The following is a 57,500-nucleotide window of genomic DNA, read 5'->3' as shown; positions in this document are numbered from 1 at the left end:
ATGTGCAGAGGCAGACGAGGGGAACTGAAACATCTAAGTACCCTCAGGAAGAGAAAACAAGAGTGATTCCGTCAGTAGCGGCGAGCGAACGCGGAACAGCCTAAACCAAGAAGCTTGCTTCTTGGGGTTGTGGGACGTCTCTTTGGAGTTACAAAGGAACTGGGTAAGTGAAGAGGTCTGGAAAGGCCCGCCATAGTAGGTGAAAGCCCTGTAGCTGAAAGTCAGTTCTCTCCGAGACGGATCCCGAGTAGTGCGGGGCACGTGAAACCCCGTATGAATCTGCCAGGACCATCTGGTAAGGCTAAATACTCCCTAGCGACCGATAGTGAAGCAGTACCGTGAGGGAAAGGTGAAAAGGACCCCGGAAGGGGAGTGAAATAGAACCTGAAACCGTGTGCTTACAAAAAGTCAGAGCCCGATATAGGGGTGATGGCGTGCCTTTTGTAGAATGAACCGGCGAGTTACGTTCCCGTGCAAGGTTAAGGTGAAAAGCCGGAGCCGCAGCGAAAGCGAGTCTGAATAGGGCGACTTAGTACGTGGACGTAGACCCGAAACCGGGTGATCTACCCCTGTCCAGGATGAAGGTACGGTAACACGTACTGGAGGTCCGAACCCACGCACGTTGAAAAGTGCGGGGATGAGGTGGGGGTAGCGGAGAAATTCCAATCGAACCCGGAGATAGCTGGTTCTCCCCGAAATAGCTTTAGGGCTAGCCTCGGAAGGTGAGTCGCGGAGGTAGAGCACTGATTGGATGCGGGGCCCGCAAGGGTTACCAAGTTCAGTCAAACTCCGAATGCCGCAGACTTTATTCCGGGAGTCAGACAGTGGGTGCTAAGGTCCATTGTCAAAAGGGAAACAGCCCAGACCATCAGCTAAGGTCCCCAAGTGTGTGTTAAGTGGGAAAGGATGTGGAGTTGCTTAGACAACCAGGATGTTGGCTTAGAAGCAGCCACCATTGAAAGAGTGCGTAATAGCTCACTGGTCGAGTGACTCTGCGCCGAAAATGTAACGGGGCTAAACACACCACCGAAGCTATGGCTTGATGCATCGCATCAGGGGTAGGGGAGCGTTGAATTTAGGTTGAAGGTGTACCGTAAGGAGCGCTGGACAGAATTCAAGTGAGAATGCCGGTATGAGTAACGAAAAGATCAGTGAGAATCTGATCCGCCGAAAGCCCAAGGGTTCCTGAGGAAGGCTCGTCCTCTCAGGGTAAGTCGGGACCTAAGGCGAGGCCGAAAGGCGTAGTCGACGGACAACAGGTTGAAATTCCTGTACCACCGAAAGCCGTTATGAGCAATGGGGTGACGCAGGAGGGTAGTGACGCGGACTGATGGATGTCCGTCCAAGCAGTGAGGCTTGTGTGTAGGTAAATCCGCACACTCTAAGGCCAGGCTGTGATGGGGAGCGAAAATTACAGTAGCGAAGGTCATGATCTCACACTGCCAAGAAAAGCCTCTAGCCAGGAAGCAGGTGCCCGTACCGCAAACCGACACAGGTGGGCGAGAAGAGAATTCTAAGGCGCGCGGAAGAACTCTCGTTAAGGAACTCGGCAAAATGACCCCGTAACTTCGGGAGAAGGGGTGCCCCGGTAGTGTGAATAGCACGAGGGGGCCGCAGTGAAAAGGCCCAAGCGACTGTTTAGCAAAAACACAGGTCTGTGCGAAGCCGCAAGGCGAAGTATACGGGCTGACGCCTGCCCGGTGCTGGAAGGTTAAGGGGAGTGGTTAGCGCAAGCGAAGCTATGAACCGAAGCCCCAGTAAACGGCGGCCGTAACTATAACGGTCCTAAGGTAGCGAAATTCCTTGTCAGGTAAATTCTGACCCGCACGAATGGCGTAACGATTTGGGCGCTGTCTCAACGAGAGATCCGGTGAAATTTTAATACCTGTGAAGATGCAGGTTACCCGCGACAAGACGGAAAGACCCCATGGAGCTTTACTGCAGCTTGATATTGAACTGGGGTGCGATTTGTACAGGATAGGTGGGAGCCTACGAAGAGGGAGCGCAAGCTTCCTTGGAGGCGCCGTTGGGATACCACCCTGATCGCATCTGAGTTCTAACCTGGTACCGTAATCCGGTACAGGGACCGTGTCAGGTGGGCAGTTTGACTGGGGCGGTCGCCTCCTAAAATGTAACGGAGGCGCCCTAAGGTTCCCTCAGAATGGTTGGAAATCATTCGAAGAGTGTAAAGGCATAAGGGAGCTTGACTGCGAGACCTACAAGTCGAGCAGGGACGAAAGTCGGGCTTAGTGATCCGGTGGTACCGCATGGAAGGGCCATCGCTCAACGGATAAAAGCTACCCTGGGGATAACAGGCTTATCTCCCCCAAGAGTCCACATCGACGGGGAGGTTTGGCACCTCGATGTCGGCTCATCGCATCCTGGGGCTGAAGTAGGTCCCAAGGGTTGGGCTGTTCGCCCATTAAAGCGGTACGCGAGCTGGGTTCAGAACGTCGTGAGACAGTTCGGTCCCTATCTGTCGTGGGCGTAGGAAATTTGAGAGGAGCTGTCCTTAGTACGAGAGGACCGGGATGGACGCACCGCTGGTGTACCAGTTGTTCCGCCAGGAGCATCGCTGGGTAGCTACGTGCGGAAGGGATAAGCGCTGAAAGCATCTAAGCGTGAAGCCCCCCTCAAGATGAGATTTCCCAATTAGTAAGACCCCTTGAAGACGACGAGGTAGATAGGTTGGGGGTGGAAGTGCAGCAATGCATGGAGCTGACCAATACTAATCGGTCGAGGGCTTATCCAAAAAGCTTCTAAAACAGCGAAGTTTCGTTTCGGATTCAGTTTTCAGGTGATCAACACCTGCAAGGCAAGACGTTTGGTGATGATGGCGGAGGGGTTCCACACGTACCCATCCCGAACACGACCGTTAAGCCCTCCAGCGCCGATGGTACTTGGACCGCAGGGTCCTGGGAGAGTAGGACGTTGCCAAGCGACGAAAAAGAAAGACGTTATCCAACTGGATAGCGTCTTTTTTATATGGCTCCTGTTTTAATTATTAGTTTAATAAATAGTCTGATATACAAAAAGCCACCCGCTTCTTTTCTGTGAACTTAAAGAGAAGTAGCAGGTGGGTTTTATGCATTTTTACTTGATACGTTGTAATAGAGATCTTTATCGGTAATAGTCATTGGGGATCATCATCTATTCTTTTTTTCCCTTACATATAGGATAATCAGCTATTTGTTATTAGTCAGCTGATATAATAAGAAACATCTTCTTTACTCAGTTTAAGCATACCATCTTTGCGTTGTCTTGTTAGCCGCAATAAAATCATGAGGCGTGGAATGCATAGCCAGAGATGCCATACAACCAGGGAGGCAGAGAAGGAAATGGGAAGCCACATAAACAAGACGGCAGTAACGCAAAGACCGATCCATGTTGTATGTAGTAATACACGTCGGAATATCGAATAGCCCATGTATTGATCAGGCAAATAGCCAATCCAGGGATATTGGAATTGGAAATGCCATCTTTTGCGCATATGATTCACTGTCATAATGAGTACAGATCGGGATATTACAAATTGGATCCATAGCACCAGGGGAAAAGATAGCAACCAGAAGCCGATGCTCTCCCAAGAAAAATAGTACAGCTCTATAATCAATGCGATAATAGGCAGAGATAGATAGCTCCAGAACCATAGCTTAGAGATTGTCCATTTTTTGATAAGTTTGTATTGATAAAATGTTGCATTTTGCTGAGGCTCTGCTGCCATATGGGCGCAATCCACCTTTCTGCATGTTTTAAATAGTACTCCATATGTATATCGGTTTCCTACAATTATTTCAATACAGCCCTTTAGACTCAATTCTTATAGGGAATCCATTGAGCTTTATGGAAATATGAGTGTGGTAACTTACATTCGGAATCACCGGTAGAGTAGTTAGTATCATAGAACAATGCCTATTGTTATGATTATAATAAGAATACGCTATAGCGTACAATAAATTTATGGGAATGACATTATGAATTATAAAAAAAATGAACAATCTGCTATAGGGGATAAACTTTTTGAGATGGGTAATGCTGGTAATGCACGGAACGGTAGGGCACCATTGTATGAAAAGCTCGTGCGGTATGCTTCTTCCGGTCAGCGGAGCTTTCATGTACCGGGGCATAAAAATGGAACGGTATATCAATCGGCTGATTTACTGGAAGCTTTCGGGCAGGATCTGCTGGGACCTATGTTAAGAATAGATGTTACGGAAATTGAGGGGACGGATGATCTGCACCATCCAGAGGAAGTGATCTTGGAGGGACAGCAGCTGGCGGCAGAGTGTTTTGGTGCAGAAGAAACATACTGGTTGGTCGGTGGCAGTACATCAGGCAATCTGGCTTTGCTGCTAACTGCATGTACTCATCCAGGAGATATCGTTATTGTTCAACGTAATGTACACAAGTCGATTATTCACGGATTAATGATGGCTGGGGCCAAAGCTGTCTTTCTAGCACCTGATATGGAGCCTGGCAGTGAGCTGGCAGTAGTTCCTAGTTTACAGAATGTACGGGAAGCGCTGCACAATTATCCTGGAGCTAAAGCTGTTATGCTAACGGCGCCCAATTATTATGGGATAGGTACCGATCTGGCGGCAATTGCAGCAGAGTGTCATACTCATCATGTCCCCCTGCTGGTCGATGAAGCCCATGGAGCGCATTATAATCATCATCCACGCTTTCCAACCAGCGCGCTGAGAGCAGGGGCTGACGGCGTCGTACAGTCTACTCACAAGATGCTCGCAGCAATGACGATGGGAGCCATGCTGCATGTTCAAGGCCCCTTAATTAACCGTTCACTGCTGAAACAGCGTCTGACGATGCTTCAAAGTTCCAGTCCTTCTTATCCCATCATGGCTTCCCTTGATTTGAGCCGCTATTTGCTTGATATGTACGGAGCAGAATTATTTACAAAGGGACTACAGGCAAGAGATCATTTTGTGGAGGGAGTAGCTGGAAACAGCCGGTTTGGTGTATTAGAGGTAGACTCAGCTATTTATAACAAAAAATCTATGAATGGGGAAGCAGCGAAAAATACGGATGCAGATCGAGATGGGAGAAATCTATCCTGCTGGACACAGGATCCGTTTAAAGTGGTTATCTATGATCGTCTGCATCATCTGTCCGGCACACAGCTGCAAAAACTGTTGGAGCAGTACGGATGTTTTGCCGAAATGAGTGATGAACGTTATGTAGTGCTGGTGTTCAGTCTGGGGTCGCGTATGGAAGATGCTCAGCAGGCTCTGCATGCGCTGCAGCAGATTGAAGTAAAGCATAGTATAAGTATAGAAGAAAAAGGTATTAAAGAAGAAAGTGATATAAAAGAACTAAAAACATTAAAAGCATTATTCATTGATGGGAGTGCAGGAAAAGTAATAAAAGAACTGGAGAGCTTAAAGCATTTAAAAAGAGGAACGGGCTCACATTTTCTAAATGAAATCCTTGCTAATGATATGATTGCAGAGCAGGCAACTTTGAATTCAGACATATCTGTGAAGCAGTGTAATACAGACCAACCTGATTCGGATGTACAGAGTCAGGGCATCCCTCTGATATCTGAACCAATTGAATTTACAATGATACCTGTATCGGAAGAGCAGATTGAGACAGTTATACTGGAGCAGGCCAGGGGAAGAGAAAGTGCTGAAATGATCATTCCTTATCCGCCAGGAATACCGATATTGTATCCAGGTGAACGGATTGGCAGACAGGTGCATGAGCAGCTTCTGCTTGTCCGTGATAACCATATGAAAGTTCAAGGGGCAGCAGATTCCTCTCTACAAAGTATTCGTGTCTTCCAGCGATCTATACAGGATAGAATTAAAACACAATAGATATCATAAATGGTAATGTTGATGCACTGACCGACTCTTTTAAGTGATTACCACCAGACAGTTGAGTTGTTCGTCGCCTTTTCGAAACTTAAATAAAGTCATACCGATAAATTGACTCATATATAGATCGATTTATATAACATATGACCATAATAGATGAATGCTAGCCTTTTAGAGTACGCTAAGAATTGGAGCCGTCGAAATATAATCCGAGCGGATTAAAGCAGTTTTTAATACTATAAAATGATAGAAAGTTCCTTATGATATAATAAGAGCATAAGGAATCCTGAAGGCAGCAGAAACACACAGGCTGCTGCAAGTATTATCAAAAAGCTGCAGTACTACCAAAAGAGCTGCAGTAACATCAAAAGATGAGGCCAGCCCGTCGTCTGGACCATTGGATATGGAAAGCAGGAATAGAATGAAGCCAAATGGGTTGTTTATTGCAATTGAAGGTATGGATGGAAGCGGCAAAACCAGTCAACTGGAGCGGATCAAGCAGTATCTTGCCGTGAAAGAGATATCCTTTTTATCGACACGTGAACCGGGTGGCATCTCGGTATCGGAGCAGATTCGGAATGTGATTCTGAATGTGGACAATCATATGAGCGGTCTGACAGAGTGTCTGCTCTATGCCAGTGCCCGCAGGGAGCATCTGATCCAGAAAGTAATCCCAGCGCTACAGTCAGGCCAGTTGGTCATCTGTGACCGGTACGTTATGTCGTCGCTTGCCTATCAGGGTTATGGACGGGAGCTGGGACAGGCGGTACTGGATATCAACCGTCTGGCTATTCAGGTTGATGATCGGGAATACTGGGCCGATGTGAACATCTATATTAATGTTCGTCCGGAAGTGGGTCTGGAGCGAATTATGGCCAAAACCAGCGATCGTGAGATTAACCGGCTCGATCTGGAAGCCATTGATTTCCATCATCGCGTGTATCAGGGTTATATAAAGTTGTCCCAAGAGTATACGGATCAGTTCATTATTATAAATGGTGAGCAGAGCGAGGAAAAAGTGTTTGAAGAGATTCGACAGGTGATCGACCGGCTGCTTGCCTCCAAATCCGAGCAAGCAAGTGAGTTAGAATAGAACAAAGTGGTTACAATATTGGAACCAGGGTTGGAAAAGGATTTTGAGTTGGTTGTGTCAAATGAGTAATAAAAGAAAGTGATGATAGATTCTGATCGAGGAGGCCATGATAATGAAACTGATTATAGCGATCGTACAAGATAAAGACAGTAACCGTTTATCCGGAGAGCTGGTAAAGGCGAACTTCCGTGCAACCAAGCTGGCCAGTACCGGGGGATTCCTGCGTGCGGGAAATACAACATTTCTGATCGGGGTAGATGACAGTCAGATCGAAGCGGTAATGGACGTTATCCGCAACAGCTGTAAAATTCGTGAGCAACTGGTTACTCCTGTTACGCCAATGAGCGGTACGACCGATTCGTATCTGCCATTGCCGGTAGAAGTTCAAGTGGGCGGAGCAACCGTATTTGTACTGCCGGTCGAGCGGTTTGAGCACTTCTAATCCATTTTTCTTTCATTGAATTCAGGAAAAGTGTAAATTTACGTAATTCCTATGCAACATAGCATACAATAAATAGTATAATAAATAGAAGGTAAGGATCGGGGACAGTTACTGGAACCGGTCCATCTTCTTTATACAGACTTAAATGTGCAGACTGTACGCCATTTCATGCTGCGGTATGATGGTTTGTTATAAATGAAACATAAATTTCTTTTTTTTACGATTTGCTATTCTTTAATGACCGCTTTTTAACGATACTGATATATATATCAGTATTTGGCAGGTCGATCAGACAGGAAATGATTTAGCGTATGCTAATTACAATAAAAGGATGGTTAAGAACCAGTGTGTTCCTATTACAGGTGCAATGGAAAGGAAGATATTTATGAAAATTAATCCCGGTTACCCGATGATGAAGAGTAACCCTGTTATATCGGATACACCCAATAAAGTAGTACAGCAAAAGAACTTCTCGGATGTACTGCAAAATCATGGTACACAGGCTACACATGACGAAGTACAACGTCAATTCAGGGAAATTCAAATGCAGGGTGAACGTCTGGCTAAATCCATGACACTGCGCGAACTGAAATCTTATCAGATGCTGGTCAAACGCTTTCTGGAAGATACGGTTCGTCGCGGTATCAAGTTAAAAGAAACGCACAGCTTTGATCGTCGTGGACGCAGCAAGAAGTATAAACTGCTTGATGAAGTCGATGCGGCGCTGATCAGCATGGCGGAAGATCTGCTGAACAGTGAGCAGGGAAGAATTGAACTGCTGCAGCGGATGGGTGAAATTCGCGGCTTGCTGGTCAATTTCCTGTACTGATCCCGCACAACATTTCACGACTGACTATCCAGGCAGGAGAGTAAGCCTGCAGGAATGTGGCAGCTGCGGTATGAACAGGCAGTGTGCACGGCTGCAGGGTACGCTAAGGAGGAAGTATGTCTTTTCAGGAAATTATTGGACAGGAAATGGCAAAACGTGTTCTACAGAACGGACTGCGCAACCACAAAATCTCACATGCCTATCTGTTTAACGGGCCAGGTGGCAGCGGCCAACTGAAAATGGCCCGCAGCTTTGCACAGGCGCTGGTATGCACCCATCAGAGTGAAGAAGCATGCGGAGAATGCATTGAATGCCGTAAGATGGAGCATGGCAATCATCCTGATTTTCACCTGGTAGTGCCGGATGGCAGTTCGATCAAAATTGAACAAATTCGCGAATTGCAGCGGATTTTTTCCTATCGTTCCGAAGCGGGCAACCGTAAAATATATATTATCAAAGATGCCGATAAAATGTCGGTACAGGCTTCCAATAGTCTGCTCAAATTTCTGGAGGAACCGCCTGCGCCGGCTGTCGCCATTTTGTTGACTGAAAATGTGCAGTCCATTTTGCCGACGATTCGTTCACGTACACAGCCAGTCATGTTTACCGCGTTGGATCCGCAGCAAATGACGCAAATTCTGGCGGATGAGAATTTTCCAATGCCTCTGGTGAGGTGTGCAGTACAGATCGCTTCCGACCCGGATGAATGTCGTGAACTTCTGAGTGAGAATTGGTTTGCAGAAATTAGAAACGTAGTGTTACAATTAGGGAAGGAATCCGCCGGTAGAGGAAGCATCAGCCTCATAACCGCGCAGCAAAAGCTGTTCAAGGGCGGACTGGGAGATCATCTGGAGCAAGTATTTGATCTTTTCCACTTATGGTTCAAAGATATGATCCATATCCAGATCGGCAGAAATGAAAGTATCGTTTTTATAGATCAGTTAGAGTCTCTCTCCAAGGTGGCTCACACCCGCAGCATGCAGCATTGGATATCCTGTATGGCGCTTGCTGCCGAATCTAAGAAAATGCTCCGATCCCATGTGAATGGGCAGCTGTGTATGGAGCAATTTCTCATAGGGGTAAGTGGCTAAGGTATAGAGGAAACTTCTGTAACTGGACGGGCAGTGTATACATCGTGCGGAACACATTACTGGAAGAGCAGCGACTTTTTCAAAACACGCCATGTCCGTGAGAACTAGAAGGGATCTTCTTATCGTTTTTGCAGCAATTAGTAGGAACGGTATTGGCAAATGAGGAGGCTTATCTTTTGTATAACGTAGTAGGCGTCCGCTTCAAAAAAGCGGGTAAAATATATTACTTTGATCCGCTTGAATTTGCAGTGGACAGCGAGCAGCATGTTATTGTTGAGACAGCAAGAGGCATCGAGTATGGTAAGGTTGTCATCGGGCGCAAGCAGGTGAACGAGGATGATGTGGTTCTTCCTTTGAAGAAGGTCATCCGGATTGCCGGTAATGAAGATGCACAGATCGTTGAAGAAAACCGGGTTGCGGCGAAGAATGCATTTGCAACTTGTCTGAAGAAAATCAAAGAACACCAGCTCAAAATGAAGCTGGTCGACGTTGAATATACATTCGACCGCAATAAGATCATTTTTTACTTTACTGCGGAAGGCAGAGTGGATTTCCGGGAACTGGTCAAGGATCTGGCCAGCATTTTCCGTACACGGATCGAGCTTCGACAAATCGGAGTTCGAGATGAAGCGAAGATGCTGGGTGGGATTGGTCCATGTGGACGAATCCTGTGTTGTTCTTCCTGGCTGGGTGATTTTGAACCTGTATCGATTAAAATGGCCAAGGATCAGAGCCTGTCTCTGAACCCGACCAAAATCTCAGGATTGTGCGGCCGTCTGATGTGTTGTCTGAAGTTTGAACATGACAATTATGAAAGTATCAAAGAAGAACTTCCTGCTGTGGGGAAATTTGTCGTCACCTCGTTGGGGGATGGCAAAGTTGTGGGCATCAATGCGAATTCCAGAACTGTGCATGTCCAAATCTTCGATATCAGCAAGGTCAAGGAACTGCCGTTTGATGAGGTGGTTGTGAAGTAAACCGGTCAAAGGCTGCTTTTGAGGTGGAAACTTGGAAAAGAAAAATCTTTTTGAGCATATTCATGAACTGGAGACACAAATGAACCATATGCACGGAGATATGGGAAGATTAAAGCTTGCCGTTAAAGAGTTACTGGAGGAAAATCAGCGTCTCACAATTGAAAATGAGCAGCTGCGCCGTGTACTCAAAAAAGAAGTACCTGTTGAAGTAAAAGTGGCAGAACCACAAATTGTCGAGATTCTCAAAGACACGCACAGTCATCCCTATCCGGAAGTGGTTGGAGAAGGGTACGATAATCTGGCACGTCTGTACCATGAAGGATTTCATATCTGTAATGTCTATTATGGACACTTGCGTACAGAAGGTGACTGTCTGTTCTGCCTATCGTTTTTGAATAAATCCGAATAATGTATACTATAAGCCGCGGAGTGCATCCGCGGCTTTTATGTAGCCGGAATATGGAAAGGAATAATTATGAACCAGGAATTTACCGAACCGGGGGAACGGATCGATGATCTGTTAACCAATAATCTCAAAATTATCCAGAGCCGCGAAGTGTTCAGTTTTTCCATGGATGCTGTACTGCTCGCCCGCTTTGCCAGTGTACCGCCGCAGGGACGGATCATGGATCTGTGTACCGGCAATGGGGTCGTACCGCTGCTACTGAGCACACGGACCCGCGCAGCAATCGAAGGCGTCGAGATTCAGGAACGTCTGGCAAGTATGGCACGGCGCAGCATAGCCCTGAACGGGCTGGAAGAGCGGATTACAATCCGGGAACAGGATCTGAAGGAAATGCCGCTGACCGGAGAGCATGGCAGCTATGACGCTGTGACAGTGAATCCTCCCTATGCCCAGCTTACAGGCAGTGATATCAAGCTGAACATTCATCAAGCGATGGCGCGTCACGAGATTGGCTGTACACTGGAAGACGTAATTCGTACCGCGTCTCAGCTGCTACGTACAGGCGGGAAAATGGCAATGGTTCATCGTCCACACCGACTCGTCGATATTCTGTCCCTGATGCGTACGTATGGAGTTGAGCCCAAACGGGTTCGATATGTACACCCTCGTGTCAATATGGAAGCCAATATGGTGTTGGTGGAAGGACTGCGTGCCGGCAAGCCGGAACTGCGTATTCTGCCGCCGCTAATCGTATATAATGAGAATAACGAATATGTACCCGAAATTATGGATATTTATTATGGGCAAAAGGAGTCATTATGAGCATACAGATTCAGAAAAGCTTTGCTGCTCAGCATATGGAGAACCATCCTGCCGGGGAAGCCGGTATTCTATATCTGGTGGCGACACCGATTGGTAATCTGGAAGATATGACGTATCGCGCGGTACGGACCCTGCAGGAATGCGATATTCTGGCTGCAGAGGATACCCGTCAAACCCGCAAACTGCTGAGCCATTTTGAGATTACGCCGCGCAAGCTGGTCAGCTATCATGAACATAACAAAAAGGCGAGCGGACCCGAACTGATTCGTCTGATCTGTGAAGGACAGAATCTGGCACTTGTCAGCGATGCCGGCCTGCCCGCCATCTCTGACCCCGGTCAGGAGCTCGTACAGCTGGCTCTGGAGCAGGGAGTGCGTGTCGTTCCTATTCCAGGAGCGAATGCAGCCCTGTCTGCGCTGATCGCTTCCGGGCTGTCTACGGATCGGTTTACCTTTATCGGATTCTTGCCGCGTGATGCGCGGGGACAGGAAGAGATTCTGCAGGGAGCGCGTGCTGCGGAAGGAACACTTTTATTTTATGAGTCACCACACCGGGTGATCAAGACGCTGAGAGCTATGCTGGAGCATCTGGGCAACCGTCCGGTTGTACTGGCCCGGGAGCTGACCAAGCGGCACGAAGAATGGGTTCGTGGGACGATCCAGGAAGCGCTGGCCTGGTTGGAGGAACATCCGCCGCTGGGAGAATATTGTATTGTAGTGGAAGGCCAGTCGGCCAGCGAAGCGCAGGCAGAGGCCAATGAGTGGTGGCAGCAGCTGTCGATTGAGGAGCATGTCGAACATTATGAACGACAGGAGCAGCTTCCTCGTAAAGACGCGATGAAAAAGACAGCCAAGGACCGAGGTATCTCCAAAAGAGATGTCTATCAAGCTTTGCTTTAGACTGCGATTGATATAACAGAATGGGTAAATTATTATAATAGAAGAAAAGCGGTAAGAAGGGATATTGGCGCGACGTCAAGGTCCCTTTTTCCTATGTAAGTTGGAAGTAGGCATAAAAAGAAAGTATAATGTAGTTCAGGATATTTATAGGAGCGTATGAACAAAAAAATGCCTCTACCCAGACAATGAATGCCGGGTAAAGGTCCAAGGAGATATGAAAAGGTTAGAATTAATAAGTTTATGGGTCTATTATAACCTATTTTATTTATTTTGTCACAGGAACAGGGATCTCTGAAATACATTCGTTACAAACGATTTTACCTTTGAAGTAAGTTACATTTTCAGCATTGCCACAGAAGATACAAGCTGGCTCGTATTTTTTGAGCATAATGCGCTCGCCATCCACATAGATTTCCAGAGCATCTTTCTCGCCAATACCCAGTGTACGGCGCAATTCGATAGGGATAACAACGCGTCCCAGTTCGTCTACTTTTCTTACAATACCAGTTGATTTCATCATACTGATCAATCCTCTCAATTTTGGTTTTATTGGTTTAATTTTGTTTTATTAAGTGTCAGTGTTCGACAAATTTCTATCTTTTATGATATTCATAATACCAACGTTTCCCAAATCAGTCAACCTATAAATTATATAAAAAAGCCTTTTTTAGAGTAAAAGTGCAAATTTTTTTTATATAACGTAGGTTTTGTACGATATTATTAGTATTAAAAGTGTTTGTCGATTTGGAAAATCATTTATTGTATATAACGACACTGTTCGACAATAAAGACATGATTCCATTTTAACGCATAGAAAATACTGGAATCAAGTTTCGGTAAAGGAGGGCTATACATTGAAACCTATACAACCTTTGGAAGAAGAAAAAGTCTTTAAAGATCCGGTTCATAATTATATCCACGTACAGGACCGTCTAATCTGGTCCTTGATCAACACGCCCGAATTTCAGCGATTGCGGCGGATCCGTCAGCTGGGGACTTCCTATCTGACCTTTCATGGTGCCGAACACAGCCGGTTCTCTCACTCTCTCGGGGTATATGAGATTACACGGCGGATTATTTCACAGTTCGAACGCGGAGGATATGAAGATTGGCCGAGTGAAGAACGTATGGTGGCACTCTGCGCCGCACTGCTGCATGATCTGGGACATGGGCCATTCTCCCATTCCATTGAAGAAGCGTTCGAGATGAATCATGAAGAATGGACCTGCCGGATTTTGCTTGGCGATACGGAGATCAACCGTATTCTGGAAGAGGTAGAGCCCGGATTCGCAGACAAGGTCGCTGCCGTGATCCGCAAAGATTATGAAAAAGCGATTGTCGTTAATCTGGTCTCCAGCCCACTGGATGCGGACCGGATGGATTATCTGCTGCGGGATGCTTATTTTACCGGCGTCAATTACGGCACTATTGATATGGACCGTATTATTCGTGTGCTGCGTCCGCATGATGGACGGATAGTGGTCAAGGAATCCGGAATGCATGCGATCGAGGATTATCTTATGTCCAGATACCAGATGTACTGGCAGGTTTACTTCCATCCGGTTACCCGGAGCTCGGATATTGTGCTGCGCCATATTTTCCAGCGGGCCAAAGAGCTGCATGATCAGGGATATTCGTTCCGGTTCCTGCCGCATCCGCTGCCTTCCTTATTTGAAGGAACACTGACTGTAAATGAATATCTTCTACTAGACGAAGCACTTGTACAGACAGCCTTTATGCAGTGGACGCTGGAGCAGGACGAGATGCTGGCCGATGTATGTTCACGCTTTATGGAGCGGAGACTTTATAAATATGTAGAAACGGAATTAATCGACCTGGATATGATCGATGAGATTCGTTCCGAATTTGAGCGGGCGGGCCTTCATCCGCACTATGATCTGGAAATCGATTTTCCGACAGATCTGCCTTATGACGTATTCCGCCCGGGAGATCCGAAAAAAGAAAAACAAATCCTGCTGCTCAACCGTCAAAACAAAGTGCAGGAAATCTCGGAAGTGTCGGACGTGGTACGTTCGATCAGCGGTATCCACCGCGGCAGATACCATCTGTACTTTCCACAGGAAAAGCTGGAAAGGGTAAAAGATCAGTTGTCCAAACAGGTGGCGGATATCTTCGAAGACAAGTTGGGTCCGGCACAGATGGAATTCGAAATTTAAGTCTCACGGATCAAAAATAGAGCAAGGCGAAGTAAAGGAGAGTTAAATATATGTTATTTGATACACATACCCATCTGGATTCCAAAGATTTTGATGGTGATCGCAAAGAAGTCATCGAACGCGCTTATGCCAACGGTGTAACGCGGATGGTAAATGTAGGTTTTGATCGCGAGACGATTCCTACAACAATGGAGCTTGTTGAAGCGTATGATTTCATCTATGCGGCAGTTGGCTGGCATCCGGTTGAAGCGATCACGATGCAGCCGGGGGATCTTGAATGGATTGAATCTTTATGCAAACACGAGAAAGTAGTGGCTATCGGCGAAATCGGTCTGGATTATCACTGGGACAAATCACCAAAAGAAGTGCAGCATCGTGTACTGCGTGAGCAAATCGGCTTGGCACGATCGATCAACATGCCAATCGTGATCCATAACCGGGAAGCGCATGAAGATATTGTACGTATTTTGCGAGAGGAAAAAGCGTCCGAAGTCGGCGGCATTATGCACTCGTTCTCGGGCAGCTGGGAGACGGCAAAAATGTGTCTGGATATGGGCTTCCATTTGTCGTTCGGCGGACCGATTACATTCAAGAATGCCAAGCAGCCAAAAGAGGTACTTCAGCAGGTGCCGATGGACCGTTTATTGCTTGAAACCGACTCCCCATATTTGACACCACATCCTTATCGTGGGAAAAGAAATGAGTCGGCTCATGTGCGTCTGGTAGCCGAGACAGCTGCCGAGCTAAAAGGGGTCTCGCTGGAAGAAATTAGTGAAATTACGACCAAAAACGCCCTTACATTATTTGGCATACGGTGAAATAGCGAGAAAAACCCCCGAAAAACCGAGCTATACGGATATATGAATGAATTTTAATGAATAAATGCTAAAATGTTACAAGATTTTAACTACTTTTTAAGAAAAACGGAGTTGCCTATCGCTTTACAGTGAGGTTGTGTTCGGGATATCATTTCATCAGTGATTTAATCTTGTTATTGATAAACGAGATTCCATGATTCGGTCTCGCTGAGTTTCCTACATAGGAGAACGGGGGAACCAACAGTTGTCTTCAGCATTCAAACCAGCAGTAACGGAAGACAACTTGTCTGATTCCTGATACAGGGTCTTTGGGGTGAATTGGGGATACTTGCGCCATGAGCGGAGGACTCTTCAAAGGGCATGCAGTACAAGCAATAAAAAGTGTCCGAACCCGACAGCTAACCTCGTAAGCGATGCAGAGGCAACCTCGCATTTTCTAGTGTTTCCCGAATGTTGTAATCGTCGGAAGCCAGGAAGAGTTGCTCTTGCGCTTTTCCATAGGCTTCTTTTGTTTTGGCTAAAAGGGAAAGCAAGAGTGTATTATTCTGAATATCACTGTTCAGAATCAGGAAGCCGCTAGGACTGACCATGGCGCAGGTACCTATTACATCATGAAAGATTGTCGAATGCCGATAATCTTGCATCAACACAAACGGCCTGCGAAAATTCTTATATAGTCGCGTCACATTTTATTTACGTCACAGCTAGACGGCGAGACTATGAAGGAGGACGGAAGAAGTGGGAATTGCTCCTTTCGAAGAAACCCATGGTTCACGCTCATCCAGCATGTCTTACGCGCTGAGTTGGAAGCAGAAAAATCTACGCTTTGCCTCGTTAACTGCACTGGCGGTCATAGCGGTCATCGTTATGCTGCTCTCTGTACTGTACAATCAGGCAGGCAAAAATATTTATGTCATCATCGACGGTAAAGCACAGGAAATGGAAACTCGCAAGCTCATGCTTTCCGATATGCTGACGGAACACCAGATTCAACTGGCACCACAGGATAAAGTATCCATGCCGCTCAATGGCGCCATCCAGGATGGGGATAAAGTCTATATTAACCATGCGGTAGCAGTGAACATCACGGCTGACGGAGATACCAAAAAGGTATACACGACAGCCAAGACAGTAGGCAACACGCTGGAGCAGGCCGGAATCGATTTGAAGGAACAGGACAAATTGACGCCGCCGGTAGAAGCTTCAGTCAAGCAGGACATGGATATCAAAGTCGTTAGAACGACTTCATTCGTAACGAAGCAGACAGTCAAGCTCCCGTACGATGTAGTCAAGAAAACCAGCGCCAGTATGCTGGAAGGCAAGACCAAGCTGATCCAACCCGGACAAACGGGTAAAGTCGTGCAGTATATCGAAAAGGTCTACGAAGATGGAGAATTCGTCTCCAAGCGTATGATCGACAAGAAAATGACATCGAAAGTTCAGGATAAGATTGTGATGGTGGGCACCAAGAAAGAACAGCCCAAGCTGCTCGCTGCAAACACATCCAGCAGTTCCAAATCGGACAAAAGCTTTTCTTATGCCAAAGTACTCAACAATGTGACACTTACTGCTTATTCTTCAGCAGAACCGGGTCTGGGCACAACTACCGCTTCCGGTACAAGAGTGATGGAAGGACGTACAATTGCCGTCGATACCAGCGTCATCCCGATGGGATGGTGGGTATACATTGAAGGTATCGGTTACCGCCGTGCGGAAGATACCGGCAGTGCCATTAACGGCAACAAAATTGACGTGTATATAGACAGCCTGAGTCAGGCCAGATCATTCGGTCGCAAGACAGGCTACACCGTGTATGTTATTGGCCCGGTAAAACCTTAGTTTGGCGATAGGATTGCTGTTGCCTGCCTCGGTGGGGCTGTTGTATGATATAGTTATGGTTAACCATGAGCGTGAATAGAACCGACAAAAAGAAGAGGATGAATCCTCTTCTTTTTGTTTGTTATACTGAAGACAGATTCATAAATGAACGCAGAAGGGAAGCGTAAGGCAAAAGTGATTAAAGAAGTGATCGTGGTAGAAGGCAGGGATGATACGGTTGCCATCAAGCGTGCGGTAGAGGCGGATACGATCGAGACAGGCGGATCAGCCATAGGTGCGGACGTGATCCGGCGTGTGAAGCTGGCACAAGAGCGCAGAGGAGTCATTATTCTGACCGATCCCGATCATGCCGGTGAGCGTATACGCAAAATTGTGGCCCAGCAGGTGCCCGGCTGCAAGCATGCCTTTATCCCGGAAGACGAAGCCACGCGCAAAGGGGATATCGGTGTCGAGAATGCATCACCCGATTCCATCCGTGCTGCACTGGCACGTCTTCATACGGAAATGCCATCAGCCGAAGTGCTGATCGACTGGGATGATCTGATGATGACAGGACTCGTTATGCACAAGGATGCGGCAGAGCGGCGAATGAAGATGGGCAATCTGCTCGGTATCGGCTACTGTAACGGCAAGCAATTTCATAAGCGGCTGCGTATATTCGGCATTACCCGTGAGGAATTTGCCGCAGCACTTTCACAACTGGAAGCGGAGGAACAATAAATCAATGAGTGATCGACACGATATTGCCACACCCCGACGGACCAAGGAAATTATCAGCAAGCACGGATTTTCGTTCAAAAAAAGCCTTGGGCAGAACTTTCTGATCGATGCGAATATTTTAAATAAAATTGTGGAAGCGGCAGAGCTGACACCAGAGCGCGGCGCCCTGGAGATCGGTCCCGGTATCGGAGCGCTCACCGAGCGTCTCGCCCAGCAGGCCAAGGCAGTCACCGCAGTAGAGATTGATCAGCGGCTGATTCCGATCCTCAGGGATTCCCTGTCGGAGTATTCCAACGTCAATGTACGTCACGGGGATATTCTCAAAGTGGATCTGCATGAACTGTTCGGTGAAGACTTCAGTGGTGTCGACAAAGTCAGCGTCGTAGCCAACCTGCCGTATTATGTGACCACTCCGATTCTGATGAAGCTACTGGAAGAGCGCCTGCCGCTCGATAACATTGTCGTCATGATCCAGAAGGAAGTTGCCCAGCGGATGGCCGCACAGCCGGGAGGCAAGGAATACGGAAGCCTCAGCATCGCTGTCCAGTATTACTGCGAGCCGGAACTGGTCTGCATCGTACCGAAGACGGTATTTATTCCTCAGCCGAATGTGGAGTCTGCAGTCATTCGTCTCAAGCTGCGCGAGCAGCCTGCCGTACAGGTGGAAGATGAACAGCATTTCTTTGATATCGTGCAGTCCTCCTTTGTACAACGCCGCAAGACGATCGCCAATAACCTGAAAACACGATACTTTAACGGTGGAGATCGGGAGCAGCTGGAACAGCTTTTGGCCAGTGCAGGTATTGATCCGACCAGACGCGGAGAGACGCTCAGCCTCCAAGAATATGCGGTGCTCAGCAAGGTGTTTTTGGACGCCGGTATCCGCTGAAAATAATCGTTGACAAGATAATTTTCTGACTGCTATAATTTAATGTTCATTTGACATATCCCTCTTTTTCTGGTATACTTGAATAGGAAAAGAGGTGGTTGTAGGCATGGCTAACAATGCGCTTACGGAAATTAAACGCAATCTTGATGCTCATGTTGGGCACAAAATCACTTTGCGTGCAAATGGTGGTCGCAAGAAGACCATTGAACGGACTGGCGTTTTAGAAGAAACCTACCCTTCTGTTTTTACAGTAAAGCTTGATGATGATCATCAAACTTTTGAACGAGTGTCTTACAGCTACGCTGACGTATTAACCGACTCCGTCGAGATTACGGTCTGCGATGAAGATTCCCAGACGCGGATCGAATACGCAGGGAATTGAATAACTGTTTTATCATAAAGCAGTCTTTATCTCCTTTCGGGGTAGAGACTGTTTTGTTTTGTGAATGGACTTCATAATCTATTTTTTTTATAATATGGATTATTCATGCTGACTGGCAGCCAGCCGGTCTGAATATAGATCAAGAACGGATGGACTGTTGAAGGTGGAGGAACCTCATGAAGTTATACGAAAAAGCGCCCGCTAAAATTAATTTGATGCTGGATGTATTACATAAGCGGCCGGATGGCTACCATGAAGTCGAGATGATCATGACCATGGTAGATCTGGCGGACCGGCTCACGATTTCGGAAATGGCAGGGGATACAATCAAAATATCCAGCCAGGCCGGATACATTCCGCTGGACGAGAAAAATCTCGCTTATCAGGCAGCAAAGAAAGTAAAGGAAAAGTATCATATTCGCCAGGGTGTACACATTCATATCGACAAGAAAATTCCGGTTGCAGCCGGACTGGCAGGCGGCAGCAGTGATGCTGCAGCCGCACTGCGGGGACTGGACCGTCTCTGGAACCTTCATATCCCGCATGAGGAGATGCTGAAGCTGGGAGCCTCGATCGGCTCGGATGTACCATTTTGCATTACAGGGGGCACGGCGCTTGCTACAGGGCGTGGAGAGATCCTGACGCCGCTGCAGAGCCCGCCGGACTGCTGGGTGATTCTGGCCAAGCCGCCGATCAATGTATCGACAGCGAACGTATACGGCCGCCTGCAGGCAGACCGTATTGCCCAGCACCCGTCGGCAGCGAATATGCGTGCAGCGCTGGAACAGCATTCCTTTGAGCAGATCTGCAGTGAACTGGGTAATGTGCTGGAAGATGTTACCCTGTCGCATTATCCGGAGGTAAGACAGCTCAAACAGGCAATGATTCAGCTGGGCGCGGATGGCGTATTAATGTCAGGAAGCGGTCCTACCGTCTTCGGACTCGTATCCAAAGAATCCAAGGTAGCCCGCATTTACAATGGGCTGCGCGGCTTCTGCCATGAAGTCTATGCGGTCAGAATGTTAACCTGAATGAATACAGGTCGCAATCTTGTTCATACCATTGTGCTGAATTTATGCAGATTGGATGAACAAGATTGCGATTTTCTTTTACAAACACGTACAAAAATGTTATATTCACTTTAATTATTCGGATTTGGGTATATAATTGTAAATTTTTTGTAGATAGTGAGGAGTTAAAGTGAAAAAACTAAAAAGGAGTGCGCGTCTGGTCGAGCTGACCCAGTATTTGACATCACGACCACACACGCTGATTCCGTTAACGACTTTCGCTGACCGGTACGGAGCGGCCAAGTCATCGATCAGTGAAGATTTGACGATTATCAAGGAAGTCTTTGAAGAAGAAGGCGTCGGGGAACTGCTGACTTTGGCAGGTGCAGCCGGTGGAGTGAAATATATTCCAAGACTGTCGCGCGAGAAAGCTTTTTCTTTTATGAGTGATCTGTGTCAGCAGCTGGAGCAGCCGGATCGTCTGCTGCCGGGTAATTATATTTATATGTCCGATCTGCTCGGACAGCCGGCTATTCTGAATGAAGTCGGCAAAATTTTCGCCTCGGTATTTGCCGATACGCCAATCGATGTCATTATGACTGTCGAGACCAAAGGTATTCCGTTGGCTCACGCGACAGGTACACAGCTGAATCTGCCGGTCGTACTCGTACGACGTGATCATCAGATGACCGAGGGATCGGCTGTCAGCATCAACTACGTATCCGGTTCCCACAAGAGTCTGCATACGATGACCCTGTCGCGCCGGGCATTGAAGGAAAAGTCCCGCGTGCTCATCATCGATGATTTCATGAAAGCCGGAGGAACAATTCAGGGCATGGTCGATCTGCTGGATGAGTTCAATGCGACAGTAGCCGGGGTTGGCGTGCTGCTGGAATCAGGCGCGGTCGACACGGAAGATCGTCTTTGGGCCGATTATGTATCACTGGCTACACTGACCGAAGTCGATGCCAAAAGCAAGAAAATCATGGTCAAACCTGGCAATTACTTTGAAAATGAAAAGTGATGAACGTTTTCACCTATAGAACCCATTTTCATATTGAGAATGTCTATCAGTCAATCTTTTTGTAATTCGTCGAAAAACGGCAAAAAAAGCAAAAAGGTAAAAAAACACACAATAAATTTTCAGAAAAAAAGAGGGATTTCCCCGCCATGTGTGGAAATACACAACCAAGTCTTTATGGACAAAGGTGGTGAACACATATGGAAATAACGGATGTACGACTCCGCCGGGTAAATTCCGAAGGCAGAATGAAAGCCATTGCATCTATCACAATCGACAGCGAATTTGTCGTTCATGACATTCGCGTTATCGACGGTAACAATGGCATGTTTGTCGCAATGCCGAGCAAACGGACACCGGATGGTGAGTTCCGCGATATCGCGCATCCTATTTCTTCAAGCACTCGCGAGAAGATTCAGACAGCCGTGCTGACTGAATACGAACGTGCCGGTCTTGAAGAAGAAGTTATTGAAGAAGGCGCATAATCAAGTACTTATTGGGGTTTAAAAGAAAAGGGAGTCACAGGGAGCAAGAGCTGTGGCTCCCTTTTCTTTTTGTCCGGAATAAGATATATTCAGTATGGAGTTTTTTTGACGGTTGTATAAGTATGGTGGTCAATCAATATTACAAAGTCCCGCAAACAGGCTTGCTCCTAAGCAAATTCCGGGATTATATGTATAAAAGATTCAATTATGGAGGAGGCAATCTTTTTGAAAAGGATGGCAGTAGTACTGGCAGCAGGTAAAGGCAAACGGATGAAATCCAAGCTGTACAAGGTGCTTCATCCGGTATGCGGCAAGCCAATGGTAGGCCATGTACTGGACGCGGTACAGAAAGTAAATTGTGAGCGCAGTGTTGTTGTTGTAGGCCATGGCGCAGAAGCGGTACAATCATTCCTGGGAAACCGTGCGGAATACGCACTGCAAAGTGAGCAGCTGGGCACAGGTCATGCGGTGCGCCAGGCGGAGCCGCTGATCGGAGCAGAGCAGGGTACAACAATCGTCATCTGCGGAGATACACCGCTGGTAACACCGGAGACGCTGGAGAACCTGATTCACCAGCACGAATCCGCAGGTGCGGCAGTAACCATCCTGACAGCACGCATGGAAGATCCGACAGGCTACGGCCGTATTATTCGTGATGCGGATGGCAGTGTAACCAAGATTGTGGAGCAAAAGGACGGTACACCGGAAGAACTGGCGGTACAGGAGATCAACACGGGTACTTACTGCTTTGACAATTCCCTGCTGTTCTCTGCATTATCCAAAGTGACGAACAACAATGCCCAGCAGGAATATTATCTGCCGGACTGCATCACCATTTTGCGGGAGCAGGGCAAACGCATCTCCGCTTATGTAACAGCCGACATTTCCGAATCCATCGGTGTTAATGACCGTGTGGCTCTGTCGGAGGCCGAGCAGTTCATGCGCAGACGTCTCGCTCGCCAGCATATGCTGAATGGCGTAACGATTATTGATCCGGATTCCACCTACATCGGTGCGGATGTACAGATCGGTGCGGATACGGTACTGCATCCCGGTACCATTCTCAAAGGCAATACCGTAATCGGTGAAGACTGCATCATCGGTCCGAACACGGAGATTGAGGATTCCAAGGTAGCCAGCGGCACCACGATTCGTCAATCGGTGCTGTCGGAGACCCAGGTTGGCGAGGAAGGCATGATCGGACCGTTCGCATATCTTCGTCCGGGAACCGTACTCGGTGATCAGGTCAAAGTAGGTGACTTTGTCGAATTGAAAAATGCCAAAGTCGGCAATGGTTCCAAAATTCCGCATCTGAGCTATGTAGGCGATGCTGAAGTCGGTTCCGGTGTAAACATCGGCTGCGGAGCAATCACTGCCAACTACGATGGACTGAACAAGTCCACAACGATCATAGAAGATGATGTGTTTATCGGCAGCAACTCCAACCTGATCGCACCGGTTCGTGTGGGCAAAGGCGCCTATGTGGTAGCAGGCTCCACTATTACGAAAAATGTGAATGCCAATGATCTGGCTATCGCACGTGCACGCCAGGAAAACAAACCGGGTTATGCCGAGAAAATTCGTGCCAAAGCCAAAGCAATCAAGGAACAAAAGCAATAATTTGTGAATCATAAGACCATTTGATTAAATTATTATCTATTGCACTAACATAATGCCACTATTCGCTAGAAAATTATTATATAATGTTAAGTGTATGATGCTTGTTGAATGATCTGATCGACCATATAGAGAGAGATAAATAAGACTGAGCTGATGAGCATTCCAATGAACCACCACGGAGGGTTTTAACCATTATGACTTATTGTGATTCCAAACTAAAGATTTTCACTTGTAATTCCAATCCCAAGTTGGCGGGTCAGATTGCCGACTATATCGGTATTCCCATGGGTGAATCCCGTACCACCAGCTTCAGTGATGGCGAAATTCAGGTGAAACTATCCGAGAGCGTTCGCGGTTGTCATGTCTATATCATTCAATCGACCTGTGCGCCGGTGAATGATAACCTGATGGAACTGCTTGTCATGGTAGATGCACTGAAACGCGCTTCCGCCAAGAGCATTAATGTTGTAATTCCTTATTACGGTTATGCACGTCAGGATCGTAAAGCACGTTCACGCGATCCGATTACAGCCAAACTGGTAGCGAACCTGATCGAGAAGGCAGGTGCTCACCGTGTAATCGCAATGGACCTGCACGCCATGCAAATTCAGGGTTTCTTCGATATTCCGGTGGATCATCTGCTGGGTGTGCCGATTCTGGCTCAATATTTCCGTTCCAAGCAAATCGAGAACCCGGTTGTTGTGTCTCCTGACCATGGTGGTGTAGTACGCGCACGTAAACTGGCTGATCTGCTCAGCGCACCGCTGGCAATCATCGATAAGCGTCGTCCGGAGCCCAACGTTAGTGAAGTTATGAACATTATCGGTAATATTGAAGGCAAGACAGCGATCCTGGTCGATGATATCATCGATACGGCAGGTACGATTGTACTGGGCGCGAATGCACTGATCGAAGGCGGCGTCAAAGAAGTCTACGCGTGCTGTACGCATCCGGTACTGTCCGGCCCGGCGATGGATCGTCTGGAGAATTCTCCGCTTAAGGAAGTGATCGTGACGGATACCATTCCGATTACGCATCCGAATCCGACCAGCAAGTTAAAAGTATTGTCGGTTGCTCCTTTGATGGGTGAAGCAATTATCCGTGTACACGAGGAACTATCGATCAGCAAGCTGTTTGAAATCGAATAAACATGTATGTAACGAAGGGTTACTTCCTCGGTGGAGGCAAGTAACCCTTATCGGTGTATCCATAGAAGTGTAATTTGCATTCAGTAGCCCGGTCTGGATATAAAGGTATGCCGCTGTCGATGATACAAAATATGATTCATCTCGATAAACTGATGATCGTAGGCGGTAATCAGACCAATATCCACAGGAATACCATGACGGTAAATCTGCACAGGCATTTCCTGTCTGAAATGGTCGTAAAAATGACGGTTTTTCAGCAGCTGCTGCCCAAAGGTATACATGCTGAGTGTCCTCCTTGTTAGACTTATCCGTTTGGTGTACACCAATTTTAACAAAAAATGAAAATTACTGCACCGTAGACATATGCATATCGACATATACCGAAGAAATGAGGATTATGAAACAATGAAATGGATTGTAGGATTGGGTAACCCGGGGCCGGAATACGCCAAAACACGCCATAATGTAGGCTTCATGGCGCTGGACCGTCTGGCGGAACGGCACGGTATATCCATCAGTCAAAGCAAAAGCAAATCACTGATTGGCGAAGGCCATATCGGTGGCATCAAAGCCGTACTGATCAAACCGATGACCTATATGAATCTCTCCGGCGAAGCCGTACGTTCCTATATGGATTATTACAAAGTCGCCCTGGAAGACCTGATTGTCGTCTATGATGATATGGACACGGAGACCGGCAAGATCCGGCTGCGCTTTCAGGGCAGCGCTGGCGGTCATAACGGGATTAAATCGATTATCCAGCATACCGGCACCCAGAAGTTTGACCGGATTCGCATGGGCGTCTCCCGGCCGGAACCGGGCTATGCGATCGTCGACTATGTCCTGTCCCCTTTCCCCAAAAAAGAAAAAGAACTGCTCGATCAGATGATCGAGAATACATGTGATGCGCTCGAATTTAGTATGAAGCATACGTTTGAGCAGACCATGGCTAAGTTTAATGGATAATGATATAATAAAGCTTAATAATTATATCTTTTAAATCGTATATATACCGCCTTCCGGACCATTCATGCAGAGGTTAAGAAGGCGGTTGTTTGTAGGCAAATCGGCATTTTATCCGGTTTGTCGTTTTACCGTTGTGTGATTTGTTTATAATCATTTGTTTATATATTTTAATACTGACCCGAGAATAAGTGAGGTGCCGCTTTGTTACACAATCTGATACAAGCATTTGCCAAAGATAATGACTTTGGTTCTGTTCGCGATGGTATTGTGTCCGGAATGAAAGATCAACTCATTTCCGGATTGTCTGGCTCGGCCCGGCATTTGCTGATTGCGGGCCTTTTTACGGAGACGCAAAGGCCAATGCTGGTCGTTACTCATAATATGTTTCATGCTCACAAAATAGCTGAAGATCTGCAGGAGGCACTGACCCCGGAGCAGGTATTGCTCTATCCTGCCAATGAACTGGTAGCGGCAGAGTCTGCCATTTCCAGCCCGGAGACGCTGGCGCAGCGTATTGATGTACTGACGCAATGTGCCGCCGGATTCCGCGGCGTTATTGTCGTGCCATTTTCCGGTGTGCGTCGTTATCTGCCGGCACGTGAAAATATTGCCGGTGCAGAGATTATCCTGAAGGATGGCGGAACGCTGGAGTTGGAAGCTTTCCTGAAGCGAATGGTAGAGCTGGGTTATGAGCGCGTCGAACGTGTGGAATCCCGTGGAGAGATGAGTGTCCGTGGGGGCATTATCGACTTTTACCCGGTGACGACCAACCTGGCTTATCGGGTGGAACTGTTCGATGAAGAGATTGATTCGATCCGTACGTTTGATCCGGATGATCAGCGTTCGATCGATAAGGTGAAATCGGTCACCATCACACCATGCCGTGAAATTATTGCGGATGAAGAACGGATGCGCAAGGCGGCTGATCTGGTTGCGGCCAGACTGGACATGCAGCTGGAGAAAATGACCGATCGTCAGGCCAAGACAAGACTGAAAGAAGAAATCGGCCGGGAAATTGAAATGCTGCGTCAGCATGTCTATTTCCCGGAAATCTACAAATATATTGCTCTACTCTATCCGGAACAGGTTACCCTGTACGATTATCTGCCGGAAGACACGGTCGTCATTATGGAAGAACCGGCCCGCCTGCAGGAAACAGCGCGGCAGCTGGAACGTGATGAGAGCGAATGGGATATGCACCTGCTGCAGAATGGCAAAAGTCTGCCTGGACTGGAACTGGCTGCCCATACGGATGATGTGATGTACCGCAGTCCTTTTCAGAGTGTGTGGATGTCTGTCTTCCTGCGTCAGGTGCCGAATGTACAGCCTGGCAATATCGTGAACTTTGTCAGCCGTACAATGCAGGATTTCCATGGACAGATGAATGTACTCAAATCCGAAATGGAACGATGGAAAAAAACAGGCATGCAGGTCGTTATGCTGGCCAGCGGCGAAGAGCGGATGGAACGTGTCCGCCGTGTGCTGGATGACTATGATATTGAGACGCCTGTCATGATGGATGGGAATATGCAGGCCGGTTTTGAACTGCCGTCCATTAATCTGGCGGTTATTACCGAAGGCGAAATGTTCTCCAAAAAGCAGCGCAAAGTGCGCAAAGTCAGCAAAAACGTTGATAATGCAGAGCGTATCCGCAGTTATACCGAGCTAAAGGTAGGCGACTATGTCGTTCACCAGAACCATGGTATCGGTAAATATATGGGGATCGGCACGCTTGAAGTTGGCGGTATCCATAAAGACTATATGCATATTATGTACGCTGGCGGCGACAAGCTGTCCGTACCGATTGAGCAGATCGATCTAATTCAGAAATATGTCGGTTCCGAAGAGAAAGAGCCGAAAGTATACAAGCTGGGCGGCAATGAATGGATCCGTGTCAAAAATAAAGTCCGTTCTTCCGTACAGGACATTGCCGATGATCTGATTAAACTGTATGCAGAGCGTCAGGCAGCGCCGGGTTATGCTTTTGACAAGGATACGAATGAACAGCATGAATTTGAGAATACGTTCCCGTACGATGAGACTCGTGACCAGCTGCGTGCAATTGACGAGATCAAGGGCGATATGGAGAAAAACCGTCCGATGGACCGCCTGCTGTGCGGTGACGTTGGTTACGGCAAGACTGAAGTTGCGATTCGTGCAGCTTTCAAGGCAGCGATCGAAGGCAAGCAGGTCGCTATTCTGGTGCCGACGACCATTCTTGCACAGCAGCACTATGAGACATTCCGCGAGCGGTTTGCCGAGTATCCATTTAATATCGGAGTACTGAGCCGCTTCCGTACACGCAAAGAACAGAATGAGACGATTAAGGGAATCAAGCAGGGCACGATCGATGTCGTGATCGGTACACACCGTCTGCTGTCCCAGGATCTGGTGTTCAAGGATCTCGGTCTGCTGATCGTCGATGAGGAGCAGCGTTTCGGTGTGTCTCACAAAGAGAAGCTGAAACGCCTCAAAACCAATGTGGACGTGCTTACGCTGACAGCGACGCCGATTCCGCGTACACTGCATATGTCGATGCTGGGCGTGCGGGATCTGTCGGTTATTGAGACACCGCCGGAGAACCGTTTCCCGGTACAGACCTATGTGGTGGAACACAGCCCGACACTGGTGCGCGAAGCGGTCGAACGTGAGCTGAACCGCGGCGGCCAGGTATATTATCTGTACAACAAGGTACAGGGCATTCATGAGATGGCTGCCCATATCTCGGAGCTGGTACCAGAGGCGCGTGTAGCGGTTGGCCATGGCCAGATGTCCGAGCAGGAACTGGAAAAGACCATTCTCGACTTCTTGGATGGCGAGTTCGATGTGCTGGTCAGCACCAGTATTATCGAAACGGGTGTCGATATCCCGAACGTCAACACGCTGATTGTGCATGACGCAGACAAGATGGGCCTGTCCCAGTTGTATCAACTGCGCGGACGGGTAGGGCGTTCTAACCGGATCGCTTACGCCTACTTTACGTACCAGCGGGATAAAGTACTAACCGAAGTCGCCGAGAAGCGTCTGCAGTCGATCAAGGAATTTACCGAGCTCGGCTCAGGCTTCAAAATTGCCATGCGCGATCTGTCGATCCGCGGCGCGGGTAATCTGCTCGGAGCAGAGCAGTCCGGCTTTATCGCTTCGGTTGGTTTTGATCTGTATTCCCAGATGCTGGCAGAAGAAATCCAGAAACGTAAAGTCACCATGCTCGGTGAGCAGGATCTTAAAGCCAATGACTGGAATACAACGATTGATCTGTCGATTGACGCATATTTGCCATCCGATTATATTTATGATAGTATCCAAAAAATAGAAATTTACAAGAAAGTGGCAGCTGTATCTTCCTTTGATGATATTGCAGAGCTGGAAGATGAAATGCTTGACCGTTTCGGCGAGCTTCCGGAAGCGGTTATTCAGCTGATGCAGGTTGCCCGTCTGAAGCTGTATGGCAAGCGTTATGGAATTGAACATATTTCCCGTCAGGGTGATAATGTACAGCTCAAATTCCATGCAGGCCAGGAAAAAGCATTTGATATGGGTCTCCTGTCCGAGATTGGCAATCGCTATGAAAGACGTGTACAATTTAATCAGGGTTCCAACATGATCATTCAGATTAAAGGCAAGGGAATGACGGATGGCGAGCTGCTGGAGTTATTGCGCCAGTTTCTTGAAGCTGTCATGGAATCATTCAAACTAAAGGGGGAACTACAGAATGTGGCCAATTAAAAAAGCTGCTCGTAAAACAGCGGTATTAACAGCAGGAGCTGTACTTAGCATCAGTCTGTTGGCAGCTTGCAACAACGGCAATAACGCGGCTCCACAACAGCCCAAGGCTGCTGAACAAGCCAAGGATAACAGCCCGGTTGTTGCTGAATATGAAGGTGGCACCATCACCGAGAATGAATTTAACAAAGAAGTCAGCATACAAAAATTCCTGACTCCACAATATGCTCAAATGTTCGAAATGCCTGAATATAGAGACGAAATCATGAATAAGTTACTGGAGCAGGAAGTGGCTTATGAATCGCTTGAACAGACTGCCAGCGATGCTGCCAAAAAAGCGGGAACTCAGCAAGCCGAGGAGCAGCTGACCCAATTTAAAGGAAGCATGGCTCCAGAACAATGGCAGGAAATGCTAAAAGCAGCAAAACTGACAGAGCAGGATGTAAAGGATTATATGACTGTTGTTCTGACCGGTTCTGAAGTTATGAAAGAAAAAGTAACCGATGATAAAGTACAAGCTTATTTTGATGCCAATAAAAAAGACTATACTACAGCTACAGTTCGTCACGTGCTGATCGGCCTGCAAAGCGCAGACGGCAAAACAACACGTACCGATGCACAGGCACTGAAGCTTGCCAAGGAAGTCAAAGCCAAACTGGATAAAGGTACGGACTTTGCAACCATCGCCAAGAAATACACCGATGATACAGGCTCCAAGGAACAGGGCGGCCAGTACAAAGATCAAAAAGTCGGCAACTGGGTAGAAGGATTCAAAAATGCAGTACTGACACAAAAAATCGGCGTAGTGGGTCCACCGGTCAAAACAGATTATGGCTACCATGTCATCAAAGTGGAATCCCGTACGGAAAAAGCGTTTAAAGATCTGACAGCTGAAGAAAAAGATACCATCAAGTCCCAGCTGGCTTCTCAGAACTTCAGTAACTACATGGCTAACGATGTTCCGAAACTGATCAAGAGCAAAAACCTGCCTAAGGCACCGGCACCTGCCGCTGCCGAAGGAGCAGGCGATGCTACAGGCGGCGCTGGTACCAGCACGCCAGGAACAACCGAGAGCCCGGGAACTGCCGGTGATGCTGCAACAGGTAAAAGCACGACCGAAAATGGTGCAAACTCTACAGAAAGCGCACCAGCTGAAAGTACAACCGAAAGCAGCAAGTAATGGCCTGCAGAGAGGCCTAACGGCTTCTCCTGGCATCGTTACGTTATACTGAATAGCGCGGATTTCCGCGCTATTTTTGCGTGATACGGCTGTATTCTGTTACTCTTACCCGGAGACAAGTTAAAGATCAGGAAAGGAGATCCCGTCATGAAGGAATCAGCGACCCCATCATCCCGTATGCTAAAAGGGGCATTCGTACTTATACTGGCAGCGGTACTATCCAAGCTGATCGGTACCATCCAGAAAATTCCCCTTCAGAACATGGGGGGCGATGGGGTGTTTGGCATTTATAATGCCGTCTATCCGTTTTATACGCTGGTTCTTCTGGTAGCGACAGCCGGATTTCCGGCAGCGGTCTCCAAATTTGTCGCGGAAGAAATGGCTTCCGGTAATCCTGCCGGCGCCCGCCGGGTGATGCGGCTCTCATCCCTGCTGCTGATGGTTCTGGGGATCGTCTGTGGTGTGTCGATGTATGCTGCTGCCCCCCTGCTGGCCAGCTGGATTGATAACAAGCATACCGAACTGGCGATTCGCAGTGCAGCACTTGCGCTGCCGTTGGTACCGATTATGGCTGGTCTGCGTGGATATTTTCAGGGACTGCATGATATGGTTCCTACTGCGGTCTCCCAGGTGACGGAACAGACGATTCGTGTCGCCGCGATGGTAGTGCTGCTGGTCATCCTCAATCAATACGGAGCATCCGATGACTGGATCGCTGCAGGGGCCACATTCGGTTCGGCAGCGGGTGGAGCAGCCGGATTGATCGTCATGCTGATCTACTGGTGGATTCACCGGCGTCGGTCCCGCTTTTCAGCGGTCGATACGGCTGTGAAAGTGACACTTCCTATCACTGAAAAAGAACCGGTTTGGCCGTTGTTCAAAGCGCTGCTGCTGTATGCGCTGCCTGTTTGTCTTGGTTCGCTCTCTGCTCCGCTGATCAGCCTGGTTGATACCTTCACCGTTCCGCGTTTGCTCAAAGGGACAGGCTGGAACGAAGCCGAGGCGATGATCCAGTTCGGGATCTATAACCGGGGGATTCCACTGGTGCAGCTGCTGGCTATGCTGGCAACGTCAATGTCAGTATTGTTTATTCCGGCGCTGGCGGAAGCGAGAGTTCGGCAGAGAATGGATCTGATTCGAAGCCAGACCCAGCAGACGGTCAACTGGTTCTGGCTGCTTGGACTCGCCTCCTCTGTAGGTATTGCTGTGCTGGCTGTACCGGTGGATATTACACTGTATCAGGATGACGCTGGCAGTACGGCCATCCGCTGGCTGGCCTTTACCGGTATAGGAGCGACGCTATCCATTGTTACGGCAGCCATGCTGCAGGGAATGGGGTCGGTGCGGGCACCTGCCGTTCATCTGCTGCTATCGACTGTCGTCAAGGCGGTGCTGAACATCCTGCTGGTGCCCCTGTATGGTATTAACGGAGCGGCTATTGCCGGCATTGTCGCGTATAGTCTGGCTGCGGTGCTGAACATCCTGCTGCTCGCTCGCCTGACCCGTTTTTCTTTGTCCTGGCGTGATCTGTTGCTGAAGCCGCTGCTCGTTACACTGGTAATGGGTCTATGTGTAGTCGGATGGATGTGGGCAGCTGGGGGAATGATGGATAGGATGTATATTCATCCACGTATGGAAGCGCTGGTGATTACGCTGGGAGGCGTGGTGATCGGCGGAGTGGTATTTCTGATCGGACTCTTCCGTACCCGGCTGATGACCGAGGAACAGGCACTGGCCCTACCCAAAATAGGCGGTAAGCTGGTGAAGCTGCTTAGAACGATGCGGATTACAGGATAGATAAGATATAGATTTGGAAAATAATGATCAGGACAGGAGGAGAGACAATGAGTGCTATATTAACAATTGTGGGCCTTGGATCAGGTGATGTGGATCAGCTGACTGTGGGCATTTTCCGCAGACTGCAGCAGGCCAAGCGCCTGTATGTGCGAACCAAAGATCATCCGGCACTGGAATCGGTAACTGCCGATTTTGTGACCTTTGATGATGTATATGAGACCAGAGAGTCCTTTCCGGAAGTATATGCGGAGATTGCCGACAGGCTATTGAACATTGCGGCAGACGCAGCAGATGGCGAAGAGATCATCTATGCGGTGCCTGGACACCCGATGGTCGCCGAGCGTACAGTGCAGATTTTGCGTGAACAGGGACAGGAGAGAGGCATCAAGGTACAGGTGCTGGGAGGAGAAAGCTTCCTGGATGAAGCATTTACCCGCCTTGGATTTGATCCAATCGATGGCTTCCAGCTGCTGGATGCCGCTCAGCTTAACGCCCAGCTGCTTCAGCCACAGATGCATACAGTCATTGGACAGGTATATGATACATTTACCGCTTCCGATGTGAAGCTCAGTCTGATGGAGCTGTACCCGGATGATTATGAGGTAAAAGTATGTCATTATCTCGGCGTAGAAGATAGAGAGGTGATTGTCTCTGTACCCGTATACGAACTGGATCACATTCAGGATTACGGTAATCTGTCACTGATCTATATACCGCGTACCGAGGACGAGATGATCCGCAACCGTACGTTTGCCCGTCTGCACGAGATCGTAGAGATTCTGCGCAGTCCAGGCGGCTGTCCGTGGGACCGCGAACAGACCCATCAGTCGCTGCGCCAGAACTTTATTGAAGAGACGTATGAAGTGCTGGAGACGATCGACGATGATGATCCAGAGCATATGCAGGAAGAGCTTGGCGATGTGCTGCTGCAGATTATGCTGCATGCCCAGATCGAGGAAGAGACCGGAGCATTTGATGTCTATGATGTGATCGAAGGGCTGAACCGCAAGCTGATCTTCCGCCATCCGCATGTATTTGGCGATACACAGGCCAGTGATGCTCAGGCTGCGCTGCAGAACTGGGACGCGATGAAAGCCGAAGAGAAGCGTCTTAAAGGCATTGAAAATGCGGCCGCCTCCGTACTGGATGGCGTTCCTCGCGATCTGCCTGCCCTGCTGAGTGCGTACAAAATCCAAAAAAAGGCCGCCAAGGTGGGCTTTAACTGGGAAGATGTCGAAGGGGCAATAGGCAAATTGGAGGAAGAACTCGCCGAACTCAAGGAAGCGATCCGTGAAGGTCATGATTCTCTTGATCAGCAGCTGGAGCTTGGAGACCTGCTCTTCTGCGCGGTGAACATCGCCCGCTTCATTAATGCGGACCCCGAGCAGGCACTGGCGCTGGTCAATCGCAAGTTCAAGCAGCGGTTCCAATATATCGAACAGTCGCTGCGGGACCGTGGCGAGGAGATCCAGCAAGCCAGCCTGGAAGAGATGGACCGCCTATGGGACGAGGCCAAAAGCAAAAATCTGTGAATATTCCACAGGAATTTGGGCTGAGAGCAAGAATGTACTATACTAGAGAAGCAGCTATATGTTAACATGCTGTTCATGGGACAGAACATGTTATCCAGTTGAATTTTTTTGAAAATTTGGGAGGCTTTTAATAATGAACAAAACAGATCTGATTAACAACATTTCCAACAATAGCGGTTTGACTAAAAGAGACGTGGAAACTGTACTGAACGGTTTTCTTGATGAAATCACAAGTGCACTGTCCAGTGGTGACAAAGTTCAACTGATCGGCTTCGGAACTTTCGAAACCCGCAAGCGTGCTGCACGCACCGGACGCAACCCGCAAACCGGCGCAGAGCTGAACATTCCTGAGTCCAATGTTCCTGCATTCAAAGCAGGTAACAAGCTCAAAGAAGCGGTTAACTAATGCGTCTGGACAAATTCCTGAAAGTATCAAGACTGATCAAGCGCCGTACCGTGGCCAAAGATGTGTCTGAGCAGGGAAGAGTCCTGTTGAACGGGCGTGAAGCGAAGCCGAGCGCCACGGTAAAAGTAGGCGACGAGATCACGGTCCAGTTTGGACAAAAGCTGGTAACGGTCCGCGTCGAAAGACTTGCTGATACAACACGCAAAGAAGAGGCGGCAACTATGTATACTCTAATCAAAGAGGAACCAGTCGCCAAATCCGAAGATTTCCCTTTCTAAACGATAAAGGCTGTTTTGGGTCCCTCTGGACACAAAACAGCCTTTTTACTATTTTATTTGGTTACAAAGTGTTACATTTGATTATTTTGTGGTAATGTAAAGTTAGGCGGTATAGTTATGTCAATTGATAATATGCGTTATAGACTGAGCAAGGAGGAGACCTGATGATCCCAAAACCGGTGCCGATACGAAGCGGCGGCCAACAACATAAAAAACAGACAGCTCCGTCACCAAACCATGGAGCACGTAGAAGGCTACGGATTTGGATGGTAGTTATGGTGCTATTCCTTGGTTGGGCAATTTACACATTTGTGGTCCAATCCATTCATTTATCCGAGAAGAAGGCAGAGCTTGCCCAGCAGGAGGCCAAGAAGGCACAGGCCGAGGCAGCGTATGCTCAGTCACAGACCGAGATCAAGCGTCTGGAAGACCCTGAATATATTGGACAGGTAGCGCGCAAGCAGTACGGTATGTATTTGCCGGGCGAGAAGCCGATCTGGGCAACCGATCCGGAAGAAAAAAATTGAATAATGTCGCGAAATGGGTCGGAAGTTACGGTATTCCTCAGTTGACCTAATTTTCGGCTTCCGTTATAATTTAATCACCGCAGGTCGTAATCCAATAGGATTTTACTGTATATTTTAAGGGAGGATCATTTTACTCTATGGCAATTGAAGTGGGCACCAAGTTAGAAGGCAAAGTGACGGGAATAACGCACTTTGGAGCATTTGTAGATCTGTCGGGAGGTGTCACTGGTCTTGTTCACATCTCGGAAATTGCCGACAATTATGTAAAAGACGTTAACGACCACCTCAAACTGGGCGATGTCGTTACTGTCAAAGTCATCAATGTCGACAAAGATGGTAAGATTGGACTTTCGATTAAGCAGGCAGTAGACAAGCCGGCAGAAGCAGCATCAGCACCATCTTCTAGACCACCTCGTCCGGAATCACGCGGCGGTGGAAGAGATGGAGGAGATCGTCCAGGTGGCGGCGGTGGATTCAACCGTGATCGCGGAGGACGTTCTTTTAACAAGCCTTCTGTTCCTAAAGCTACATTCGATGATAAAGTGTCCCGTTTCCTTAAAGACAGTGAGGAGCGCATTTCATCATTGAAAAAAAATACGGAATCCAAACGTGGAGGCCGTGGTGCCAAGCGAAGCTAATCCTCACCTGGCATACAGTATATAAATAACGACCGTAGATGCTCTGGCATCTACGGTTTTTTGCTGCTTATTCCGCTATCTTCTCCGCCGTGTGTAGCCGCTGGACCACAGCGGTGGATTTTGAATTTGTATAAAAGGGTTATTTAATTGTGTTACACTGAGACCAGACCCAACTTGGAGGGGAAGGAGAGACTCGGTTGTCGATGTCTTATCATTCTGAATTGCCAGCAGGAACCACGGTTACAGGAAGAACGAGAGGGCAGCAATATATCATTCAGCGGACGCTGGGTAAGGGAACCAACGGAATTGTATACTTGGTAAATGGTCCGCAGGGTCAACCGTATGCGCTCAAAATGGCAACGGAACATCATGATCTGCAGCCGGAGATCAAACTCCTTGTCTCTTTACATAAGCACTGGAAACTGACGGGAAGAAATGATTCCAATCGGTACCTGTATGATGCGGATGATTATGAAGAAGAAGGGAGACAGATCCCTTTTTATGTGATGAAATATGTAAAAGGCCAGCCGCTCAGCGCCTATCTGCGCTCGCGCGGAAGCGATAAAATCGGCATGGCGGGTCTTGGGCTTCTGGAGATTCTGCTGGAGCTGCATGAATCCGGATGGGTATTCGGCGATCTCAAGGCAGAGCATGTGATTATTACGGAAGAGGGCGAAGTGGAACTGATCGATTATGGCGGAGCCCGTCCCCAGGGTAAAAGCATCCACCAGTTTACGGAGTGGTATGACCGTCATTACTGGAAAGCGGGAACCCGTACCGGTGATTTTGCCTATGATTTGTTTGCTTTTGCCGTTATTTGCCTCAAGTTGTTCAATGAGCCGGCACTGCATAAAATGATCTCCACCCGTCTGCCGCAAATGCGCAGCGAAGCGGACCTGGTCATGCTCATCGATGAGACGCCGGGTCTTAGGCTGTACAGCAGCTGGCTTAAAAAGGCGGTTCGGGGTGAATTCCGCAATACCCGGGAAGCGTATAACGCCTGGAAAGCGATCAGCCGCACCGGTCTGCCTTCCAGCCGCAGTCATAGTGATCTGATGACCGTGAAGCTGAGACGGGCCTTTATCTGGTCGCTGATTGTGCTGGGTGTCGTGTTGTACATTGCCATTTATATCAAAGGTTAACCGATAGGAGAGAAGAGTATGGAGCCGCAGACATGGAACAGGATACTTGATCATGTCCGCACGCTTGTTCAGCAGGAAGGACTATGGCATCCAGGCAGCCGGATTGTAGTTGCCGTGTCCGGCGGTCCGGATTCGATTGCACTGCTGCACGTACTGCATCAGCTGGCACCTGAATACAACTGGACGGTCATCTGTGCCCATATGAATCATGGCTTTCGTCCGGAGGAGTCGGCAGAGGAAGCTGCATTTGTCAGGGAACAGGCTGCAGCGCTTGGTATACCTTTTGAACTGGAGCAGGTCGATGCACCGGCTTATATGGAACAGACCGGCAAAGGGGCTCAGGAAGCAGCACGTGAACTGAGATACCGATTTTTGCATAAGGTCGCTGATTGCTACAATGCCAATTCCATTGCGCTTGCCCATCATATGGACGATCAGGCCGAGACGGTTATGATGCGGATTATACGCGGTACCGGTCCGGAAGGAATCAGCGGCATCAAAATGCGCAGAACCGAAAAAAAAGTGGAACTTGTCCGGCCTTTTCTGCGTATATACAAGGCAGACCTCATTCGTAGTTGCGAGGAGTGCAGCTTTGAGTACATGATCGACAGCAGTAATGAGCACCGTAAATATACGCGGAACCGCATACGACTGGACGTTTTGCCCTTTTTGGAACAGTATAACAGACAGCTGGTGCCGACTCTGGCCAGACTTGCCGAGATTGCTGGAACAGAAAGTGAATATATTCAGCAGCAAACCGAGGCGTTATATGCTGAATTGGTTAAAGAAAAAGAAGGATCATTTTCATTTTCCGTGACTTCCTTTGCAGGCGCTCATGTCGCTTTACAACGGAGGTTGATTAAACTAATATTAAATTATCTGTCATCAACTGCTGAACAATTTGATTTTGCCAAAATCGAACTGATCCGCCAGCAGATTGTACAGAGCCATCTCACAAGCTGGAATCTGGATGTCGGAGATCGGTTGGTGTGCGTACGAGAGTACGAAAATATCCGGTTTATGCATGATACGGGCAGGGAAATAGAGGCGTTTTGTATTCCTCTGCAGCGTGAAAATGCTTTGATATCCATACCGGGATCTTCTGATCAGGTGGAGATTCGTTTGCTGGAATGGAAAGAGTGTCATTCCGAAGCGTTACAGCTTTCTTCGGATGAAGCGTTATTCGATGCGGATTTAACGGATTTTCCGCTTTATTTGCGTTCCCGCCGTCCCGGCGATATTATCAGGCTCCTGGGCAGTGGAACGAAGAAAGTTAAAAATCTTTTTATCGATGCCAAAATACCATTGTCTCAGCGTGATTGCCTGCCATTACTGGCAGATGATCAGGGCCGCATACTGTGGATTCCGGGAGTCCGGCGCTCACAGGAGGCACTTTTGCATCCGGGCTCGGTTCATTGCCTTTATATGAGACGGATAAAGTCTGCAAAATAATGTTTGATTTTCATCGATTTAGCTTGATAAGTATAATGTAGGAGGTTCATCCAAGTTGCACAACGATATCAAAGAAGTGCTCATCAGCGAGGAAGAAATTCAGCAGAAAATTCTGGAACTGGGCGCGAAGCTCAGTGAAGATTACAAGGACCGCAATCCACTTGTCATCTGTGTTCTGAAAGGCGCATTTGTTTTTATGGCCGATCTGGTAAAACGGATCGAAGTACCACTGGAGATCGATTTTATGGCAGTGTCCAGCTATGGCGCTTCCACCAAATCATCCGGTGTCGTTAAGATTGTTAAAGATCTGGACGTATCCATAGAAGGCCGGGATGTACTGATTGTTGAAGATATTATTGATAGTGGACTCACGCTCAGCTACCTCATCGAGATTCTCCATGGCCGCAATGCCAAGAGTGTGCGTGTAGTAACTCTTTTCGATAAGCCAACAGGCAGAACCGTTAAACTTGAGGCAGATTATACGGGATTCATCATTCCGGATGCCTTTATCGTCGGTTACGGTCTGGACTACGCCGAGCACTACCGGAATCTCCCCTACATCGGGATTTTAAAACCGGAAATTTATTCAAACTAATTACTGGTCCCGCGGGCAATAATGGAAATTGGACAAGGGATGGGTATAATACTCATTATTAACAATATCTGTTATTGCACTCTGACATCTATTGAGAACGTCAGACGGGCTATGGTAAAATAATTTAAGTGTCTTGAGAGGAGGTAGGGGATGAATCGGTTCATCCGGAATTCTGGATTTTATTTAATACTTTTTTTAGTCGTGGTGGGCATTGTCCGTTACGTCAGTGACGGAAGTGAAGCTGCCGATAATCCAAGATATGACCAGCTCAAAACCGCACTGAATAGCGGCAATGTATCTTCGGTAACGATTCAATATGATAACTATGCTTATCTGGTTACCGGTATGTACAAAGAGCAGCCTGAAGGTGCAAAGACCAAACAGTTTTCATCCTACATCCCTGCCACCGACGCAGCGTTGGATTTAATTAACACTGCCAGTGAAACCAAGGGGACGCAGGTAACCGTTAAACCTAAGGAAGGCGACAGTATCTGGTTGTCCTTTATCACATCCATGATCCCGCTCGTGATTATGTTTATTCTCTTCTTCTTCCTTTTCAATCAGGCTCAGGGTGGCGGAGGCAAAGTGATGAACTTTGGCAAAAGCCGTGCGCGTCTGTATAACGAAGAGAAGAAAAAGATTACTTTTGAGGATGTAGCCGGCGCAGACGAAGAGAAACAGGAACTCGTCGAAGTCGTTGATTTCCTCAAAGATCCGCGTAAATTCAATACCGTTGGAGCCCGGATTCCCAAAGGCGTACTGCTGGTGGGTCCTCCAGGTACTGGTAAAACACTCCTTGCCCGTGCAGTAGCCGGGGAAGCGGGAGTACCTTTCTTCAGCATCTCGGGTTCTGACTTCGTCGAAATGTTCGTCGGTGTCGGTGCATCCCGTGTACGTGACCTTTTTGAGAATGCGAAGAAAAATGCGCCATGTATCATCTTTATCGATGAGATTGACGCAGTAGGACGTCAGCGTGGAGCTGGCTTGGGCGGCGGTCACGATGAACGTGAACAAACGCTCAACCAGTTGCTCGTTGAGATGGATGGTTTTGGAGCCAACGAAGGTATTATCATCGTAGCGGCAACCAACCGTCCGGATATTCTGGATCCTGCGCTTCTGCGTCCAGGTCGTTTTGACCGTCAGATTACGGTAGATCGTCCGGATGTTAAAGGCCGTGAAGAGGTTCTGAAAGTCCACGCACGTAACAAACCACTGACTAAGGATGTCAAACTGGGCATCATTGCGAAGCGTACGACCGGCTTCACCGGAGCCGATCTGGAGAACCTGTTGAACGAAGCAGCTCTCCTGGCAGCCCGTCGCAACCGTCGTGACATCTCCATGCGCGAAGTGGACGAAGCGATTGACCGTGTTATCGTCGGTACCGAGAAACGCAGCCGCGTGATCAGTGACCGCGAGAAACGTATCGTCGCTTATCACGAAGCAGGGCATACTATCGTTGGTTACTTCCTGGAGCATGCCGATATGGTACACAAAGTAACAATTGTACCACGCGGACGTGCCGGCGGTTATGTAATCATGATGCCAAAAGAAGATCGTACACTTGTAACCAAGCAGGAACTGTTGGATAAAGTAACCGGTCTCCTCGGCGGACGCGTAGCGGAAGAACTGTACATCGGTGAGATTGGTACCGGCGCATACAGTGACTTCCAGCAGGCGACCAGCATCGTGCGCAGCATGATCGTGGAATATGGTATGAGTGAGAAGCTTGGCCCAATGCAGTTTGGTAACTCACAGGGTCAGGTATTCCTGGGTCGCGATTTCGGACATGAGCAGAACTACAGTGATGCGATTGCTTACGAAATTGACCAGGAAATGAATCGCTTCATTACAGAATCGTATGAGCGTTGTCGTGAGTTGCTGCAGAAGCACTCCAGAGAAATGCATCTGGTCGCACAGACATTGCTTGAAGTAGAGACACTGGACTTCGAACAAATCAAATACCTGATCGAAAATGGATCACTTGAGGGTATGGGTGAAGGCAATACTGGCAGCAATGACAGTGGTCCTTCCGAAACCGGCGAACCTACTTTTGACAGCATTGGTGATTCCCAAGTGCGTCTCGACAAAGACAACAATCCATCATCAGAACCGGGAGCGGGCGGAAATATTCCAAACAATCCAACAGGTGGCTCTGATGACAATCGTGGCCCAGGTGGCGGTACTCCAGCTTCCTAAGCCCATGTAATCAATCAATTCCCAAAAGCCCGAAGATCATTAATGATCTTCGGGCTTTTTATATACTTTTGCAAAAAAGCAGGGGAGTAGCGACTAGACGATGACATCCATATTGGTGAATGAAGATGGGACCCAAAAGAAATTGTTAACTTATACCAAATAACAGATTGACAATCATATAGGGGATTGTGTACATTATTGAAGATGTTGATCACAATTCTGACACATTTTGAAGTCTGCTACGAGATTTTTTTCACAAAGGTGAAGAAGACTACTCATTCAATGATTCACCTATAAACGTCCAAGATTGTGAAAACTGTCTCAAACTACTACAGGGAGATGAATTCATGGAAGCTCTGGCATTGGAGAAAAAGGCAGAACGTGACGTGGAATTACGGGAGCGTCTGCTTCAGCTGAAAAAAGAACGAAATGCGATTATTCTGGCGCACTATTACCAGCGGGATGAGATTCAGGAAGTAGCCGATTTTCGGGGAGATTCATTTTTGCTGGCTCAGAAGGCAGCACAGACAGATGCGGATACGATCGTATTTTGTGGGGTTCACTTTATGGGAGAAAGCGCTAAAATACTGGCACCGAACAAAACAGTCATTATTCCGGACGAACGAGCAGGCTGTCCGATGGCTGATATGGTCAATGTCGATGGACTGCGCCGCCTCAAGGAAAAGCATCCGAATGCCAAAGTCGTCACATATATTAACTCTTCTGCCGATGTCAAAGCGGAAACGGATATCTGCTGTACATCCGCTAATGCGGTAAAGGTCATCCAGTCGGTGGATTCCGATGAGATTATCTGGGTGCCGGATAAAAACCTCGGCCATTATGTGCAGCAGCATACAGACAAGAAAATGATCATTTGGGAAGGATATTGCAATACCCACGATATGCTCACCGTCAAGGATGTCGTCGAAATGAGAGCAAAGCATCCGAATGCCCAGTTTGTCGTTCATCCGGAATGCCGTCCTGAAGTGGTCGCACTGGGTGACTTTGTAGGCAGTACAACTGCGATTATCAAATACTGCCGGGAATCGGACTGTCAAGAGTTTATCGTAGGTACGGAAGACGGTACCGGTTATCAGCTGCGCAAGGACAGTCCTGAAAAGGCTTTTCATTTTGCCAGTAAATATCTGGTGTGTCCCAACATGAAAGTAAACAATCTCAAAAAACTCGTCAATTGCCTGGAAACAATGAAGCCGCAAATTTATGTACCGCCAGCTGTAGCAGACCGCGCACGGATCTCGCTGGAACGAATGCTGGAAGTCTCTTCTTCCTAAGGATCGGTAAATGTATCTATCGGTAAATGCGAATGGAAAGGCAGGCGTATGGGATGAATGCACAATATAATCATCCGGATGATGAGGTGCAACGGTGGAAGCAGCTTCCGTGTTATACGACCGATGTGCTGATTATTGGCTCAGGAATAGCTGGTTTGTATGCAGCTATCCTCGCAAGTGAACATAAGAACGTGCTATTAATCACAAAGAACGCATTGCTGGAAAGCAATACACGTTATGCCCAGGGTGGAATTGCTGCTGTGATCAGCGAGGAGGACTCACCTGCCTATCATCGGCAGGATACACTGCTCGCCGGCGCTGGTCTCTGTTCTCCGACTGCTGTAGAGGTACTGGTCCAGGAAGGACCGGTAGGCGTGCATGAGCTGATCCGGCTGGGTACAGCCTTTGATACGGCAGATGGAGAGCTGGAGCTTACACGAGAGGGCGCCCATAGCCACCGCCGTATTTTGCATGCGAATGGGGATTCGACCGGCTATGAGATTGTCAGGGCGCTGTCCCGTCAGGCAGCAGAACATGATCGTATTACAGTTTGGGATCACCATTTTACCGTAGATCTGGTGCAGGTGGAAAAGCAGTGCACCGGTGCGATCGTGCAGCGTCCGGATGGCAGCTGTATCTACGTGCAGGCGGAAGCGACTATACTATGTACAGGCGGCAGTGGCCAGCTGTACGAGCATACGACCAACCCGGAAGTAGCGACCGGCGACGGGATTGCCATGGCTTACCGGGCCGGAGCGGTGCTGCGCGATATGGAATTTATCCAGTTCCATCCGACAGCGCTCTGTTATCCCGGTGCGCCACGTTTTCTGATCTCGGAAGCGGTAAGAGGAGAAGGTGCGATTCTGCGGAATCGTCAGGGAGAAGCCTTTATGGAGCGTTATCATCCGCTGCGTGACCTGGCTCCTCGGGATATTGTGGCAAGGGCTATCATCAGCGAGATGGAGCGGGAGGATAGTTCGTTCGCTTATCTGGATATTACTCACGAGACACGGGAGAAGCTGAAGCAGCGCTTTCCGACCATTTATGAGACCTGTATGAAGTATGGGCTTGATCTTGCTGCAGACTGGATTCCGGTTGCTCCAGCAGCCCACTATATGATGGGCGGTATTCGTACGGATGAACATGGGGAGAGCAGTATCCCGCGATTATTCGCCTGTGGTGAAGTATCGTCTACCGGTATTCATGGTGCGAACCGGTTGGCGAGCAATTCCTTGTCCGAAGCGATTGTATTTGGCAAACGAATCGTTGAACGCATTCTCGATCCGTCCTGGCAGGGAGGATTAGCAGAGAGAGAGTCGACGGATCACTTTACCGATAATAGCGAAATAGCAGTGATTTCGAATGAAGTCTCCAATCGGGTATCTGCACCTACAACGGATGAAGAACACAATCCATTGATCAAAGGCACAGAACAATCGAACTCGCTGCAGACTAGAGCGAATCGGTCTGGACAGCTGCAGTCGGCAAGCCGCTCATTTGGCGACCGGGAAAATGTAAATAAATTCACAAACCTCTCGAAACCCAGTCTTCTGCTCGTAGCCGAGGACACTCAGCTGCGTCTGCAGCTGCAGCAGATCATGACCCGTTATGCAGGCATACGCCGCAGCCATCATTTACTGCAGGAAGGGTTATTACGGCTCAGCCGGCTGCCTGAGCTGCCGCAACGGGATCTTTGTACCCGGGAGCAGCTGGAGATTCATAACATGAAGACATGTGCGGCACTGATTCTGCAGGCGGCACTGTATCGTCAGGAAAGTCGCGGCGGGCATTACCGGGAAGATTTCCCGGAGCGCAATGACCGGGATTGGCAAAAACATACTTTACAGCATATTACGCACGGGCTAATGGAGGAGAATATTGATGATGTTTAACGGATATCAGGAGAATCTTACGAATTGGATCAAGCTGTGGCTGCAGGAAGATGTAGGTTCGGGAGATATTACAACAGCTGCTACCGTTCCGGCAGGTCATCAGAGCCAGGCTGTTATTCATGCCAAGCAGGATGGCATTCTGGCCGGACTGCCTGTCGCCGAGCATGTATTCCATACGGTCGATCCGTCCCTGCAGTTTACGGCTGTTGCCACAGAAGGACAGTTTCTTGCACAGGGTGATATTATCGCCAGGGTAGAAGGAAGCAGCCATTCCCTTTTAACCGGTGAGCGATTGGCTCTCAATCTGCTGCAGCGCATGTCGGGCATCGCAACGCGCACCCGCCAGTACGTGGAACAAATTGACGGTCTGCCGGTCAAACTGGTGGATACGCGCAAGACAACACCCGGCCACCGGATGCTGGAAAAGTATGCCGTGCGTGTCGGCGGCGGAAGCAATCACCGATTCGGTCTGTACGACGCAGTGATGATCAAGGATAATCATATCAAGGCTGCCGGTGGAATTCGGCCTGCTGTCCAGGCTGCCCGGGCACAAATTCCACATACGATGACGATCGAAGTGGAGACCGAGACGCTGGAGCAGGTCACCGAAGCGCTGCAAAGTGGTGCAGATATCATCATGCTGGATAATATGAATCATGGGCTTATGCACGAAGCGGTCGCTCTGATTCGCCAGCACAGCCCGCATGTTCGTATTGAAGCTTCGGGTAATGTATCGCTTACGACGATCCGGGGGATCGCCGAGACAGGCATTGATATTATATCGGTTGGACGACTGACCTATTCTTTTGATAATCTGGATATCAGTCTTGATCTGGGAAACAAAAAGAAGGAGTGACATGCATTGGTATTGGTGATTGATATTGGGAATACGAATATTGTGTTTGGCGTATACAAAGGTGAGAAGCTGCTGCATCATTTTCGTATCAGTACCAATCGCCAGGCGACGCCGGATGAATACGGAGTGACGATTCATCATTTATTTCAAATGTCCGATGTCTCCATTGCTGGCATTGAAGGAATTATCATCTCCTCCGTGGTGCCGCCGATTATGCATACCCTGGAGGAGATGTGCGAGAAATATCTGCATCATACACCGATGATTATTGGACCGGGCATACGTACCGGTCTAAATCTGCGTTACGAGAATCCGCGTGAGGTGGGAGCCGACCGGATTGTGAATGCGGTCGCTGCGATCTCCCTGTACGGGAGTCCGGTGATTGTGGTGGATTTTGGAACAGCGACTACATTTGATTGTATAGATGAGCAGGGCAGTTATCTCGGCGGTGCAATTGTGCCGGGAATTGGCATTTCCACGGAGGCGTTGTATCAGCGCGCCTCCAAACTGCCCAATATTGAACTGGAGAAGCCGCGGAAAGTTATCGGACGTAATACGATTCATGCCATGCAGTCGGGGATCATTTTCGGTTATGCCGGTCAGGTAGACGGCATTGTCAAAAGAATCCGGGCGGAGATGGGTGTATCGGCCAGAGTCATCGCGACAGGTGGTCTGGCAGAATTGATCGCTACAGAGACTGAGACGATGATTGAGGTCAATCCGATGCTGACGCTGGAAGGGCTTCGCCTGATTTATGAACGAAATACCGGTTCTGCCCGCTCTGCACCACGCAGCGGAGAATAACAGGTATTCCTGACATCGACAAAACTTTTGACGTGGATATCGCGTCTAATTAGAATAGATATAGTTTGAGGCATCTGACAGCCAGATACTTATGATAGGTAATATACGCATTTTTGCACAGCAGCTATCGAATTCAGTCGCAATGTGCCCTATAATAGACTGTATGTCCTTTGAAAGACATCATGATCAAGCAGGCAGAACGAGAGGAGTTCATTTATATATGGAACAGCATAATGGAAATACACAACCGGATCGTCTGATCCGTGGAATAGCTATGGGAGGCAAAGTACGTGCGTTTGCCATTCGCTCTACTCATCTGGTAGAGGAATTGCGTCAGCGCCACGATACATGGCCGACAGCGACAGCAGCGATGGGACGTACCCTTACTGCCGCAGCCATGATGGGCGCCATGCTGAAAGGTGAAGAAAAGCTTACTCTTCAGGTCAAAGGGAATGGACCGCTCGGACAAATCGTGGCAGACGCCAACGCCAAGGGAGAAGTGCGCGGTTATGTCGATAACCCGCATGTTCATCTGCCAAGCAACGCGATGGGCAAACTGGACGTAGCCGGAGCCGTTGGAACCGAAGGCTTTATTTATGTGATCAAGGATCTGGGGCTCAAAGACCCTTATCGCGGCAGTGTGCCGATCGTATCGGGAGAGCTCGGTGAAGACTTTACCTACTATTTCGCCACTTCCGAACAGACACCGTCCGCAGTCGGTGTAGGCGTGCTGGTGGATACGGACAATTCCGTTATCGTATCCGGCGGATTTATTATTCAGCTGCTTCCGGGTCTGACCGATGCTGAGATCGACCAGCTGGAGAAAGGTCTGGGTACTCTGCCTCCTGTCACTTCGTTGCTCAATGAAGGTCTGGAGCTGGAAGAACTGCTGGGCCGCATTTTGCCGGATATGGAAGTTATGGACAGCATGGATATCACATTCAATTGCTCCTGTTCCCGTGAGCGTGTCGAACAGACCCTGGTGAGTCTGGGTGAGCATGAACTGGTGCAGCTGATCGAAGAAGACGGACAGGCAGAAGTGGTATGCCATTTTTGCAATGAGAAATACCAGTTTGATCGTCAGGACCTGGAACGCATTCTGGCTGAAGCCAGAAATTAAGGGATACTAAGACATATGACGAAAGGTAAATCACCAGTATGGACAGCCGTCATGGTCTTATTCATAGTCATCATTATGCTGCTCGGAGCCTTTTGGGTCATCCGGGCAGTTCAGCATTCTGGGAACAATTCGGATGTGGCAGTGGTGGGCAATGAATCTATCAGTGAACAAGAATGGGTAAGTGAACTGAAGAAACGGTATGGGCAGGAGACGCTGACGCAGATGCTGAACCGGCGGGTCGTACAGCTGGAAGCGGATGCGCGCCATATTGCCGTCAGTGATGTGGAGATTCGTGATGATCTGGCAGAGCGGATGAGCGGGTATGCTTCACCGCAGGCCTTTTACAAGGAAATGCAGACCCAGTTCGGCCTGACATCGCAAGACCTGCAGGAGGAATCCAAATATCAGATCCAGTTGGAAAAGATAGCGACAGAGCGGATTGAAGTGAGCGATGCGCAAGTAGACAGTTATCTAGAGCAGCATGAGCAGGAGACCGCCCAGCACCAATACGATCTGGCATGGATTGAGACTGCTACGGAGCAGGCTGCGGAAGAGGCAGTTCAGCGCATTGAGAATGGCGAGGATTTCACGGCAGTGGCCGAAGAGATGTCCGTCGATTCCTTTTCTTCGGATAGAGGAGGAGCACTGGGCTGGATCGATGGAGATGATCCCTTTCAGCCGCCTGAAGTGATCAAGGTCATTCAGCAGATGCAGGCGGGAGATATCATGGGTCCTATAGCGCTCAGCACCGGTCATTATGCGGTCGTGCAGGTCCGGGATATTCGCATACCATCTTCCTCCAAGCTGCAGATCAGTCGGGAGACCGCCAGACGCAAGGTAGCGCTGGAACAGGCAGAGCCGCTGACCGATATTGAGCACAGGCTGCGCAGCAAATATAAAGCATATATTTTATCTGCCGCACCTTAGAATTATAAGTCGGGAACATTGACATTGTCCCAACAGATTGATAATATTAAACCATACTAAAACCCACTATTTTACTCGGATTAACGCAGGCTATTGGCACATGGATTCAGTCCATTTGCCGGCAGCTGCGTTCCATTATTTGAAGGAGGGCAACAGCATGGCAAAAGTCGTAAATAACGTGACAGAATTGATTGGGGGCACTCCGCTCGTCCGTCTGAACCGTCTCGTATCGGAAGATAGCGCAGAGATTTACCTGAAGCTTGAGTACCAGAACCCGGGTTCCAGCGTCAAGGACCGGATCGCGCTCAGTATCGTGGAAGAAGCGGAAAAGCAGGGCGTACTTAAGCCGGGTGGAACGATCGTTGAAGCGACAAGCGGTAACACCGGTATCGGTCTGGCGATGGTTGCAGCAGCCAAAGGCTACAAATGCGTCATTGTGATGCCGGAGACGATGAGTATGGAACGCCGCAATCTGCTGCGTGCTTACGGAGCCGAGCTGGTGCTGACTCCGGGATCGGAAGGTATGAATGGAGCGGTCAAAAAGGCGGAAAGCATTCTGAGCGAGAATCCGGATTACTTTATCGCTGACCAGTTCCGCAACAAAGCCAACCTCAAAGTGCACCGTGAGACGACCGGTCCCGAGATCGTGGAAGCGATCGAATCCATTGGCGGAACGCTGGATGCCTTTATTGCAGGGATCGGAACAGGCGGTACAATTACAGGAGCAGGCGAAGTACTGAAAAGCCATTTCCCTGGCGTGAAGATCTACGCGGTGGAACCGGCTGCTTCTCCAATTCTGGCAGGCGGACAACCGGGCCCTCACAAAATTCAGGGTATCGGTGCCAACTTTGTACCCGAGATTCTGAATCAGGACATCTATGATGAGATCATTCATGTAGAAAATGATGAAGCTTTTGAAATGGCTCGTCGTGTAGCCAAGGAAGAGGGCGTGCTGTCCGGCATTTCTTCCGGTGCGGCCGTACACGCTGCACTCAAAGTCGCCAAGCAGCTCGGTAAAGACAAACGCATCGTAGTCATCATTCCAAGTAACGGTGAACGTTACCTGAGCACACCGCTGTACAACTTCGAAGCTTAATTAATATTAATTGGCCGTGATGCGGCTGATTCCGCGCCTCTGGTTTTCTCTGTCCACGGATGGAGAAGCAGGGGCGTTTTGCTTATCTGGTATAGGATAGGGCCGCGTTACAGGGCTATGGTTTAAACATATAGACGTATTTCACCGCAGACCTTCTCAATTGCCGACCGCTTTAGTATACTAACGACAAACTACAGATGATCAGGTTGGGGGAAGCAGATTGACCAGAGTATGTATATCATTACAGGATTGGCAGCAATGGCTGGAGCAAGGGTACAACCAACTGCCTTATATAATGGAAATTCCGCTGGAGAGCCAGCTGCTGCCGGACAGCTGGGAATCCTTGTGGACCGAGCAGTATCCGCATTCCTTTTTACTGGAAAATGGGAAAAACGGTCGGTACACCTACCTTGGTCTGCAGCCGGTGTCCATATTAAGCGGACAGGACGATCAGGCAGAGGTTCAGAATTATACAACAACCGCAGCACATGCGGGACCGCCTATTCAACCAGTATCGGTTACTGCTCAGAATGGCAGGCCGCTGGAAGTGCTGCGGCAGTGGATGTCTGCGCACCGGGCGCCGCGGATGGCAGACTTGCCGCCTTTTACCGGAGGCTGTGTAGGATTCCTCAGCTATGATGTCGCCCGCTCGCTGGAGAAGCTGCCAAATCGGCTGCAGAATGATTTGGATCTGCCTGATTATGTCTGGATGCAATTCAACCAGGTCTGGGTCATCGATCATCATACGAACATGCTCTACTGCTGTACCCATACCGGGATCGACGAAGAACAGGGCGCTCCGCAGCCAAGCAATAGCCAAGACACCGATACATCCGCACCGGAATGGATAAGGCAAGCCTACCATCAGGCAGCACATCAGACGGACCGGATGCTGGAACAGTGGAATGCGCTGCAGCAGGTATCGACCATGGAGCAGCCGCACTCGTTACAGCACCGTCAGCATTTTCTGATGAATCACCCGCTGTCTGCTACCGATTCACGGGCAGACCATGATCAGTTTACGACGGAATTTCAGCAGCCGCAGTTTGAACAGGCCGTACGAGCCGTGCAGGACTATATTCGCCAGGGTGACGTGTTTCAGGTGAATCTATCTCTCCGCAGTCAACGGCAGATTTCCACTGCGCCGGAGTCCATTTATGAATGGCTGCGGGTTACCAATCCTTCGCCGTATATGGGGTTGCTGCGGCTGCCTGGCTTCCAGCTGGTCTCCGCCTCGCCGGAACTGCTCGTTTCGGTGATTGGAGATGATGTCGCTGCCCGGCCGATTGCCGGTACACGGCGCCGCGGCATGACCGAGCAGGAAGACCTGGCGATGGAAGCCGAGCTCACGGACAATGAAAAAGAACGTGCCGAGCATATTATGCTGGTCGATCTGCAGCGCAATGATCTGGGACGCATCGCCCGCTACGGGACTGTGCGCGTACCGGAGCTGATGACGATCGAACGTTATTCCCACGTGATGCATCTGGTATCCGGCGTAGAAGCGAAGCTGGCGGAAGACCGGGACGTCTATGATGTGATTGCCGCCGTTTTCCCCGGAGGAACCATTACTGGAGCTCCCAAGATCCGTACGATGGAAATCATCGAGGAACTGGAGCAGACCCGCCGCGGTGCCTACACCGGTTCGATGGGCTGGATTGACTATAATGGCAATATGGAATTAAATATTATTATCAGAACATTAACCATCAAGGAAAATACCGTCTATATGCAAGCTGGAGCCGGTGTAGTTATCGATTCCGATCCTTACCGTGAATACAGGGAATGCTTTAACAAATCGAGAGCGTTAGCCAGAGCCGTACTCTTGAGCGAACAATATGATGCGGCTCTGCAGAAAAGGGAGGAATACTGATGATTCTTGTAATTGATAACTACGATTCTTTTACGTATAACCTGGTACAATACCTTGGAGAGCTGGGCGAAGAGGTCATCGTACGCCGCAATGATGAGATTGATATGGAGGGCATCCGCGAGCTGGCACCGGATCATATTCTGCTGTCTCCGGGACCATGCACGCCAACAGAAGCCGGCATTACCATCGACGTAATTCAGCAGTTCAAGGGCGAGATTCCGATCTTTGGTGTATGTCTGGGCCATCAGGCGATTGGACAGGCATTTGGCGGTAATGTCATTCGGGCGGAGCGTCTCATGCATGGCAAGACGTCTCCGATTCTGCATCAGAGCAGTTCGGTATTTGAGAACCTGCCGTCGCCGTTTACCGCGACCCGTTATCATTCCCTGATCGTGGAACGCAGCAGTCTGCCGGATTGCCTGGAAATTACGGCAGAGACTGCTGAAGGTGAGATTATGGGGCTACGTCATAAAGAATATGCGATCGAGGGCGTTCAATTCCACCCGGAATCCATCGTCACGGATCATGGACATACCATTCTGCGTAACTTCCTGAGCCGTAAAGTGGACAAAGCTACTGTATGATGAAGTACGTCAGTATAAATGGTGTCATCACACCTACAGATCAAGCCGTGGTCTCCGTCATGGATCACGGCTTCTTGTATGGAATGGGTCTGTTCGAGACGTTCCGTACCTATAATGGACAACCTTTTTTGCTGGATCGTCATCTGGAAAGGCTGCAGTCCGGCTGCGATTCGCTTCATATCCGCTGGCAGGCTGACGAGAAGCTGATCCGGCAGCAGATTCATGCCCTGATGCAGGCGAATGATCTGGCAGATGCGTATATCCGCTACACCCTGTCTGCCGGCATCGATATTTTGGGTCTACCTTCCGGTGCGTATGAGCAGCCGACTATTGTTATTTATGCCAAAGCCCTGCCTGGTGCTTCTCCACGCAGACGAAGCAGTAACGAACCGGATCAAGTAGCGATCAGCCCGGCAGCCGAACTGGAAAGTGTGAAGAAGTATTTATCCGATCGAAGCAAGTCGCTGCGCCGTCTGCACACTATCCGCAATACCCCTGAGGGCAGCGTTCGCCTGAAGTCACTGCATTATATGAACAGCATTCTGGGCAAGCAGGAGCTGCAGCAGTATGGCGATCAGCCAGCCACAAGTGTAGAAGGATTGATGCTTACTGCCGGGGGAGATATTGCCGAAGGGATCGTGAGCAATGTATTTTTTGTCCAGGGAGGTCGTTTGCATACGCCTTCACTGGAAACAGGCATTCTGCCGGGCATTACCCGGGCACTCGTAATGGAGCTGGCCGAACATATCGGTTTGCCGGTCGAACAAGGATTATACAACTGGGACCGACTGCTTGCAGCCGACGAGATTTTTCTGACCAACTCTATTCAGGAGATTGTTCCTGTGACCCGCTTGCTGGAGGAAGATCACTTTTCCAGCGTCCAGACCGAACAGATAGGCAGGATGACTGCCCTTTTATATGCAGCTTATGAAAAGGAGGCATACCGCTTTTGAGACAGCCTGTACAGTACACACGGCAGTATACATGCGGTCCGGCGATACTGGAGCTGGGCCGCTCTACATTAATAATGGGTATTTTAAATGTCACTCCCGATTCCTTTTCGGATGGAGGCAGTTATACGTCGGTGGAGCGTGCTGTACAGCAGGCACACCGTATGATGGAAGAGGGAGCGGATATTATTGATATTGGTGGAGAATCTACCCGTCCAGGGCATGCTCCGGTCTCGGAGGAAGAAGAACTCGCAAGAGTCATACCAGTGATCGAAGCGCTCCGGCAGCATCTTCCGCATCTTCCGCTCTCCATTGATACGTACAAGGCAGAAGTTGCCAGACAGTCCCTCGCAGCAGGCGCCCATATTATTAATGACGTATGGGGAGGCATGGCGGATCCGGCAATGTTTGCTGTAGCCGCCGCAGTTAACTGCCCGTACATTCTGATGCATAACCGGCATGACATGGATTATACCGAGCTGGTTGCGGATGTAAAGACCGATCTGCTGCGGCAGATTACACTGGCACTGGATTCTGGTATTCAGCCGGGCAATATCATTTTGGATCCAGGAATCGGTTTTGCCAAAAATGCGGATCATAATCTAGAGCTGATGAGCCGGCTGGATGAGCTGGCAGAACTGGGCTACCCTATGCTGCTGGGCACTTCACGCAAACGATTTATACGCACGGTGCTAGACCTGCCTGCAGATGATGTAGTGGAAGGTACTACTGCTACCACAGCATTTGGCATTGCCCAGGGCTGCCAGATTATTCGTGTACATGATGTGCAGCCCAACAAACGGATGGCCGTCATGTGTGATGCAATGCTGCAGGCCAGCAGATCGATCGGGAGCGCCAATAACCGACAGGAGGAGAAAAGTTAATGGATAAGATGATCATCAACCGAATGGAATATTACGGTTATCACGGTGTGTTTGAAGAAGAACGCAAGCTCGGTCAGCGCTTCTATGTGGATCTGGAACTGGAGATGGATCTGTCCGAAGCCGGCAGAACCGACAATCTGGAGACGACGATTAATTATGCAGAGATCCATGAGCGTGTCAAAGCCGTCGTCGAAACCAAATCCTTCAAGTTGATTGAAGCTCTTGCAGAATGTATTGCATCCACTCTATTGGAAGCTTATACTGGGGTACATGCATTGACCGTTAGAGTCACCAAGCCGCATCCGCCTTTTGATATTCATTTTCAGGGCGTTACCGTTGAATTGCGGCGTACACGAAAGTGAGCGTAGGTTGTGATGAACTCATCCGTCCCCTCTGAATATTCAGAGGCTTATATTGCTTTAGGCGCCAATCTGGGTAACCGGGAGCAGACATTGACCGAGGCGATACAGAAGCTGGATGATCAGTCCGATATTTCGGTCATTCGCTGCTCGGGATTTTATGAGACTGTCCCTGTTGGCTATGTCGATCAGCCTTCTTTTCTGAATATGGCACTCAGGCTGCATACGACCAAGCGTCCACATGACTTGCTGGCGGCACTGCTCAGTATTGAGAACCAGCTCGGCCGTATTCGCGATATTCGCTGGGGACCACGTACCGTGGATCTTGATCTGCTGTGGATGGATCATCTGCATCTGCATTCCGAGACACTGGATCTGCCGCACCCGCGTATGCATGAACGTGCTTTTGTACTCGTGCCACTGCAGGAGATTGTCACGAAAGAGACACCGGAACTGTTTTCCCTTGTCGAAAAGTCACTCATACAGGTCGCCGATCAGCAGCAGGATGTTCGTTATGTCAGCGCCTGCCCACTGTCCTTTAATTCAAAATTGAAATAAATTGCGGCCCTGCACCGCTGTCGTATACAGTCCGTCCGGGCATCTCAGTTCCGGGAATCATTCTCCATGGAATCACACAACAAATGCATAAGCTGTCGCTTCCTTATTACTATAAGCAGAGGCTGCAGTCATAAAGGAGTGAATCATCGGATGTTAAAAATCGGTGATATTGAAATGAAAAATCGGGTTGTTCTCGCCCCGATGGCCGGCGTTTGTAATCCGGCATTCCGTCTGATCGCCAAGGAGTTCGGTACAGGATTGGTCTGCGCTGAGATGGTCAGCGACAAAGCAATTTTGAGCGGCAACAAGCGTACTCATGAAATGCTGTTCGTCGACGAGCGCGAAAAACCGATGAGCCTGCAAATTTTTGGTGGTGACCGTGCCTCTCTGGTCGAAGCAGCCAAAGTAGTTGACCAGGACACCAATGCGGATATTATCGATATCAATATGGGCTGCCCTGCACCCAAAATCAACAAAATCGATGCCGGTGCCCGCTGGCTGCTTGACCCTAACAAGATCAACGAGATGGTCGCTGCAGTCGTGGCTAACGTGAGCAAGCCGGTTACCGTCAAAATGCGTATCGGCTGGGATCATGATCATATCTATGTAGTGGATAATGCCAGAGCTGTCGAAGCGGCAGGCGGCAAAGCGATCAGTGTTCATGGTCGTACGCGGGAGCAGCTCTACACTGGCCAGGCAGACTGGTCTTATATCAAGCAAGCCAAAGAATCCGTCGCCATTCCCGTTATCGGCAACGGCGACGTGGTTACCCCGGAAGACGCCAAGCGCATGCTGGACACAACAGGCTGCGATGGCGTTATGATTGGCCGCGGCGCGCTCGGCAATCCATGGATGCTGTATCGTACGGTAGAGTATCTCAAAACAGGCGAGCTGCCTCCAGATCCGACGGCCGAAGAGAAGATTCGTATCGCGATCCTGCATATGGATCGTCTGATTGCCCTGAAGGGTGAAGTGGTAGCCGTCAGAGAGATGCGGAAGCATCTGTCCTGGTACCTCAAAGGACTCAAAGGCTCCGCCACAATCAAAAATTCCATTATGGAAGAAACCAGACGCGACGAAATGGTACGTATTTTGTATGATTTTCTGGAGAATCTGCCACAGCATGTGGCATCCGCCGCTGACCATGAAGCTGTTCCTTTTGTACAGGTGCAGTGTGCTGCACCGGCAACCGTCTGATTCATCCATTGGCTCATCACAGCTGATCCATAACTTTTTTAGGTCATATATATAGTAAAAAACCGAAGTGCTTTCTGCAGAGCCGCTTCGGTTTTTTTGCTGTTTTTGCTATTCCAAAGCCAGTCGGGCCTTTTGGTTGACATTTCACATTCATTCCCATATACTTTTGCAGTATAAATTTGCCTGAGTCAATGATTAGATATCATATACCCTCTGGGGAATTTCCCTGCGTCACTATCGTTTTGATAATCTTGCATGAGTCTTCGCTGCTTCTGAATCACTGGCTATTATCATGCTGGGAGACCCCAAAGCGAATTTTTGAAAATTATTCACATGACAGGAGAATTGGTTGAGATGAGCGATAAAGAATTCATTTTAACACAGGACGGTCTAAAGAAGCTGGAAGATGAATTGGAAAACCTCAAGTCCGTCAAAAGACGTGAGGTAGCGGAACGTATCAAAGTTGCCATTGGATACGGTGATATCAGTGAGAACTCTGAGTACGAAGATGCCAAAAACGAACAGGCCTTCATTGAAGGACGTGTTATTACACTGGAGAAAATGCTGCGCAACGCCCGCATTATTAACAGTGATGAGATTGATACAGATGCGGTAAGCATTGGTGCAACCGTTATCGTTGAAGATTTGGAGTTTGGTGACACGATGGAATACACAATCGTGGGTACGGCCGAATCCGATCCTTCCCAGAACAAGATTTCCAATGAAAGCCCGGTAGGTAAAGCAATCCTGGGCAAACAAAGAGGTACAGTAGTGGATGTAAACGTACCTGCTGGTGTCATCCAATACAAAATCCTGGAAATCAAAAGATAAGATTGTATGCATATACTTAGCTGACCGGCGAAGAACACCTTTCCGGTACACTGTAGTAAGGATGTATACTTACCGTTTTGCAAAAAAAGCTTCCCTAGGGGAGCTTTTTTCTTGAAATAAGCCATATTTTCGCCAAAACAGCAGTAATGTCGTTTTTAGAGATTTCAGATTGGGCCCAAATCAAGTACACTATAATTATATGGCTTTTTGACTGAATACGGCTGCTTATCATATTTCTGCATCCCATCGGCATGACAGAAGCCGGCAAGTTATTACCTTAAAGGAGTTGAGACCCAGCGATGTCTGATGAAACATTGAATCCTGGTCAAGAACAGGAAAACATAAGTGAGAGTGAACTGAATGAACTGCTGCAGGTACGTCGTGATAAACTGGATGAACTGCGCGGACTGGGCATCGACCCATTTGGTAAAAAGTTCGTACGTACATCCAATGCGGCAGATCTGCTGCACACCTACGAGACGATGACCAAGGAAGAGCTTGAAGAAAAAGAAGTAACGGTAAGTCTGGCAGGTCGTATCATGACCAAGCGTGGCATGGGTAAAGCAAGCTTTGCACATATTCAGGACCTGAGCGGCCGTATCCAGATCTATGTACGCAAAGACACCGTGCCTGAAGCCAAATACGAAGCATTCACCATTCTTGATCTTGGAGATATCGTCGGTATTACCGGTACCGTCTTCAAAACCAAAACAGGGGAGACTTCCATTAAGGTCAAAGATCTGGAAGTACTGACCAAATCCCTGCTGCCGCTGCCGGATAAATATCATGGCATGAAAGATGTAGAGCTGCGTTACCGCCAGCGCTATGTCGATCTAATCGTGAACCCGGAAGTACAGAAAACATTTATCACCCGTTCCCGCATTATCCAATCGATGCGCCGTTATCTCGATTCCCTCGGTTACCTCGAAGTCGAGACACCAACGCTGCATGCGATTGCCGGCGGCGCGGCTGCCAAGCCGTTCATCACGCATCATAATGCGCTGGATATGGAACTGTACATGCGTATCGCCCTGGAACTGCACCTCAAGCGCCTCATCGTTGGTGGTCTGGAGAAAGTATACGAGATCGGCCGTGCCTACCGTAACGAAGGTACATCGACTCGTCATAATCCGGAATTTACCATGATCGAATTGTACGAAGCCTATGCGGACTACGAGGATATCATGGATCTGACCGAGAGCATGGTTGCCCATATTGCTCAGGAAGTGCTGGGTACAACACGCATCCAGTATCAAGGCCAGGAAGTGGATCTGACACCAAAATGGCGCCGTGTATCCATGGTAGACGCTGTCAAAGAAGTCAAAGGTGTAGACTTCAGC

General features: G+C 48.7%; 52 protein-coding genes, 2 rRNA genes and 1 riboswitch (2 of these 55 only partly in view). Of the genes, 51 read left to right on the top strand and 3 right to left on the bottom strand.

The window, feature by feature from the left end; genetic code table 11:
* Positions 1-2,752 (top strand): 23S ribosomal RNA (locus M1D61_RS21920); it begins 171 nt to the left of the window's first position.
* A 71-nt stretch (positions 2,753-2,823) separates the two neighbouring features.
* Positions 2,824-2,940 (top strand): 5S ribosomal RNA (gene rrf, locus M1D61_RS21915).
* Positions 2,941-3,199: 259 nt separating this feature from the next.
* Here the strand turns inward: rrf and M1D61_RS21910 are convergent.
* Complete coding sequence (locus M1D61_RS21910) at positions 3,200-3,724, bottom strand: hypothetical protein (protein ID WP_458120600.1); 525 nt, start codon at positions 3,722-3,724, stop codon at positions 3,200-3,202.
* Between the two features lie 250 nt (positions 3,725-3,974).
* On the opposite strand from M1D61_RS21910, the gene M1D61_RS21905 reads away from it, so the two are divergent.
* From M1D61_RS21905 to rsmI, 9 genes are all read left to right on the top strand, one after another.
* Positions 3,975-5,837 carry an aminotransferase class I/II-fold pyridoxal phosphate-dependent enzyme gene (locus M1D61_RS21905; protein WP_458120599.1) on the top strand — a complete coding sequence of 621 codons (1,863 nt, stop codon included), beginning with the start codon at positions 3,975-3,977 and terminating at the stop codon, positions 5,835-5,837.
* 421 nt (positions 5,838-6,258) lie between these two features.
* Positions 6,259-6,930, top strand: coding sequence for a dTMP kinase (gene tmk / locus M1D61_RS21900; RefSeq protein ID WP_458120598.1), 672 nt, complete (start codon positions 6,259-6,261; stop codon positions 6,928-6,930).
* Between the two features lie 112 nt (positions 6,931-7,042).
* Positions 7,043-7,372 carry a cyclic-di-AMP receptor gene (locus M1D61_RS21895; protein WP_017815552.1) on the top strand — a complete coding sequence of 110 codons (330 nt, stop codon included), beginning with the start codon at positions 7,043-7,045 and terminating at the stop codon, positions 7,370-7,372.
* A 385-nt stretch (positions 7,373-7,757) separates the two neighbouring features.
* The gene (locus M1D61_RS21890) at positions 7,758-8,201 is read left to right on the top strand and encodes a YaaR family protein (protein ID WP_458120597.1); all 444 of its coding nucleotides are present in this window, start codon (positions 7,758-7,760) and stop codon (positions 8,199-8,201) included.
* 116 nt (positions 8,202-8,317) lie between these two features.
* Complete coding sequence (gene holB, locus M1D61_RS21885; protein ID WP_458120596.1) at positions 8,318-9,292, top strand: DNA polymerase III subunit delta'; 975 nt, start codon at positions 8,318-8,320, stop codon at positions 9,290-9,292.
* Between the two features lie 176 nt (positions 9,293-9,468).
* Positions 9,469-10,269: a PSP1 domain-containing protein gene (locus tag M1D61_RS21880; RefSeq protein WP_017815549.1), complete on the top strand. Its 801-nt coding sequence runs from the start codon at positions 9,469-9,471 to the stop codon at positions 10,267-10,269.
* 31 nt (positions 10,270-10,300) lie between these two features.
* Positions 10,301-10,678, top strand: coding sequence for a DNA replication initiation control protein YabA (yabA, locus tag M1D61_RS21875; protein ID WP_458120595.1), 378 nt, complete (start codon positions 10,301-10,303; stop codon positions 10,676-10,678).
* Positions 10,679-10,744: 66 nt separating this feature from the next.
* Positions 10,745-11,497 (top strand): tRNA1(Val) (adenine(37)-N6)-methyltransferase, encoded by a 753-nt coding sequence (locus tag M1D61_RS21870; protein ID WP_458120594.1) that lies wholly within the window; start codon positions 10,745-10,747, stop codon positions 11,495-11,497.
* Positions 11,494-12,396, top strand: coding sequence for a 16S rRNA (cytidine(1402)-2'-O)-methyltransferase (gene rsmI / locus M1D61_RS21865; RefSeq protein WP_458120593.1), 903 nt, complete (start codon positions 11,494-11,496; stop codon positions 12,394-12,396). Before M1D61_RS21870 ends, rsmI begins: the two co-directional genes overlap by 4 nt.
* Positions 12,397-12,661: 265 nt before the next feature.
* Here rsmI and M1D61_RS21860 read toward each other — a convergent pair whose 3' ends face one another.
* Positions 12,662-12,916, bottom strand: coding sequence for an AbrB/MazE/SpoVT family DNA-binding domain-containing protein (locus M1D61_RS21860; RefSeq protein ID WP_017815545.1), 255 nt, complete (start codon positions 12,914-12,916; stop codon positions 12,662-12,664).
* 334 nt (positions 12,917-13,250) lie between these two features.
* Here M1D61_RS21860 and M1D61_RS21855 point away from each other — a divergent pair, with 334 nt between their 5' ends.
* The 11 genes from M1D61_RS21855 to M1D61_RS21805 all read left to right on the top strand — a co-directional run bounded on the left by M1D61_RS21855 (position 13,251) and on the right by M1D61_RS21805 (position 24,505).
* On the top strand, positions 13,251-14,573 hold the full coding sequence (locus M1D61_RS21855) for an HD domain-containing protein (protein WP_458120592.1): 1,323 nt from the start codon (positions 13,251-13,253) through the stop codon (positions 14,571-14,573).
* A 50-nt stretch (positions 14,574-14,623) separates the two neighbouring features.
* Positions 14,624-15,391 (top strand): TatD family hydrolase, encoded by a 768-nt coding sequence (locus M1D61_RS21850; protein ID WP_458120591.1) that lies wholly within the window; start codon positions 14,624-14,626, stop codon positions 15,389-15,391.
* A 195-nt stretch (positions 15,392-15,586) separates the two neighbouring features.
* Positions 15,587-15,819: riboswitch (cyclic di-AMP (ydaO/yuaA leader) on the top strand.
* A gap of 310 nt (positions 15,820-16,129) precedes the next feature.
* Positions 16,130-17,230, top strand: coding sequence for a ubiquitin-like domain-containing protein (locus M1D61_RS21845; protein ID WP_458120590.1), 1,101 nt, complete (start codon positions 16,130-16,132; stop codon positions 17,228-17,230).
* 174 nt (positions 17,231-17,404) lie between these two features.
* Positions 17,405-17,950, top strand: coding sequence for a ribonuclease M5 (rnmV, locus tag M1D61_RS21840; protein ID WP_458122586.1), 546 nt, complete (start codon positions 17,405-17,407; stop codon positions 17,948-17,950).
* Positions 17,951-17,954: 4 nt separating this feature from the next.
* Positions 17,955-18,839 carry a 16S rRNA (adenine(1518)-N(6)/adenine(1519)-N(6))-dimethyltransferase RsmA gene (rsmA, locus tag M1D61_RS21835; protein WP_458120589.1) on the top strand — a complete coding sequence of 295 codons (885 nt, stop codon included), beginning with the start codon at positions 17,955-17,957 and terminating at the stop codon, positions 18,837-18,839.
* 106 nt (positions 18,840-18,945) lie between these two features.
* Complete coding sequence (veg, locus tag M1D61_RS21830; protein WP_458120588.1) at positions 18,946-19,221, top strand: biofilm formation stimulator Veg; 276 nt, start codon at positions 18,946-18,948, stop codon at positions 19,219-19,221.
* Between the two features lie 176 nt (positions 19,222-19,397).
* The gene (ispE, locus tag M1D61_RS21825; RefSeq protein ID WP_458120587.1) at positions 19,398-20,252 is read left to right on the top strand and encodes a 4-(cytidine 5'-diphospho)-2-C-methyl-D-erythritol kinase; all 855 of its coding nucleotides are present in this window, start codon (positions 19,398-19,400) and stop codon (positions 20,250-20,252) included.
* 169 nt (positions 20,253-20,421) lie between these two features.
* Positions 20,422-21,255, top strand: coding sequence for a pur operon repressor (purR, locus tag M1D61_RS21820; protein ID WP_458120586.1), 834 nt, complete (start codon positions 20,422-20,424; stop codon positions 21,253-21,255).
* 197 nt (positions 21,256-21,452) lie between these two features.
* Positions 21,453-21,737, top strand: coding sequence for a septation regulator SpoVG (gene spoVG, locus M1D61_RS21815; protein ID WP_046216567.1), 285 nt, complete (start codon positions 21,453-21,455; stop codon positions 21,735-21,737).
* 225 nt (positions 21,738-21,962) lie between these two features.
* Entirely contained in the window at positions 21,963-23,357 is a 1,395-nt protein-coding gene (gene glmU, locus M1D61_RS21810; RefSeq protein WP_458120585.1) for a bifunctional UDP-N-acetylglucosamine diphosphorylase/glucosamine-1-phosphate N-acetyltransferase GlmU, read from the top strand.
* Positions 23,358-23,551: 194 nt separating this feature from the next.
* The gene (locus M1D61_RS21805; RefSeq protein ID WP_017815534.1) at positions 23,552-24,505 is read left to right on the top strand and encodes a ribose-phosphate diphosphokinase; all 954 of its coding nucleotides are present in this window, start codon (positions 23,552-23,554) and stop codon (positions 24,503-24,505) included.
* A gap of 80 nt (positions 24,506-24,585) precedes the next feature.
* Here the strand turns inward: M1D61_RS21805 and M1D61_RS21800 are convergent, their stop codons facing one another.
* Positions 24,586-24,786, bottom strand: coding sequence for a hypothetical protein (locus tag M1D61_RS21800; RefSeq protein WP_046216563.1), 201 nt, complete (start codon positions 24,784-24,786; stop codon positions 24,586-24,588).
* Between the two features lie 124 nt (positions 24,787-24,910).
* Between M1D61_RS21800 and pth the strand changes: the two genes are divergently transcribed.
* From pth to lysS, 29 genes are all read left to right on the top strand, one after another.
* On the top strand, positions 24,911-25,471 hold the full coding sequence (pth, locus tag M1D61_RS21795) for an aminoacyl-tRNA hydrolase (RefSeq protein WP_458120584.1): 561 nt from the start codon (positions 24,911-24,913) through the stop codon (positions 25,469-25,471).
* A gap of 201 nt (positions 25,472-25,672) precedes the next feature.
* Positions 25,673-29,197, top strand: a complete 3,525-nt coding sequence (gene mfd, locus M1D61_RS21790) for a transcription-repair coupling factor (RefSeq protein WP_458120583.1) — start codon at positions 25,673-25,675, stop codon at positions 29,195-29,197.
* On the top strand, positions 29,184-30,374 hold the full coding sequence (locus M1D61_RS21785; RefSeq protein ID WP_458120582.1) for a peptidylprolyl isomerase: 1,191 nt from the start codon (positions 29,184-29,186) through the stop codon (positions 30,372-30,374). Before mfd ends, M1D61_RS21785 begins: the two co-directional genes overlap by 14 nt.
* 147 nt (positions 30,375-30,521) lie before the next feature.
* Positions 30,522-32,171 carry a putative polysaccharide biosynthesis protein gene (locus M1D61_RS21780; RefSeq protein WP_458120581.1) on the top strand — a complete coding sequence of 550 codons (1,650 nt, stop codon included), beginning with the start codon at positions 30,522-30,524 and terminating at the stop codon, positions 32,169-32,171.
* 47 nt (positions 32,172-32,218) lie between these two features.
* A complete protein-coding gene (gene yabN, locus M1D61_RS21775; protein WP_458120580.1) occupies positions 32,219-33,703 on the top strand; it encodes a bifunctional methyltransferase/pyrophosphohydrolase YabN in 1,485 nt (494 codons plus the stop codon).
* Positions 33,704-33,836: 133 nt separating this feature from the next.
* Entirely contained in the window at positions 33,837-34,109 is a 273-nt protein-coding gene (locus M1D61_RS21770; protein WP_458120579.1) for an HU family DNA-binding protein, read from the top strand.
* Positions 34,109-34,387, top strand: coding sequence for an RNA-binding S4 domain-containing protein (locus tag M1D61_RS21765; protein ID WP_046216556.1), 279 nt, complete (start codon positions 34,109-34,111; stop codon positions 34,385-34,387). The genes M1D61_RS21770 and M1D61_RS21765 overlap by 1 nt, the downstream gene beginning before the upstream one ends.
* Positions 34,388-34,551: 164 nt before the next feature.
* Positions 34,552-34,914 (top strand): FtsB family cell division protein, encoded by a 363-nt coding sequence (locus M1D61_RS21760; protein ID WP_458120578.1) that lies wholly within the window; start codon positions 34,552-34,554, stop codon positions 34,912-34,914.
* 137 nt (positions 34,915-35,051) lie between these two features.
* A complete protein-coding gene (locus M1D61_RS21755) occupies positions 35,052-35,552 on the top strand; it encodes a S1 domain-containing RNA-binding protein (RefSeq protein ID WP_046216555.1) in 501 nt (166 codons plus the stop codon).
* Positions 35,553-35,755: 203 nt separating this feature from the next.
* Entirely contained in the window at positions 35,756-36,694 is a 939-nt protein-coding gene (locus tag M1D61_RS21750; RefSeq protein ID WP_458120577.1) for a protein kinase domain-containing protein, read from the top strand.
* Between the two features lie 18 nt (positions 36,695-36,712).
* Positions 36,713-38,146, top strand: coding sequence for a tRNA lysidine(34) synthetase TilS (tilS, locus tag M1D61_RS21745; RefSeq protein WP_458120576.1), 1,434 nt, complete (start codon positions 36,713-36,715; stop codon positions 38,144-38,146).
* Between the two features lie 55 nt (positions 38,147-38,201).
* The gene (hpt, locus tag M1D61_RS21740) at positions 38,202-38,741 is read left to right on the top strand and encodes a hypoxanthine phosphoribosyltransferase (RefSeq protein WP_458120575.1); all 540 of its coding nucleotides are present in this window, start codon (positions 38,202-38,204) and stop codon (positions 38,739-38,741) included.
* Positions 38,742-38,891: 150 nt separating this feature from the next.
* Positions 38,892-40,937 (top strand): ATP-dependent zinc metalloprotease FtsH, encoded by a 2,046-nt coding sequence (gene ftsH, locus M1D61_RS21735; protein ID WP_458120574.1) that lies wholly within the window; start codon positions 38,892-38,894, stop codon positions 40,935-40,937.
* A gap of 347 nt (positions 40,938-41,284) precedes the next feature.
* Positions 41,285-42,229: a quinolinate synthase NadA gene (nadA, locus tag M1D61_RS21730; protein ID WP_458120573.1), complete on the top strand. Its 945-nt coding sequence runs from the start codon at positions 41,285-41,287 to the stop codon at positions 42,227-42,229.
* A 53-nt stretch (positions 42,230-42,282) separates the two neighbouring features.
* Complete coding sequence (gene nadB / locus M1D61_RS21725) at positions 42,283-44,121, top strand: L-aspartate oxidase (protein WP_458120572.1); 1,839 nt, start codon at positions 42,283-42,285, stop codon at positions 44,119-44,121.
* Positions 44,111-44,977, top strand: coding sequence for a carboxylating nicotinate-nucleotide diphosphorylase (nadC, locus tag M1D61_RS21720; RefSeq protein ID WP_458120571.1), 867 nt, complete (start codon positions 44,111-44,113; stop codon positions 44,975-44,977). Before nadB ends, nadC begins: the two co-directional genes overlap by 11 nt.
* Before the next feature lie 6 nt (positions 44,978-44,983).
* Complete coding sequence (locus M1D61_RS21715) at positions 44,984-45,781, top strand: type III pantothenate kinase (protein ID WP_046216548.1); 798 nt, start codon at positions 44,984-44,986, stop codon at positions 45,779-45,781.
* Positions 45,782-46,001: 220 nt separating this feature from the next.
* Positions 46,002-46,901, top strand: coding sequence for an Hsp33 family molecular chaperone HslO (hslO, locus tag M1D61_RS21710; protein WP_046216547.1), 900 nt, complete (start codon positions 46,002-46,004; stop codon positions 46,899-46,901).
* 15 nt (positions 46,902-46,916) lie between these two features.
* Entirely contained in the window at positions 46,917-47,828 is a 912-nt protein-coding gene (locus M1D61_RS21705) for a peptidylprolyl isomerase (protein ID WP_458120570.1), read from the top strand.
* A gap of 157 nt (positions 47,829-47,985) precedes the next feature.
* On the top strand, positions 47,986-48,924 hold the full coding sequence (cysK, locus tag M1D61_RS21700; protein ID WP_458120569.1) for a cysteine synthase A: 939 nt from the start codon (positions 47,986-47,988) through the stop codon (positions 48,922-48,924).
* Between the two features lie 220 nt (positions 48,925-49,144).
* Positions 49,145-50,797, top strand: a complete 1,653-nt coding sequence (locus M1D61_RS21695; RefSeq protein ID WP_458120568.1) for an anthranilate synthase component I family protein — start codon at positions 49,145-49,147, stop codon at positions 50,795-50,797.
* Positions 50,797-51,381, top strand: a complete 585-nt coding sequence (pabA, locus tag M1D61_RS21690) for an aminodeoxychorismate/anthranilate synthase component II (protein ID WP_046216543.1) — start codon at positions 50,797-50,799, stop codon at positions 51,379-51,381. Before M1D61_RS21695 ends, pabA begins: the two co-directional genes overlap by 1 nt.
* Positions 51,381-52,334, top strand: coding sequence for an aminotransferase class IV (locus M1D61_RS21685; RefSeq protein WP_458122585.1), 954 nt, complete (start codon positions 51,381-51,383; stop codon positions 52,332-52,334). The genes pabA and M1D61_RS21685 overlap by 1 nt, the downstream gene beginning before the upstream one ends.
* Complete coding sequence (gene folP / locus M1D61_RS21680; RefSeq protein WP_458120567.1) at positions 52,331-53,215, top strand: dihydropteroate synthase; 885 nt, start codon at positions 52,331-52,333, stop codon at positions 53,213-53,215. Before M1D61_RS21685 ends, folP begins: the two co-directional genes overlap by 4 nt.
* Positions 53,215-53,577 (top strand): dihydroneopterin aldolase, encoded by a 363-nt coding sequence (gene folB / locus M1D61_RS21675; protein WP_046216541.1) that lies wholly within the window; start codon positions 53,215-53,217, stop codon positions 53,575-53,577. The genes folP and folB overlap by 1 nt, the downstream gene beginning before the upstream one ends.
* A 12-nt stretch (positions 53,578-53,589) precedes the next feature.
* Positions 53,590-54,132: a 2-amino-4-hydroxy-6-hydroxymethyldihydropteridine diphosphokinase gene (folK, locus tag M1D61_RS21670; protein WP_458122584.1), complete on the top strand. Its 543-nt coding sequence runs from the start codon at positions 53,590-53,592 to the stop codon at positions 54,130-54,132.
* Between the two features lie 150 nt (positions 54,133-54,282).
* On the top strand, positions 54,283-55,329 hold the full coding sequence (gene dusB, locus M1D61_RS21665) for a tRNA dihydrouridine synthase DusB (RefSeq protein WP_458120566.1): 1,047 nt from the start codon (positions 54,283-54,285) through the stop codon (positions 55,327-55,329).
* A gap of 354 nt (positions 55,330-55,683) precedes the next feature.
* Complete coding sequence (greA, locus tag M1D61_RS21660) at positions 55,684-56,160, top strand: transcription elongation factor GreA (RefSeq protein WP_458120565.1); 477 nt, start codon at positions 55,684-55,686, stop codon at positions 56,158-56,160.
* 299 nt (positions 56,161-56,459) lie between these two features.
* On the top strand, positions 56,460-57,500 hold the 5' portion of the coding sequence (gene lysS / locus M1D61_RS21655; protein ID WP_458120564.1) for a lysine--tRNA ligase. It continues 495 nt past the right edge of the window; only the first 1,041 of its 1,536 coding nucleotides appear in the window; its start codon is at positions 56,460-56,462; its stop codon lies off the right edge, out of view.

The organism is Paenibacillus sp. Z6-24 (genome assembly GCF_054161335.1).
Note: the sequence above shows the minus strand (reverse complement) of the source record. Positions and strands in the feature narration are given on the sequence as shown.

Bases quoted from the DNA above. Each gene is read 5' to 3' on its own strand.
- tmk (WP_458120598.1), top strand. From the start codon at position 6,259: ATGAAGCCAAATGGGTTGTTTATTGCAATTGAAGGTATGGATGGAAGC.
- M1D61_RS21765 (WP_046216556.1), top strand. From the start codon at position 34,109: ATGCGTCTGGACAAATTCCTGAAAGTATCAAGACTGATCAAGCGCCGT.
- M1D61_RS21780 (WP_458120581.1), top strand. From the start codon at position 30,522: ATGAAGGAATCAGCGACCCCATCATCCCGTATGCTAAAAGGGGCATTC.
- M1D61_RS21770 (WP_458120579.1), top strand. From the start codon at position 33,837: ATGAACAAAACAGATCTGATTAACAACATTTCCAACAATAGCGGTTTG.
- M1D61_RS21705 (WP_458120570.1), top strand. From the start codon at position 46,917: ATGACGAAAGGTAAATCACCAGTATGGACAGCCGTCATGGTCTTATTC.
- M1D61_RS21850 (WP_458120591.1), top strand. From the start codon at position 14,624: ATGTTATTTGATACACATACCCATCTGGATTCCAAAGATTTTGATGGT.
- holB (WP_458120596.1), top strand. From the start codon at position 8,318: ATGTCTTTTCAGGAAATTATTGGACAGGAAATGGCAAAACGTGTTCTA.
- M1D61_RS21905 (WP_458120599.1), top strand. From the start codon at position 3,975: ATGAATTATAAAAAAAATGAACAATCTGCTATAGGGGATAAACTTTTT.
- greA (WP_458120565.1), top strand. From the start codon at position 55,684: ATGAGCGATAAAGAATTCATTTTAACACAGGACGGTCTAAAGAAGCTG.
- dusB (WP_458120566.1), top strand. From the start codon at position 54,283: ATGTTAAAAATCGGTGATATTGAAATGAAAAATCGGGTTGTTCTCGCC.
- M1D61_RS21910 (WP_458120600.1), bottom strand. From the start codon at position 3,724: ATGGCAGCAGAGCCTCAGCAAAATGCAACATTTTATCAATACAAACTT.
- M1D61_RS21805 (WP_017815534.1), top strand. From the start codon at position 23,552: ATGACTTATTGTGATTCCAAACTAAAGATTTTCACTTGTAATTCCAAT.
- M1D61_RS21800 (WP_046216563.1), bottom strand. From the start codon at position 24,786: ATGTATACCTTTGGGCAGCAGCTGCTGAAAAACCGTCATTTTTACGAC.
- nadC (WP_458120571.1), top strand. From the start codon at position 44,111: ATGATGTTTAACGGATATCAGGAGAATCTTACGAATTGGATCAAGCTG.
- hslO (WP_046216547.1), top strand. From the start codon at position 46,002: ATGGAACAGCATAATGGAAATACACAACCGGATCGTCTGATCCGTGGA.
- M1D61_RS21760 (WP_458120578.1), top strand. From the start codon at position 34,552: ATGATCCCAAAACCGGTGCCGATACGAAGCGGCGGCCAACAACATAAA.
- M1D61_RS21870 (WP_458120594.1), top strand. From the start codon at position 10,745: ATGAACCAGGAATTTACCGAACCGGGGGAACGGATCGATGATCTGTTA.
- spoVG (WP_046216567.1), top strand. From the start codon at position 21,453: ATGGAAATAACGGATGTACGACTCCGCCGGGTAAATTCCGAAGGCAGA.
- nadA (WP_458120573.1), top strand. From the start codon at position 41,285: ATGGAAGCTCTGGCATTGGAGAAAAAGGCAGAACGTGACGTGGAATTA.
- veg (WP_458120588.1), top strand. From the start codon at position 18,946: ATGGCTAACAATGCGCTTACGGAAATTAAACGCAATCTTGATGCTCAT.
- ftsH (WP_458120574.1), top strand. From the start codon at position 38,892: ATGAATCGGTTCATCCGGAATTCTGGATTTTATTTAATACTTTTTTTA.
- M1D61_RS21755 (WP_046216555.1), top strand. From the start codon at position 35,052: ATGGCAATTGAAGTGGGCACCAAGTTAGAAGGCAAAGTGACGGGAATA.
- folB (WP_046216541.1), top strand. From the start codon at position 53,215: ATGGATAAGATGATCATCAACCGAATGGAATATTACGGTTATCACGGT.
- M1D61_RS21890 (WP_458120597.1), top strand. From the start codon at position 7,758: ATGAAAATTAATCCCGGTTACCCGATGATGAAGAGTAACCCTGTTATA.
- M1D61_RS21750 (WP_458120577.1), top strand. From the start codon at position 35,756: ATGTCTTATCATTCTGAATTGCCAGCAGGAACCACGGTTACAGGAAGA.
- M1D61_RS21785 (WP_458120582.1), top strand. From the start codon at position 29,184: ATGTGGCCAATTAAAAAAGCTGCTCGTAAAACAGCGGTATTAACAGCA.
- M1D61_RS21685 (WP_458122585.1), top strand. From the start codon at position 51,381: ATGAAGTACGTCAGTATAAATGGTGTCATCACACCTACAGATCAAGCC.
- tilS (WP_458120576.1), top strand. From the start codon at position 36,713: ATGGAGCCGCAGACATGGAACAGGATACTTGATCATGTCCGCACGCTT.
- nadB (WP_458120572.1), top strand. From the start codon at position 42,283: ATGAATGCACAATATAATCATCCGGATGATGAGGTGCAACGGTGGAAG.
- M1D61_RS21860 (WP_017815545.1), bottom strand. From the start codon at position 12,916: ATGATGAAATCAACTGGTATTGTAAGAAAAGTAGACGAACTGGGACGC.
- pth (WP_458120584.1), top strand. From the start codon at position 24,911: ATGAAATGGATTGTAGGATTGGGTAACCCGGGGCCGGAATACGCCAAA.
- M1D61_RS21895 (WP_017815552.1), top strand. From the start codon at position 7,043: ATGAAACTGATTATAGCGATCGTACAAGATAAAGACAGTAACCGTTTA.
- rsmI (WP_458120593.1), top strand. From the start codon at position 11,494: ATGAGCATACAGATTCAGAAAAGCTTTGCTGCTCAGCATATGGAGAAC.
- rsmA (WP_458120589.1), top strand. From the start codon at position 17,955: ATGAGTGATCGACACGATATTGCCACACCCCGACGGACCAAGGAAATT.
- ispE (WP_458120587.1), top strand. From the start codon at position 19,398: ATGAAGTTATACGAAAAAGCGCCCGCTAAAATTAATTTGATGCTGGAT.
- folK (WP_458122584.1), top strand. From the start codon at position 53,590: ATGAACTCATCCGTCCCCTCTGAATATTCAGAGGCTTATATTGCTTTA.
- yabN (WP_458120580.1), top strand. From the start codon at position 32,219: ATGAGTGCTATATTAACAATTGTGGGCCTTGGATCAGGTGATGTGGAT.
- cysK (WP_458120569.1), top strand. From the start codon at position 47,986: ATGGCAAAAGTCGTAAATAACGTGACAGAATTGATTGGGGGCACTCCG.
- pabA (WP_046216543.1), top strand. From the start codon at position 50,797: ATGATTCTTGTAATTGATAACTACGATTCTTTTACGTATAACCTGGTA.